Annotated in this window: 42 protein-coding genes and 1 pseudogene (2 of these 43 running past the window's edge); 28 read left to right on the top strand and 15 right to left on the bottom strand. The window is 71.4% G+C overall.

Going from position 1 to position 57,671, the window contains the following annotated elements:
* Positions 1-1,083 carry the 3' portion of a glutamate--cysteine ligase gene (locus ACIRB1_RS36050; protein WP_403468457.1) on the top strand. 48 nt of this gene lie to the left of the window's left edge, so only the last 1,083 of its 1,131 coding nucleotides appear in the window; its start codon lies beyond the left edge, outside the window; its stop codon occupies positions 1,081-1,083.
* A 66-nt stretch (positions 1,084-1,149) separates the two neighbouring features.
* On the opposite strand, the gene ACIRB1_RS36045 is transcribed toward ACIRB1_RS36050, so the two are convergent.
* Positions 1,150-2,385 (bottom strand): MFS transporter, encoded by a 1,236-nt coding sequence (locus tag ACIRB1_RS36045; RefSeq protein ID WP_403468456.1) that lies wholly within the window; start codon positions 2,383-2,385, stop codon positions 1,150-1,152.
* Between the two features lie 289 nt (positions 2,386-2,674).
* A complete protein-coding gene (locus tag ACIRB1_RS36040) occupies positions 2,675-3,556 on the bottom strand; it encodes a GyrI-like domain-containing protein (RefSeq protein ID WP_403468455.1) in 882 nt (293 codons plus the stop codon).
* 118 nt (positions 3,557-3,674) lie between these two features.
* Here ACIRB1_RS36040 and ACIRB1_RS36035 point away from each other — a divergent pair, with 118 nt between their 5' ends.
* Complete coding sequence (locus ACIRB1_RS36035; protein ID WP_403468454.1) at positions 3,675-4,790, top strand: serine hydrolase domain-containing protein; 1,116 nt, start codon at positions 3,675-3,677, stop codon at positions 4,788-4,790.
* A 379-nt stretch (positions 4,791-5,169) separates the two neighbouring features.
* Here the strand turns inward: ACIRB1_RS36035 and tnpB are convergent, their stop codons facing one another.
* Entirely contained in the window at positions 5,170-6,639 is a 1,470-nt protein-coding gene (gene tnpB, locus ACIRB1_RS36030; protein WP_403468453.1) for an IS607 family element RNA-guided endonuclease TnpB, read from the bottom strand.
* Entirely contained in the window at positions 6,636-7,220 is a 585-nt protein-coding gene (locus ACIRB1_RS36025) for an IS607 family transposase (protein WP_403468452.1), read from the bottom strand. Before ACIRB1_RS36025 ends, tnpB begins: the two co-directional genes overlap by 4 nt.
* Positions 7,221-7,373: 153 nt before the next feature.
* Here ACIRB1_RS36025 and ACIRB1_RS36020 point away from each other — a divergent pair.
* Positions 7,374-7,619: pseudogene (locus ACIRB1_RS36020) on the top strand (chitinase); the annotation flags it as partial.
* A gap of 126 nt (positions 7,620-7,745) precedes the next feature.
* Here ACIRB1_RS36020 and ACIRB1_RS36015 read toward each other — a convergent pair.
* On the bottom strand, positions 7,746-8,423 hold the full coding sequence (locus ACIRB1_RS36015; RefSeq protein ID WP_352178716.1) for a class I SAM-dependent methyltransferase: 678 nt from the start codon (positions 8,421-8,423) through the stop codon (positions 7,746-7,748).
* 253 nt (positions 8,424-8,676) lie between these two features.
* Between ACIRB1_RS36015 and ACIRB1_RS36010 the strand changes: the two genes are divergently transcribed.
* From ACIRB1_RS36010 to ACIRB1_RS36000, 3 genes are all read left to right on the top strand, one after another.
* Positions 8,677-10,572, top strand: coding sequence for a glycoside hydrolase family 5 protein (locus ACIRB1_RS36010; protein WP_403468451.1), 1,896 nt, complete (start codon positions 8,677-8,679; stop codon positions 10,570-10,572).
* 329 nt (positions 10,573-10,901) lie between these two features.
* On the top strand, positions 10,902-12,524 hold the full coding sequence (locus ACIRB1_RS36005; protein WP_403468450.1) for a cellulose binding domain-containing protein: 1,623 nt from the start codon (positions 10,902-10,904) through the stop codon (positions 12,522-12,524).
* Positions 12,525-12,733: 209 nt separating this feature from the next.
* Positions 12,734-14,323, top strand: a complete 1,590-nt coding sequence (locus ACIRB1_RS36000; protein ID WP_403468449.1) for a discoidin domain-containing protein — start codon at positions 12,734-12,736, stop codon at positions 14,321-14,323.
* Between the two features lie 117 nt (positions 14,324-14,440).
* Here ACIRB1_RS36000 and ACIRB1_RS35995 read toward each other — a convergent pair whose 3' ends face one another.
* Positions 14,441-15,319 carry an oxygenase MpaB family protein gene (locus tag ACIRB1_RS35995; RefSeq protein ID WP_403468448.1) on the bottom strand — a complete coding sequence of 293 codons (879 nt, stop codon included), beginning with the start codon at positions 15,317-15,319 and terminating at the stop codon, positions 14,441-14,443.
* 641 nt (positions 15,320-15,960) lie between these two features.
* Here ACIRB1_RS35995 and ACIRB1_RS35990 point away from each other — a divergent pair.
* The 3 genes from ACIRB1_RS35990 (at position 15,961) to ACIRB1_RS35980 (ending at position 20,779) form a co-directional block, all read left to right on the top strand.
* On the top strand, positions 15,961-18,570 hold the full coding sequence (locus ACIRB1_RS35990) for a glutaminase domain-containing protein (RefSeq protein ID WP_403468447.1): 2,610 nt from the start codon (positions 15,961-15,963) through the stop codon (positions 18,568-18,570).
* A 96-nt stretch (positions 18,571-18,666) separates the two neighbouring features.
* Complete coding sequence (locus tag ACIRB1_RS35985; RefSeq protein WP_403468446.1) at positions 18,667-19,842, top strand: S1 family peptidase; 1,176 nt, start codon at positions 18,667-18,669, stop codon at positions 19,840-19,842.
* Between the two features lie 226 nt (positions 19,843-20,068).
* A complete protein-coding gene (locus ACIRB1_RS35980; protein ID WP_403468445.1) occupies positions 20,069-20,779 on the top strand; it encodes a beta-glucanase in 711 nt (236 codons plus the stop codon).
* Positions 20,780-20,825: 46 nt separating this feature from the next.
* Here ACIRB1_RS35980 and ACIRB1_RS35975 read toward each other — a convergent pair whose 3' ends face one another.
* The gene (locus tag ACIRB1_RS35975) at positions 20,826-21,842 is read right to left on the bottom strand and encodes a LacI family DNA-binding transcriptional regulator (RefSeq protein ID WP_403468444.1); all 1,017 of its coding nucleotides are present in this window, start codon (positions 21,840-21,842) and stop codon (positions 20,826-20,828) included.
* A gap of 175 nt (positions 21,843-22,017) precedes the next feature.
* Between ACIRB1_RS35975 and ACIRB1_RS35970 the strand changes: the two genes are divergently transcribed.
* The 5 genes from ACIRB1_RS35970 to ACIRB1_RS35950 all read left to right on the top strand — a co-directional run bounded on the left by ACIRB1_RS35970 (position 22,018) and on the right by ACIRB1_RS35950 (position 28,734).
* Positions 22,018-23,844, top strand: a complete 1,827-nt coding sequence (locus tag ACIRB1_RS35970; RefSeq protein ID WP_403468443.1) for a glycoside hydrolase family 2 protein — start codon at positions 22,018-22,020, stop codon at positions 23,842-23,844.
* A gap of 137 nt (positions 23,845-23,981) precedes the next feature.
* On the top strand, positions 23,982-25,328 hold the full coding sequence (locus ACIRB1_RS35965) for an extracellular solute-binding protein (RefSeq protein WP_403468442.1): 1,347 nt from the start codon (positions 23,982-23,984) through the stop codon (positions 25,326-25,328).
* Positions 25,329-25,363: 35 nt separating this feature from the next.
* Positions 25,364-26,269: a sugar ABC transporter permease gene (locus tag ACIRB1_RS35960; protein WP_352178705.1), complete on the top strand. Its 906-nt coding sequence runs from the start codon at positions 25,364-25,366 to the stop codon at positions 26,267-26,269.
* 2 nt (positions 26,270-26,271) lie between these two features.
* On the top strand, positions 26,272-27,219 hold the full coding sequence (locus ACIRB1_RS35955) for a carbohydrate ABC transporter permease (protein ID WP_352178704.1): 948 nt from the start codon (positions 26,272-26,274) through the stop codon (positions 27,217-27,219).
* 63 nt (positions 27,220-27,282) lie between these two features.
* Positions 27,283-28,734 carry a family 43 glycosylhydrolase gene (locus ACIRB1_RS35950; RefSeq protein WP_403468441.1) on the top strand — a complete coding sequence of 484 codons (1,452 nt, stop codon included), beginning with the start codon at positions 27,283-27,285 and terminating at the stop codon, positions 28,732-28,734.
* 85 nt (positions 28,735-28,819) lie between these two features.
* On the opposite strand, the gene ACIRB1_RS35945 is transcribed toward ACIRB1_RS35950, so the two are convergent.
* Positions 28,820-29,398 (bottom strand): cysteine dioxygenase, encoded by a 579-nt coding sequence (locus ACIRB1_RS35945; RefSeq protein WP_403468440.1) that lies wholly within the window; start codon positions 29,396-29,398, stop codon positions 28,820-28,822.
* A 509-nt stretch (positions 29,399-29,907) separates the two neighbouring features.
* Between ACIRB1_RS35945 and ACIRB1_RS35940 the strand changes: the two genes are divergently transcribed.
* Positions 29,908-30,924 (top strand): LacI family DNA-binding transcriptional regulator, encoded by a 1,017-nt coding sequence (locus ACIRB1_RS35940; protein ID WP_403468439.1) that lies wholly within the window; start codon positions 29,908-29,910, stop codon positions 30,922-30,924.
* Between the two features lie 59 nt (positions 30,925-30,983).
* Here the strand turns inward: ACIRB1_RS35940 and ACIRB1_RS35935 are convergent, their stop codons facing one another.
* A complete protein-coding gene (locus ACIRB1_RS35935; RefSeq protein WP_403468438.1) occupies positions 30,984-32,957 on the bottom strand; it encodes a hypothetical protein in 1,974 nt (657 codons plus the stop codon).
* Positions 32,958-33,303: 346 nt separating this feature from the next.
* On the opposite strand from ACIRB1_RS35935, the gene ACIRB1_RS35930 reads away from it, so the two are divergent.
* From ACIRB1_RS35930 to ACIRB1_RS35875, 12 genes are all read left to right on the top strand, one after another.
* Positions 33,304-33,483: a hypothetical protein gene (locus ACIRB1_RS35930; RefSeq protein ID WP_403468437.1), complete on the top strand. Its 180-nt coding sequence runs from the start codon at positions 33,304-33,306 to the stop codon at positions 33,481-33,483.
* 140 nt (positions 33,484-33,623) lie between these two features.
* A complete protein-coding gene (locus tag ACIRB1_RS35925) occupies positions 33,624-34,883 on the top strand; it encodes a low temperature requirement protein A (protein WP_403468436.1) in 1,260 nt (419 codons plus the stop codon).
* A 42-nt stretch (positions 34,884-34,925) separates the two neighbouring features.
* Positions 34,926-35,351 (top strand): hypothetical protein, encoded by a 426-nt coding sequence (locus tag ACIRB1_RS35920; protein WP_403468435.1) that lies wholly within the window; start codon positions 34,926-34,928, stop codon positions 35,349-35,351.
* Between the two features lie 197 nt (positions 35,352-35,548).
* Positions 35,549-36,778, top strand: a complete 1,230-nt coding sequence (locus tag ACIRB1_RS35915) for a PP2C family protein-serine/threonine phosphatase (RefSeq protein ID WP_403468434.1) — start codon at positions 35,549-35,551, stop codon at positions 36,776-36,778.
* A 154-nt stretch (positions 36,779-36,932) separates the two neighbouring features.
* Entirely contained in the window at positions 36,933-37,253 is a 321-nt protein-coding gene (locus ACIRB1_RS35910) for a hypothetical protein (protein ID WP_403468525.1), read from the top strand.
* A gap of 352 nt (positions 37,254-37,605) precedes the next feature.
* On the top strand, positions 37,606-40,821 hold the full coding sequence (locus ACIRB1_RS35905) for a TIM-barrel domain-containing protein (RefSeq protein WP_403468524.1): 3,216 nt from the start codon (positions 37,606-37,608) through the stop codon (positions 40,819-40,821).
* Positions 40,822-41,137: 316 nt separating this feature from the next.
* On the top strand, positions 41,138-43,162 hold the full coding sequence (locus ACIRB1_RS35900; RefSeq protein ID WP_403468433.1) for an ATP-binding protein: 2,025 nt from the start codon (positions 41,138-41,140) through the stop codon (positions 43,160-43,162).
* A 686-nt stretch (positions 43,163-43,848) separates the two neighbouring features.
* The gene (locus ACIRB1_RS35895) at positions 43,849-45,429 is read left to right on the top strand and encodes a PP2C family protein-serine/threonine phosphatase (RefSeq protein ID WP_403468523.1); all 1,581 of its coding nucleotides are present in this window, start codon (positions 43,849-43,851) and stop codon (positions 45,427-45,429) included.
* Positions 45,426-46,520 (top strand): B12-binding domain-containing protein, encoded by a 1,095-nt coding sequence (locus ACIRB1_RS35890; protein WP_403468432.1) that lies wholly within the window; start codon positions 45,426-45,428, stop codon positions 46,518-46,520. The genes ACIRB1_RS35895 and ACIRB1_RS35890 overlap by 4 nt, the downstream gene beginning before the upstream one ends.
* A complete protein-coding gene (locus ACIRB1_RS35885) occupies positions 46,517-46,945 on the top strand; it encodes an STAS domain-containing protein (protein ID WP_352178691.1) in 429 nt (142 codons plus the stop codon). Before ACIRB1_RS35890 ends, ACIRB1_RS35885 begins: the two co-directional genes overlap by 4 nt.
* 52 nt (positions 46,946-46,997) lie before the next feature.
* Positions 46,998-47,492 carry a MarR family transcriptional regulator gene (locus tag ACIRB1_RS35880; protein WP_352178690.1) on the top strand — a complete coding sequence of 165 codons (495 nt, stop codon included), beginning with the start codon at positions 46,998-47,000 and terminating at the stop codon, positions 47,490-47,492.
* A gap of 332 nt (positions 47,493-47,824) precedes the next feature.
* A complete protein-coding gene (locus tag ACIRB1_RS35875; protein WP_403468522.1) occupies positions 47,825-49,390 on the top strand; it encodes an SDR family oxidoreductase in 1,566 nt (521 codons plus the stop codon).
* 51 nt (positions 49,391-49,441) lie between these two features.
* Here ACIRB1_RS35875 and ACIRB1_RS35870 read toward each other — a convergent pair whose 3' ends face one another.
* The 3 genes from ACIRB1_RS35870 to rutA form a co-directional block, all read right to left on the bottom strand.
* Complete coding sequence (locus tag ACIRB1_RS35870; protein ID WP_403468431.1) at positions 49,442-50,080, bottom strand: isochorismatase family protein; 639 nt, start codon at positions 50,078-50,080, stop codon at positions 49,442-49,444.
* A complete protein-coding gene (locus ACIRB1_RS35865; RefSeq protein WP_403468430.1) occupies positions 50,077-51,597 on the bottom strand; it encodes an MFS transporter in 1,521 nt (506 codons plus the stop codon). Before ACIRB1_RS35865 ends, ACIRB1_RS35870 begins: the two co-directional genes overlap by 4 nt.
* 76 nt (positions 51,598-51,673) lie before the next feature.
* Entirely contained in the window at positions 51,674-52,747 is a 1,074-nt protein-coding gene (gene rutA, locus ACIRB1_RS35860) for a pyrimidine utilization protein A (RefSeq protein WP_403468429.1), read from the bottom strand.
* A gap of 269 nt (positions 52,748-53,016) precedes the next feature.
* On the opposite strand from rutA, the gene ACIRB1_RS35855 reads away from it, so the two are divergent.
* Positions 53,017-55,953 carry a SpoIIE family protein phosphatase gene (locus ACIRB1_RS35855; protein ID WP_403468428.1) on the top strand — a complete coding sequence of 979 codons (2,937 nt, stop codon included), beginning with the start codon at positions 53,017-53,019 and terminating at the stop codon, positions 55,951-55,953.
* Between the two features lie 33 nt (positions 55,954-55,986).
* Here ACIRB1_RS35855 and ACIRB1_RS35850 read toward each other — a convergent pair whose 3' ends face one another.
* The 3 genes in view from ACIRB1_RS35850 to ACIRB1_RS35840 are tightly spaced (at most 51 nt apart) and all read right to left on the bottom strand, a layout consistent with a single transcriptional unit that may run on beyond the window.
* Positions 55,987-56,865 (bottom strand): TauD/TfdA dioxygenase family protein, encoded by an 879-nt coding sequence (locus tag ACIRB1_RS35850; protein ID WP_403468427.1) that lies wholly within the window; start codon positions 56,863-56,865, stop codon positions 55,987-55,989.
* Between the two features lie 51 nt (positions 56,866-56,916).
* Positions 56,917-57,078, bottom strand: a complete 162-nt coding sequence (locus tag ACIRB1_RS35845) for a hypothetical protein (RefSeq protein WP_403468426.1) — start codon at positions 57,076-57,078, stop codon at positions 56,917-56,919.
* A gap of 10 nt (positions 57,079-57,088) precedes the next feature.
* Positions 57,089-57,671, bottom strand: the end of a protein-coding gene (locus ACIRB1_RS35840; protein ID WP_403468425.1) for an amino acid adenylation domain-containing protein. It continues 8,555 nt past the right edge of the window; only the last 583 of its 9,138 coding nucleotides appear in the window; its start codon lies beyond the right edge, outside the window; it ends in the stop codon at positions 57,089-57,091.

The following is a 57,671-nucleotide window of genomic DNA, read 5'->3' as shown; positions in this document are numbered from 1 at the left end:
GATCGCGTGACGGGCCTGCCGACTCCGCGCATCGGCGAGGTCCGCGCCGCCGCGGGACAGGAGCCCGGGGTGCGGCGGGAGGACATCGACACCGAACTGCTCCAGGCACAGGTGGAGGTCGCCACGCCGGTGTGTTCCGACCTCGATGAGGTCGCCGGACACCTCACCCGGTTCCGGCGTGCGGTGGGGGGCGCCGCCCGCCGCGCGGACTGTCTGCTGGCGGCGACCGGTGGCGCGCCGCGGACCGGCGCGCCGCGGGTGCCTGTCACCGAGCAGGAGCGCTACCGGACCCTGCGGGCCGAGGCGGCTCGGCTGGTCGACGAGCAGCTGATCTGCGGCATGCACATCCATGTCGCCGTACCCGACCGGCAGGCCGGTGCCGCCGCGCTGGGCCGGTTGAGACCCTGGCTGCCGGTGCTGGTGGCCCTGGGCGCCAACTCCCCGTTCTGGGAGGGGCGGGACACCGGTTTCGCGAGCTGGCGCACCGTGGTGTTCGGCCGCTGGCCGGTCAGCGGCCCGCCACCGTTCTTCACCGGCGCCGCGCACTACGAAGAGCTGGTGACCTCGCTGCTGGCCACCGGCGTGGTGTCGGACCGGGGACAGCTGTACTGGCATGCCCGGTTGTCCGAGGACTACCCGACGTTGGAGGTACGCGCGCCCGATGTCCAGCTGGATGTGGAAAGTGCCGTCACCCTCGCCGGGCTCACCCGCGCGCTGGTGGTGACCGCGCTGCGCGAGGACGGTCGCCGACTGCCTGCCCTGACCCCCTCGCCCGAGATACTCCAGGCCGCCGGATGGCACGCGGCGCGCCGCGGCCTGAGCGCGGATCTGGTCGACCCCTGTACCGGCACGTCCAAGCCTGCGGCCGCGGTGGTGGGCGCCCTGCTCGACCGCCTCACACCCGCGCTCGATGAACTCGGGGACGTCGACCGGGTGACCTCGGGCGTTCAGCAGCTGCTCGACCACGGAACGGGAGCCGCACGGCAGCGTGCCGCGCTGGCGAGAGGCGGCACGGAGGCGCTGTTGGACCTGATCGCACCCCAGCCCGCGCAGCCCGGCGCCGCGGTGAGCACCGGGAGCTAGCAGTCGCCGTCGCCACCCGGCTGCCCGCCCCGCCACCGCCGGCTCCGGTGGGGCCGGCGTCACCTGTCAGGCGTCGCCGCCGGTCTGCGGCTGAGACGTCGTCGGCACAGGCTCCGACGAGGTCCGGGGCGGCGAGGACGTGATCAGGGTGGAGCTGCCGGTATCGCGGTCCGTGAAGCCCGCGAAGAGGGCGAGGCCGAGGCCGGCGGCGGCGAGCGTCGCGCCGACCAGGGCCGGTGAGGCCCAGCCCCAGCCGGCGGAGATGGCCAGGCCGCCGAGCCAGGCGCCGCCGGCGTTGGCCAGGTTGAAGGCGGAGTGGTTGGAGGCCGCGGCCATCGTCGGGGCGTTCTTCGCCTTGGCCATGAGCAGCATCTGCACGGGGGTGGTGACCAGGGCGCCCATCGCCCCCATGAAGGCGAGGGTCACCAGGGCGGGGACGGTGCTGTGGACGGTGAAGTAGAACGCCACGAGCGTCGAGCCGAGCAGGAAGAGGCCCCCGTACAGCGTCGGGCGCAGGGCCCGGTCCGTCAGCGGACCGGCGATCAGTGTGCCGAGCGTCATTCCGATGCCGTAGAGCGCGAGGACCCAGGTCGTGGAGCCGTCGGAGAGACCGGTCAGGTGGGTCAGGATCGGCACCAGGTAGCTGTAGACGGCGAAGAAGCCGCCGAATCCGACGACGGCGGTGGCCAGCCCGAGGGCGACCTGCCGGTTGCCCATCGCCCGCAGCTCGTGCCGGATGCCTGCCTGGCCGGTGCGGGGCTGATGGGGGACGAAGGCGGCCAGCGCGGCGAGCGCGACCAGGCCGATGACGGCGACGGCGCAGTAGGCGTAGCGCCAGCCGAGCTGCTGCCCGAGGGCGGTGCCGGCCGGGACGCCGACGATGTTGGCGACGGTGAGTCCGAGGAACATCCTCGACACGGCCCGCCCGGCTCGTTCGGGGGCGACCAGCCGGGAGGCGACGACAGCTCCCACGCCGAACAGTGCTCCGTGGGGCAGGCCCGCCAGGAACCGGGCGGCGAACAGCAGGCCGAAGTTGGGCGCGAGAGCGGAGGCGACGTTGCCGATCACGAACAGTGCGGACAGCAGGAGCAGGAGCCGCTTGTGGGCGATGCGCGCCCCGATGCCGGTCAGGACGGGCGCCCCGACGACGACACCGAGCGCGTAGGCGGAGACGAGGTTGCCGGCGTGCGGCACGGACACGCCGACTCCGTCGGCGATCTGAGGCAGCAGTCCCATCGTGGCGAACTCGGTCGTACCGATACCGAACGCGACGAGGGCAAGGGACAGCAGGGCCAGTGGCATGGAGCGCGAGTACCTTTCGGGGGCGGTAGTCTGCGTGCGGATGCGGGTGGAGCGGGCAGGGCCGTCGTACGTCCCGTCGCCCTGTTTCTGTAGCCTGTCGCGTCGGCCACCGTTGCCCGATGCGCCCTGAGGGCAGAGAAAGTCTACGGGCGCTTCAGCCGCCGCTCGCACGCACGCACGCATCGCGACATCGGACGACGCGAGGCATGGCCCGCGTCACAGCCGTCCTGCCGCCCTGCCGTCCCGTCGCCGGAGAGCGGAGCGCCCCCGCCGGTCTGCGGAGCGGTGTTCACGCGCCGGCGTTCCCGCTGCTCCGCTCGATCGGGACCCACAGCTGGGAGTGGGTCTCCTCGCCGGGCTCCACCGGCTGCGTCAGCAGGAGTTCCGGGCCGGGCCGGCTCGTGTACGGGTTCGAGGGGAACCACTGGGTGAACACGTCCCGCCACAGTTCCTGGAGCGCGGTCGGGTAGGGCCCCTCGTTGTCGAAGACCGCCCAGGTCCCGGCCGGCACGTCGAGGGCGTCGAGTTCCCCGGCGGCCGTCTCCGGGCCGGTGGCCACGCCGATCCAGTAGTCCGCCTCGTCACCCTCCTCCCGGCCGTCGGTCAGGTACACCGCCGCCGACAGAATCCCCTTCGGTTCACGGTCGGTCAGTTCCTTCATCCGTACGATCGCCCACTCGTCCAGGGCTTCCAGGTGTCCCGCGGCGGCCTCGTTGACCCCCTCGTGCACGAGCGGGACCCGGGCCTTCCTGCCGACGACCCGAAACGCCTCCTTCTCCACGATCCGGTACCGCATGGTCGTGCTGCCCTCGACGACGACGCGGAAGGACATGCGGGGCTGTGCCGTGAGCAACGCACCCGTGCGCCGGGCCTCGCCCGGCCCGATGCCGTGCACCGACCGGAACGCCCGGGCGAAGGCCTCGCCCGAGCCGTAGCCGTACCGCACCGCGACATCGAGCAGCGTGCGGTCACCGGCCAGCACCTCAGCCGCGGCGAGCGTCATCCTCCGGCGCCGTACGTAGACCGGGAGCGGCATCCCGGCGAGGGCGGAGAACAGCCGCCGGAAGTGGTACTCCGACACCGCGGCGATCCGGGCCGCCTCGGCCACGTCGACCTCGCGGTCGAGACCGGCCTCCAGATGGTTCAGCGCCTCGTTCAGCCGCTCCAGCACGTGTATCCGTCCCTAGGTCTGGAAGTGAGGGTGGCGTGACCCGTCCGCGCCCGGCCCGACAGAAGCCGTACGGGAATTGTCGGGCCGCGGGCGCCGGCCCTACCCGAGGCTTGCCCACATGACTGATCTCAAGGGCTGGTGCGACCCGCGGTTCGCCGCCGTCGAGGCGGCCCTCGCGGCTTCGCTCGGCAAGGACGACGTGGGCGCCTCGGTCGCCGTCTGCCTCGACGGCGAACCGGTGGTGGACCTCTGGGGCGGCTACGCCGACGCGGACCGCACCGTCGGCTGGGAGCGCGACACCCTCACGGGCGTGAACTCGACGACCAAGAACATGACCGCCCTCTGCGCACTCCTCCTGGCCGACCAGGGCCTGATCGAGCTGTCCGCCCCGGTCGCCGCCTACTGGCCCGAGTTCGCGGCGGCGGGCAAGGAGAATCTCCTCGTACACCACGTGCTGTCCCACACCGCGGGGCTGCCGGACCTGCCCGCGCTGACGGCGGTCGAGGACCTCTACCACTGGCAGCGCGTGACGTCGGAGCTGGCCGCGCGGACCCCCGCATGGGAACCGGGAACCGCCGCCGGTTACCACGCGCTCACCTTCGGGTTCCTGATCGGTGAGATCGTCCGCCGGGTCACCGGCCGCAGCATCGGCGACTTCTTCGCCGAGGAAGTGGCCGGACCCTTGGGCGCGGACTTCCACATCGGCCTCTCCCCAGACGACGACCACCGCGTCGCACCGCTCATCCCACCGCCGTCACAAACCGCCGAGTTCACCGCCGGCGCACCGCTCGGACCGGACGGCACACGCCGGGAGCACACCGGTGTCATGGTCCGGGTCAGGGATGCCAACTCCGCGGCCTGGCGCCGCGCGCAGCTCCCCGCGGTGAACGGCTTCGGCAACGCCCGGTCCGTCGCCCTCGTCCAGTCGGTCCTGGCGAACCGGGGTTGCGCCGGTGGCGTGCGGCTGCTGTCCCCTCAGGGCTGCGAGCCCGCGTGGCAGGAGGTGTTCCGCGGCGAGGACAGGGTGCTGCGAACCCCGATGTCCTGGACCGTGGGCTTCGGGAAGTTCGGCAACACCTTCGGCTGGGGCGGCTGGGGCGGCTCACTGGTCGCGAGCGACCCTGACGCACGGCTCACGGTGGCCTACGTGATGAACCAGATGATCGACCGGGACCAGCAGGAGGACAACCGCGGCATGGAGATCATCATGGCCGCGTACAGCGGACTTCGGTGACAACTCACGCCCCTGAAGCCGCGATCGGTCCGGACGCGTCCTTCACGGATCTCCTGACGCCGCTGAATGCTGTCATGCACACACCTTGACCTTATTGGTCTAGACTTTTACCTTCGAGTGGTCAACTCCCCTCGGCGCACACCCAGTTGAGACTGCGCCCTCTTGTGCGCGCGCCGAACTGCCGACGCGGACGCCGGACACATGGTCGTCACCCAGACGGTTCCGGGCTGACGACCGCGGCCCGCCCGGCTCGCGTACCGGACGGCCGACGCAGACCGACCGCCCCCGTCCGCCCCTACGACCACAGGAGCAAAGCCGTTGCCGAGGCCGTAGTCAGGTCTCAGCATTCCGGGCATTGCGGCCCGGAAGGTCCGTCTCGTCACCAGAGCGTGAGGGCTTCGGTTTGAGGACGGTCTCCCGTTTCTGTCTGCCGCTGCTGCGGCAGGGTTGCGCCACCTGCCCGCCCCGCCTCCGCCTTGCGGCGGGTGCGGGTGGCGCGGGTCTTGTGGTCGGCTCCACGAGGCTTCGACACCGCCGGGGCGGTGTCCTGGTCTCCGGCCACTCCGGTACCAGTTGCTGCGGCTGCGGCTGCGGCTGTCGCGAGGGCGGCGAGGTTGAGTGCGGCGTTGTCGTCCCGGTCGATGACCAGACCGCAGGCGTCGCAGTGGTAGGTCCGGACGTGCAGTGGCAGCTTGGCTTTCACTGTGCCGCACCCGGAACAGGTCTTCGTGGACGGGTACCAGCGGTCGGCGACCACAAGGCGGGTGGCGTGGCGCTGGCTGGTCTTGTAGTCGAGCCGGCGTCGGATCTCCCCGAATCCGGCGTCGGCGATCCGGCGGGCCAGGCGCCGGTTGCGGAGCATGCCGGCGACGTTGAGGTCTTCGACCACGACGGTGCCGTACTCGGCGGCCACGGCGGTGGTGAGCTTGTGCAGGGCGTCCTCGCGGAGGTTCGCCACCCGGTGGTGAACCTTGTTCCGCTGGGCGTTGGCCTTCTCCCACCGCTTCGATGGCTTCTGTCCGGTGCGCCGGTCGGGGCCCTGGCGCCGGGACACGACCCGGGAGGCGCGGCGCAGCTGCTTGCGCGCCCGGTCGTAGTGGTTCGCGTGGGGCGCGGTGCGGATCTCGCCGGTGCTGTCGGCCATGACCGCGAGGCTCTTCACCCCGAGGTCGATCCCGACCGCCACGTCCGGCCGCGCCACGTGTTCGAGGTCGCGCTTGACCTCGGCCTGGAACGAGACGAACCAGCGTCCGCGTTCGTGCCGCACGGTCGCGGACAGGATCCGGGCCGTGCCGGCGTGGACGCGGTCGAGGAACTTCACCGCGGGTTCGTGGCTGCGGATCGTGCCGAGCCGGGGCAGCGTGACATGCCGGCCGTCGGCGTCCACGCGGATCGTGCCGGTGGTGAACCGGCAGGCGAGACGCGCCTTCCGCTTCGACTTGAAGCGGGGCATGCCGACTCGTTTGCCCTTGCGCTGTCCGCGCTTGGACTTCGCGTAGTTGTCGAACGCGGCGGCGGCGTTCGCAAGGCCAGTGGAGTACGCCTCCTTGGAGTTCTCCTCCCACCAGGCGGCGAACCTGGGGTCGGTGTGCTTGGCCTCGTTGAACGCCTTCCGCAGCGCGGGCAGCGACCACGGCCGCCACCGCGTCAGCTGCTCCTCGGCGATGCCGTAGGACTCCTCCGCGCGGCGCTGCCACCACGACGCGGTCACCCAGGCGACCGCCCAGTTGTAGGCGGCACGCGCCGCGCCGCAGTGCGAACGCAGCGCGGCCTCCTGGGCGGCGTTCGGGTCCAGAGCGAACCGGAACGCCTGCACCACGAACCCGGGCTGCGCCTGGAACTTCTTCACTCGCCAGCCTCGCCGGTCGCCACGGCCACCGCGCGGACGGCCCGGATCTTCGCCGCCCGCCGCCCGTACAAGCGGGCGCACATCGACGTCAATACCTCGGTGATGTCGCGCACCAGGTCATCGGCGGTCTCGGTGGGATCGAGGACAACCAGGCGCCGCCCGGACGCAGAGAGGACTGCCTCCAGATGCTCCACGCCGAACCGGGCCAGCCGGTCACGATGCTCGACCACGATCACCGCCGTCTGCGGGTCGGACAGCACGCGGTGCAGTTTGCGGCGCCTGCCGTCCAGCCCCGAACCAACCTCGGTCACGACGTCGGCGACGGCCAGGCCCAGCCCGTTCGCGCCGGCCACGACCCGGGCGGCCTGCCGCTCAAGGTCGGCCCTCTGGTCGGCGGACGACACGCGGCAGTACGCCACCACCCGCCCCGAGGCCGTAGAGACGGCCGCAGCGGGCTCAGCGACCAGCCACGTTCCAGACGGCGCCTGACGGACCGGAACGGGCATCTTCCCGTCCCTCACCCATCGCCAGGCGGTCTGGTAGCTCACGCCCTGCTGCCGCGCCCACTCCGAAAGCTTCACAAGCCCAAGATATTCGAGATGTACGACAAGAAATGACTATGCATGATGAGAAAACCTGTAGCAGCTTTCATCCCCACGCCCACCCCTACTGGACACCGAGTCGCCACAGACTCACCGCTCCGAGCAGACCGACCCTCGTCATGCTGCTCGCCGCAGAACGACTCGGCCGTCGCCTGGAAGACCGGCCTGTGGTACTGGAACACCCAGTCCGGCCCGGGCACGATGACCCCTCACAACGCGATGGTCAACGGCGCCGGCTTCGGCCAGACCATCCGTTCCATCAACGGCTCGCTGGAGTGCGACGGCCGCAACCCCGCGCAGGTCCAGAGCCGCGTCGACGCCTACAACCGCTTCACCTCCATCCTCGGGGTCAGCCCCGGCGGCAACCTCTCCTGCTGACGCTCGCCCTCGAACCCGACTGACCCGGGGGCCTGGTTCATCCGTGAACCAGGCCCCCGCGCCACACCCGCGGCCAGGAGCCCGGCCCAGCGGCACCTGCCCGGGCACGTCTCGACGGACGGGCTCTCAGCGCAGCCGACGCGCCCGCAGCACCACGTCGTCGGTGTGGTGCGCACCGGCGCCGCCGTCGGGTGCCTCCCGCGGCCGCTGCTCGTCCACCTCCACCCTCCAGTCGTCGTCGAGCAGAGCGGCGACCATGGAGGGCCAGACGTAGTCGGCCGGGTCGAAGGCGGCATCGTGTTCATGCCGGGTCTCCATCCCCGCGTGGTGCACGAGCAGCAGTACGCCACCGGGCGCGACCGCCGCGATCAGTGCTCGCTCGGCCGCGGCGTCCGGTGTCCGCAGCAGCGCCGGGTACTGCGCGGAGACCAGGTCGAAGGAGGCCGGGGGAAGCGCCGCCTCCACCAGTCCGGCGTGTACCCAGCGGACGGTGACACCGGCGTCCCTTGCGTGCCCCGCGGCCCGCTCCAGTGCCACGCCCGAGACTTCGAGTGCGGTCACCTCCCAGCCGCCGCGCGCGAGCCAGACGGCGTCCGCGCCCTCGCCGCAGCCGACGTCCAGTACCCGTCCGCGGGCGAGCCCGGCGACCTCGGCCACGAGCGCGCCATTGGGGCGGCCGCTCCACAGTTGCTGTCGGTCCGCGTACCGGTTGTCCCACTCCACCCGGACCTCGGGGTCTCCGACGTATCCGTCGGCGGGTACAGGCATGTCGGGCGCGGACGATCCTGCGATGTTGTCAGTCACCGGGCCACGGTCACCCACCAGGTCCTGGTCACGCCACTCTCGTTGCCGCTTCGGCAAAACGTCGGCTCCGAATTCGCGCGAGCGCCGCCTTCAGAGGAACCCGGCATCCTGACCGGGCTCGTACCGGGCCATCGCACTGGGCGCTTTTGTCCCGTCGACGGGTCCGCGGGCCGCGGGTAATCTCCCACAGGCCGCCGCTCCCCCACGGTCAAGGAGCGCCGCCATCTGCCGGTCTCAGCACGGAGGGCACCCCATGGCCAAACTTGTCCGGTACCTGACACTATTGGTGATGGGTGCCTCCCTCCTGTTCCCGATCACCGCGGCGGCCTCAACGCCTCCGGCAGCCGGTACCGCGCCCGCCACCACCGCCGGCACCTGGCAACCGCCTCTGTCCACGCGCGGGCGCTACATCGTCGACGCGAACGGCAACCGCTTCCGGCTCAAATCCGCCAACTGGGACGGCGCCCAGGGCTCCTGGACGGGCAGCGGCAGCGAGGCCGACAACGCCAACCACCACGCCGGGCAGAACTCCTACGGCATCCCCCTGGGACTGGACCGCGTCCCCCTCGCCCACCTCATGGCCGACTTCCGCGAGTTGGGCATCAACAGCATCCGGCTGCCGTTCTCCAACGCGATGATCCATGACACCGCCGCCGTACCGGACGCCGCCGTGGCGGCCAACCCGCAGTTGCGCGGCCGTACGCCGCTCGGGGTGTTCGACGCCGTGGTCTCCGCGCTGACCTCGGCCGACTTCGCGGTCATCCTCAACAACCACACCAACACGTCCCGTTGGTGCTGCGGGGTCGACGGCAACGAACGGTGGAACAGCAGCCAGTCGACCACTCAGTGGGCGGACGACTGGGTGTTCATGGCGCGCCGCTACGCCTCCGACCCCCGTGTGGTGGGCGCCGACCTCTACAACGAGGTGCGCCGTGACGTCTGGGACGACCCGAACTGGGGCGGCGGCGACGCGCACGACTGGTTCGCCGCCGCCCAACTCGCCGCCGACCGCATCCTCACCGAGGCCGATCCGAATCTGCTGATCGTCATCGAGGGCATCAACTGGACCGGCCTGCCCATCGACGGATTCGCCCACGGACGCCCCCTGCTCAGCCCCGCACGCACGCTGTCGCACACCCTGGTGGCCACCCACAAACTCGTCTATTCGGCCCACTTCTACGGCTACACCGGCCCCCACCACAGCGGTGCCACCGGCATCGGCGAGACCAGCGACCCCCGATACCAGGACCTCAGTCGCGACGTGCTGTTCCAGGCTCTCTACGACGAGGCGTTCTTCGTCTCCCAGGACGACGGCAAGCATTACACCGCTCCGGTGTGGATCAGCGAGTTCGGCATCGGAGCGGGCGAGACCGGCGCCGCGGCCCGCGCCTGGTTCGGCAATGTCACCGACTACTTCGCGGACCACGACGCCGACTTCGCCTACTGGCCGCTGGTCGGCTGGCAGGGCCACGACGACTGGGCCCTGCTGCGCTACGACACGGACGGCACCCGACACGGCCTGCTGGACGACGCGGACTGGCGCGGCGCCGGGTGGCAGCGGCTGATGTCGGCCACCTCGCTCACCGGTCCGGTCGCCTCGGTCCCCGACTGGCAGATGCTCGACACCGACCACGGCGACTACGTCGAGTCCGTACGGGTGCGCGCGAGTGGCGACTGGGACCCGGGAGCCACCAAGGCGGCCTGTCCGGACGGTCTGCGGCTGATCGGCCTCGGGCACACCTCGGGCCGGGGCCTGTGCACGGACGTCACCGCCGGTGACCTGCGTGCGGCGGACGGCACCCAGTCGGTCGTCACCGACGAACGCAACGTCCCACCGGGCGGCGACTGGGCCTCGGGATACACCAAACTCCAGTGCGCCCAGGGCCAGTTCCTCATCGGCTACAGCCACCGAGGTGTGCGGACGTCGGCCGCCCTCTGCGCGCCCGCCGGTGTCGCGGTGGCGGCCACGGGACGCACCGTGTGGTTCGACCGGTCCGACAACCGGTCCGTCGGCGGGGGTGACTTCGCCAGCGGCGACTACAAGGGCCAGTGCGCGGACGACGAGTACGCCGCGGGGATCGCCTACACCTCCCGCGTCGGCAGCTCGCCCGGCCCCGCGGCCCTGCTCTGCCGCCAACTGGCCCACTGACGGTGGCCCTCGGGGCGTGCGGGATCAACACTTTCGGCGTCAACTCGCTTCCACGAACGCGCAATTGGTCTAGACGAATCTTCCCCGGATCTCTTGACGCGAGCCGACGCGGCCCGCCACGCTTCGCTACGCGGGCAGAAGTAAGGAAAGTTTCCGATTGACTTCGCGACTCGCCGTTCGACGGTTTCCCCCTGCCCACCCTGCCCTGATCACGTCGCACGGCCTCTCCCCACCCACACCTCTCCACCGTGCGACGGGCGTGCAGGGCACCGCAATCCGCGTACCGGCGCGACGCCGTGCGCGGCCTCGCCCCACGGAGGAGCATCCGTATGAGACGTGCGTCGACGCGCGCCGCGCTGACCGCCGCCCTGATGGTCGGCGGCATGGCCACGACCGCCGCCCCGGCCGCCCACGCGGCCGACAACACCGGTCTGATCGCCTCCTTCGGCATCACCTCCACCTGGGGTACCGGCTTCGAGGGCGGTTACACGGTCACCAACAAGTCCACCCACACGGTCACTTCATGGACCATCACCTTCACCCTGCCCGCCACCGAGACCGTCACCAGCTCATGGAACGGCACGGTCACCCACAGCGGGACCCAGTACACGATCACCTCCCCCACCTGGGAGGCCCCGCTCGCCCCCGGTGACTCCGCGCCCGTCGTCGGCATGGACTTCGGCTACAGCGGCTCGGTCGTCCAGCCGAGTGCCTGCCTGATCAACAACGGCCCCTGCGCCGGCGTCCCCGCCGACACCGTCGCACCCTCCACGCCCTCCGGTCTCGCCGTCCGTGACACCGGCCCCGGCACCGTCACACTGGGCTGGAACGCCTCGACCGACAACGTCGGCGTGGTCGGCTACCGGGTCTACGAGGGCAGCAACGTCATCGCCACCACCTCCGGCACCGGCACCACGTTCAAGGTGATCGGCCTGCTCCCCGGCAGCAGCCACAGCTTCACGGTGACCGCGCTCGACGACTCCACCAACGAGTCGGCGCACTCCGCGACGCTCACCGGGACCGCCGGCAGCGGCACGACTCCCGGCGTGGCGGCCCCCTTCATCGACCTTGGCGCCTACCCGACGCCGAACCTCACGCAGATCGCCACGAACACCGGGCTGCGGCAGTTCTCGCTCGGCTTCATCACCGCCGGGTCGACCGGGTGCAACGCGAGCTGGTTCAACTCCTTCGACCCGGGCGCGGCCTGGGACCGGGCGGACTTCGACTCGCTGCGCGCGATGGGCGGTGACGTGCGGCCCTCCTTCGGCGGCGAGGCGGGCACCGAACTCGCCCTCGCCTGCACCAGTACGACCGCGCTCCAGGCGCAGTACCAGAAGGTCGTGGACGCCTACGCGCTCGACCGCGTGGACTTCGACATCGAGGGCGCCGCGACGGTCGACCACGCCTCGATCGACCGGCGCTCCACAGCGGTCGCCGCCGTCCAGGCCGCGCAGCGCGCCAAGGGCCGCGACCTCAAGGTCACGCTCACCCTCCCGGTACTGCCCAGCGGCCTGACCGCGGACGGCCTCTATATCCTCAGCTCAGCCAAGTCGCACAACCTGAACGTCGACACCGTGAACCTGATGGCCATGGACTACGGCGACAGCGCCGCGCCGAGCCCCTCCGGGAAGATGGGCACGTACGCGATCCAGGCCGCGACCTCGACCCGCGCCCAGATCGCCTCGGTGTGGCCGAGCCTCACCACCGCCCAGACCTGGGCCATGGTCGGCCTCACCCCGATGCTCGGCCAGAACGACACCGCCGGCGAGGTGTTCACGGTCGCCGACGCACAGCAGGTGCTCACCTTCGCCCGCCAGAACCACCTGGGCGAGCTGGGCTTCTGGGATGTCACCCGCGACGGGAACGCCTGCACAGGTGGCCTGAGCGAGTGCACGAACATCCCGCAGACCCCGTACCAGTTCTCCAAGCTGTTCGCGGCCTACGCTGGCTGAGCCCTCCCCTGCTCCCATCCGTGACGGCTCATCAAGTACGCGACTCAGATAGGGCGTTGGTGCCTATAGCGGATCAACTCATGGGCGGGTGAGGTGTGTTGTCAGTGGGTCCCGATACGTTCTGCACGTGCCACGGACCGCAAGGCCGTGCCACTCACACCACAACCGGTCACCCCGGTATGCCCGGACGGCACGACGTAGGGACACGCATGGAACCCGTATTCGCCGACTTCTCCACCACCCCGGCCCAGCTCTCGAACGCCGTGGTCACCCACCACCGCTGCGGCATCGCCCCCTCGCACCTCGCGCTGGGCGCCGGCGGTCACATCAAGGTGGACTTCACAGTCGACGGGTGGAAGGAGGACGAGGAGGCCGTCGTCACGGTGACCGTTCTCGGTACGGGCGCTCCGATGGACGTCCTGCTCAACGGCAAGACCCTCGCGGAGCGGATCGCGATACCGGCGGACGGGGGCCACAGCGACCCGCGGGACACCGTTCTCAGTGCGCCGGGCGAGCTCCTGGTCACCGGCACCAACATTCTTGACATACGCAGCCCCGAGGGATCGGACACCCTTCTGCGGTTGCGTGCCGTCACCATCGCCCCCGCACACGCGCAGGACCAGGCACGGCACGCCTTGGCCGCCCGGGCGGCCAACCGGTCCGTCGTCGCCTTCAGCGCCGAGGTCCGTGCTCCCGGCACCACCGCCTGGCAGCCCGCGCCCCGGTTGCTCCTCCACGTCGACCTCGGCGAATCCGCCCTGCCCTCGCACCTCTCCTGGCGCACGGCGGACGGATCGGAGGCGGCGATCGGGCTGCGCGCCGACTTGACGGGCTTCCTGGGCCACCGCAGGGCCGCCGACGGTACGGTCACCGAATACCGCGGCTCACTCGCCGAACGCTGGGCCTACCCGGCGGGCACGGCCGGGGCCCGGCTGCACCGGTTCTCCACGGAGTCGGGGCACGACAACGCCTGGTCCCCCCCGGGCGAGCTGCGGCTGCTGCTCGACGACGGAGGGGCCTCCCTGGAGCGCGTGTCCTGGACGGACCGGCGCGGCACCACCGCCTCGATCGCCCTGAGCGGCGTGAGCTCGGTCGGTACACCCGCCGTAGGGCAACCCGGCGCCGAACTGCGGGACATCACGCGCACGGTCGAGGACGTCGAGGCAAGCGACGAGTTCGCCGAGTGGGGCGAGGTCGCCGAGAACCTGCTCAGCAAGTCCCACAACAAGTGGCTGGCGCACGAGGACACGGCCGAGCTGACGTTCACCTTCACGCAGCCCGCCGCCGTGGCCGCCTACCGGCTGACGTCCGCGAACGACTGCCCGGACCGGGACCCGCGTGACTGGAAACTTCAGGGTTCGCGCGACGGCAGTCACTGGACGACCCTGGACACCCGCACCGGTGAGTCCTTCCGCCGCAGGCACGAGACGAAGGAATACCCCGTCGCCTCCCCCGCCCCCTACGCCCGTTACCGACTGAGCGTCGACGGCAACAACGGCTCCGACATGACCCAGCTCGCCCGGACCCAGTTCCTCGCCGACGACACCCCGCTCCCCGGCCCGACGCACGGCGCCACCGACTTCACCGGCTACCGCACGACCCTTGGGGGCGACCCCGTCGGCTACCGGGGTACGACCGTCCCCGGCCCCTGGTCGGACACTCCCGGTGAGCAGGAGGGCCAGGAAGGGGGAGAAGCCTTGCGGAAGCTGCTCGCAGGTGACCTGGGCGAGACCGCCCGCGGCCTGGACGAGGCCGCCCGGCTCATCGGCAAGCTGGCGGTCTACCTGAAGAGTTCCTGACGGCCCGGTGCCGCGGCGGCCGGTTGATCCGGCCGCGGTGGTGCGGACAGCCGCTCGGCCGGGGTGCCCGGCCGAGCCTGGCTCTCTCGCTGACGTGTGGGGAGGTCGGCCACCGGCTCAGGTGTCGGCCTGACGTGGTGCGGGGGTCATCGCCCAGCGGATCATCGAGGTCAGGGCGGAGCCGAGCGGGCGCACGCACAGCGTGTCCACCGCCGCGAGCCGGGGCAGTCGTAGTTCCGCCGCCGCCCAGCGCGGCAGGAGCGAGACCGCGCCGGCGGCGAGCGCACCGTAGGGGAGGCGGGCCGCCAGAGGGAGGGGCGGGTTCAGGAGGAGGAAGCGTGCGGCGTCGCGTGCCTGCGGGGTCGCTTCCAGGTCCGGACGGTAGGCGAGCAGGCGCTCGGTCAGCTCGGCGCGGTTCCGCGGTGGATCGGGCACACCGAGCGCCATGGCGACCTTGGCGGTGTTCTCCACATACCCGTCGCACTCCTCGTCCGTCAGCGGATTCGCCCCGTAGCACTGGTGAGCGCGCAGGAAGCTGTCCACCTCGGCGACGTGGACCCAGCACAGCAGCTCTGGATCGGCGGCGTGGTACGCCTCTCCCCGTTCGGTCTCGCCCCGAACTCGCTCATGAACGGCTCGGACCTGGTCGCAGGCCTGCTGTGCCTGGGCGGCGGTGCCGTATGTCGTCGTGGCCAGGAACGTACTGGTCCGTTGCAGCCGCCCCCAGGGGTCGCCGCGGAAGCCGGAGTGGGCGGCCACGGCCGCCATGGCCAGCGGATGCAGGGACTGGAGGAGCAGGGCGGAGAGCCCGCCGATGAACATCGAGGCGTCGCCGTGCACGCGGCGGACAGGCTGGTCCGGGCCGAACCAGCGCGGGCCGGGGGTGTCGTGGATGCTGGCGCGGTTGCGCGGGCCGTCCGGTCCCGCGACACGAGCGAACAGGGCGGCGCCCAGCCGTTCACGCGGACCGGGCCGCCCGGCGCAGGTGGGTTTCATGGGTCACTGCCTTCCGCCGACCTGTCTTCCATTCTGCCCGGACCCTCCGTGGCCGCCGCCGGAGGGTCCGGGGGAAGCGCCGCCCGCCGGTCCCGGTGCAGGGGGACACGAGCGCGCGTTCCGCACTCCTTTCCGGGCCGGACGCGCCGTTGGATGCGGATCGCGGGGGCCGGTTTCTCCGACGGCGCGAAACCGGCCGTAGGGCTGCGGGGCGAGTCCGTGGTCCGGCGCGCCGGGGAAGCGGACGACGACCGCCCGTTCGTCGGTGGTGTTCGTCGATGGTGAAGCAGTCGGCATGACCGGCCGGTCGGCGAGGGAGACCCGGCAGGATGAGCCGCCCGGGAGCCTGTCCTCGGAGTACTCCGCGCGGACTCCGATGCTGGTCCTGAACTCCACGGTGAGGGGCGGGTGTTGCGCGAGGGCTGGACAGCGGTCCCGAGGACTGCTGTCATCCCTGAGTACCGCGCTTTCCGTCAGTGGAAGGCGAGTTGGCACAGCACCCGCATGCGGCGGCCCGCCCCACCCACCGGGCCGTCTGCCCCCGGCGCTGTCGGCACGAAGCACGTTCTGCCCTGGCACCCCCGTCAGCTTGGCGCGCTGACAACGATGTCGAACGCTCGTCGCCCGTCGAAGGAGCCCCCATGCCCCACCCCGAAGACGACCACCGCCCTCTCCCCGCCCCCGGACTGCCCCCTCTGTCCAGACGCGACCTGCTGCGCTGGGGAGGGGTCGCCGCCGCAGGTGTCCTGGGCGTCCTCGGCATCGACGGAACGGCGGCCCACGCCACCCCCTCGGCGGTGCGGGACGCGGCGTCGACGTTCAACCCGTTGCGCCCACCCGCCACTCCGCTCGCCGTACGGTCCCCGTACCTGACCACCTGGCTGGCCGGGGACAACCTGGCCGGCACCTGGCCCACCTTCTGGAACGGGCGGATCACCGCGCTGGCCGGCATCGCCCGGATCGACGGCACGCCGTACGTCTTCCTCGGCGCCCCGGCGCTGCCCGGCGGCCCCGCGCTCGGCACGATGACGCAGACGTCTCTTCAGCTCACGGCGACCCGGTCGATCTTCACGCTCACCGGGGGCGGCGTCACGCTGACGGTCACCTTCTTCTCGCCCGTGGACCTCGGCAACCTCCAGCGGCAGTGCGTGCCGTTGAGCTACATCAGCGTTCAGGCCGCCAGCGGTGACGGGGCGAGCCACACCGTGGACGTGCATGTCGACGCCTCCGCCGAGTGGGTGCACGGCGACAGTTCCACCCAGGTCACCTGGGCCAAGCAGGCGACCGGGAGCATGACCGCCCTGACCTGCCAGCCGGCCTCCCCGGGCGTGCTGGCCGAGAACAACGACCAGGCCTCGTGGGGTTCGCTGGTGCTGGCCGCCCCCACCGCGAGCGGGCTGACCTGGCAGATCGGCCAGGACACCGTCGTACGGGCGGCGTCCGCCGCGAACGGGACACTGGCCGGCACCTCCGACACCGCCCAGCCCCGGGCGATCAACGACCGCTGGCCCGTGCTGGGCCTCCACCAGAACCTGGGCACCGTCACCGCGTCCGCCCCCTCGGCGGTGTTCCAGGTGGTCGTCGGCCATGTGCGCACCCCGGCGGTGAGCTACCTCGGCAGCCGTCTGAACCCGTGGTGGACGCACTACTGGAGTTCGTGGACCGCCATGCTCGACTGGTTCAACGGCGACCGCGCCGCCGCCCTGACCGCCGCCGTCGCCTTCGACAAGGCGATCCACGACGATGCCGCGAGGGCCGCCGGCGGCGGTGACACCGGCGAACGCTACGCGGCCGTCTGCGCCCTGGCGGTGCGTCAGGCCGTGGCGGGGACGGAACTCGTCGACCGGAACGGCTCGCCGTGGGCGACGCTCAAGGAGATCTCCTCCAACGGCAACTTCTCCACCGTCGACGTCCTCTACCCGGCGTCCCCCGCGTATCTGCACCTCTCGCCCGCGTATCTGCGGCTGCTGCTCGAACCGCACTTCGACTACGCGGAGAAGGCGGGCTGGCCCAAGCCGTACGCCGAGCACGACCTCGGCTCCAGCTACCCGAACGCGACCGGACACCTGGACGGCAACGAGGAGGCGATGCCGATCGAGGAGTCCGCGAACATGCTGATCATGGCGGCGGCCGTGGCCCAACGCCTTCCGGCAGCCGACGCGGCCTCCTTCGCGACCACGCACTACGCCATCCTCCGCCAGTGGGCCGAGTACCTGGTGGCCAACACCCTCGACCCCGAGAACCAGAACCAGACCGACGACTTCACCGGCTGGATCGCGCACAGCGCCAACCTCGCGCTCAAGGGGCTCATCGGCATCGGCGCGATGAGCGTGGTGGCCAAGGCCGCGTCCAACTCCTCCGACGCCGCGCACTACGAGGCCGTCGCCCGGGGCTACATCAGCCGCTGGGTCACCCTGGCCCAGGACTCCTCGGGCACGCACCTGAAGCTCGCCTACGACCAGGACGGCACCTGGAGCCTGAAGTACAACGGCTACGCCGACCGCCTGCTGGGCGTGGACCTGGTGCCGACCGGCGTGGCCGCGCAGGAGGCCGCCTGGTATCTGTCCAAGGCGGGCACCTACGGCGTGGTGCTGGACCCGCGCAACGACTACACCAAGACCGACTGGGAGGTGTGGACCGCGGCCTGGCTGGCCGACCACGCCGACGTCCGCACCATGCTGATCAACGGGGTCTACGGCTTCGCCGACAGCACGCCGTCGCGGGTGCCCTTCACCGACTGGTACGTCGTGGCCACCGGCGCCCAGCGGGGCTTCGCCGACCGGCCCGTGATCGGCGGTGTGCTCGCCCTGCTGAACGCCCCGGCGGCCGACTCCGTCTCCTGGAAACGTATCCAGAACAGGAACTCCGGCAAGCTGCTCGCCGTCAGCGGCATGTCCCTGGCCGACAGCGCCGAGGTCACCCAGTACGAGGACAACGGCAGCGCCGACCACCTGTGGACCGTGGTGGACAACGGCGACGACACCGTCAGGATCTACAACCGCAACAGCGGCAAGCTGCTCGCCGTCCACAACCAGAGCCTCGACGACGGCGCCCACGTCCAGCAGTACAACGACAACGGCACCCAGGACCATCTCTGGCGCTTCGTCGACAACGGCGACGGCTGGATGAAGATCGTCAACATGCACAGCGGCAAACTCATGGCCGTCGACGGCGCCTCGCAGGCCAACAGCGCCCAGGTGACGCAGTGGAACGACAACGGCACCTCCGACCATCTCTGGCGGCTCGTCTGACCCACCCCCACGAATGTCATGAGCACACCACACCGGAGACCGGCGCCGCACAGATCCACCCCTTTCCCGCCCCCCACGGAAATGAAGGAGCGTTCCATGAGAAGCCCGACGAAACTCTGCCTGGGCCTGTCCGTCCTGCTGGCCCTGGGCACCGGAGCCCTGGGCCTGTCACCCGCCGCCGCCTCGCCCTCGCGGCCGGCGCCGTCGGCCAAGACCCTCTCCCCCGGGCTGACCACCGCCCTCCAACGGGACCTCGGGCTCACCTCGTCGCAGGCCCGCACGCGGCTGACGCGGGAGGCCACCGCCACGAAGCTCGCGCCTCGGGCCGAACGGGCCGCAGGGCAGACCTTCGGCGGTTCCTGGTACGACTCGGCGCACGGCACCCTCGTCGTCGGGCTCACCGACACCGGTGGCGCCGCGGCGGACTCCGTACGGTCCACCGGCGCCACCGTGGTGCGGGTCGCGCACAGCGCACGCGCCCTGGACGTCACCAAGTCGGCACTCGACACCGTCGCCAAGGCGGACGGCGCCCCCACGGCCGTCCGGAGCTGGCACGTCGACCCCCGCACCAGCAAGGTTGTGGCAGAGGTCCGCGAGGGAGCCGAACACAGCGCGGCCGTGACGAAGTTCCTCGCCCCGGCCCGCAAGGCCGGACTGCTCACCATCAACAGCGTCGCCACGGCACAGAGGCCGCAGACCTTCGCCGCGGGCACCGTCGGCGGCGACCCCTACTACATCAACGGCAACACCCGCTGCTCCATAGGCTTTTCCGTCGTCGGCGGCTTCGTCAGCGCCGGGCACTGCGGAACGCCCGGCAGCTCGGTGGCCGGCTGGGACGGTTCGGCGATGGGCACCTTCGCCGGCTCGTCCTTCCCGGGCAACGACTACTCGTACATCCGGATCGGCAACGGGTGGTGGACCGTCCCGGTCGTGCTGGGCTGGGGCACCGTCAGCGATGTCCTGGTGCGCGGCTCCGGCGTGGCACCGGTCGGCTCGTCGATCTGCCGCTCCGGCTCGACGACGCACTGGCACTGCGGCACCGTCCTCACCCAGAACGAGACCGTCAACTACAGCCAGGGATCGGTCTACCAGCTGACCGGCACCAACGTCTGCGCCGAGCCCGGCGACTCCGGCGGCTCGTTCATCACCGGCGACCAGGCCCAGGGCGTGACGTCCGGCGGCTGGGGCGACTGCACCAACGGCGGCCAGACCTGGTTCCAGCCGGTCAACGAGATCCTCAGCACCTACGGCCTGACCCTCGTGACCGCCTGATCCAGCGGGCAACTCCCGTGCGCCCGGGCCGCGCGGACACACCGCGGCCCGGGCACATGGTGCGAGAACGTGTCCGCGGAGCGCGCGGGCGTTCGGGCGTGAACGCCGGACCCGTCACCCGAAGGTGCGAGGCTCCCCCCGGGTTCGGCGCCCAGCGCATGTCCGGCCGCCGGGCCGGGCAGCACTGCGGCACTCGACTCCGTGTCCGCCACCGAGGGAGCCGTATGTGAGCGATGTCGTCTTCACGGCCGATTTCACCTCCACCAGCCAATGGGTGGCGGGCCGTTCCTGGGCCTATCCCGACGGCGGTCCCACCAACCCCGGCGACAACAAGCTGGACCACCTCACCGCCGACCCGGCCTACTCCCGTACCGGTACCTTCCGCGCCACCCCCAGGACCGACGGCTGGTGGGACGCCGGGCTGCTGACCACCGAGGGAAGCGACGAGGCCTTCACTGTCCGCACCGGGGACCGGCTCCAGGTCCGTGTGTGCCTGCCCACCGGACTGGGTGCCTGGCCGGCGGTCTGGACCTGGCGCGACGGCGGCAACGAGGTCGACGTCTTCGAGTACCACCCCGACAACCCCGACCTGCTGGAACTCACCAACCACGTACGCGAAGGACAGTCGTACCTCCGCCACCCGGCGGTGAGTCCGGGCGCGGTGGTCGACCTCGGAGTGACCTTCGGCCGACGCAGTGTCGACTGGTCGCTGAACGGCACCCAGGTCTTCGCCGACGGCCGGGGCGTCGGGTCCGGCTGGTACGCCTACCTCGTCGTCAACCTCTCCGTCTGCGCCGGCCGCTACCACCCCGGCCCCGACCCCGAGACCACCGAACTGTCCTACCGCGTCGAGAACTTGACGGTGCGTCGGCGCGTGATCCCGGACCCGACGAAGTCCCCTGACGACGACGTGGCGACGACGGGCACGGGGGCGTAGCCGAGGCCGTCACCGCCACGGGCCGCAGGTGGCCCCTCCGCCGGCGTCAGCCTCCGCTGCTCTCCCGGACCACGATCCGGTGCCCGATCACCTCGTCCCGGTACGGGATGCCCGAGTCCGGGGTGTCGATGCGGTTCAGCAGCAGAGACACCGCCGTACGGGCGATCTCCCGCTTGTCGGGCGAGACCGTGGTGAGGCTGGGCACGCTGAAGCCGGTCGCCTCGATGCCGTCGAAGCCGACCACGTCCACCTCGTCCGGCACCCGCACCCCGGCCTCGTACAGGGCTCGCAGGGCACCGAGCGCCATGTTGTCGTTCAGGCACAGCAGCGCGTCGGGCCGGTCGCCGTCCCGCATCAGCCGGGCCGCCGCCTCGGCGCCGTCCCGCCAGTGGTAGGCCTCCACCGGCACCACGAGCCCGGCGTCGAAGGGCAGGCCCGCCGCCGCGAGCGCCTGGCGGTAGCCGTCGGTGCGCAGCCGGTCGGTGCCCTGCTGGCCGCGTACCGCGCCGCCGACCACCGCGATCCGACGGCGTCCGCGGGACAGCAGATGCTCGGTGGCCTCGCGCGCCGCGCGGACGTTGTCGATGCCGACGTGGTCGGTGTGTCCCTCGGCGGAGCGTTCACCGAGCAGCACCACGGGCATCCGGCGGTCGCGGGTGGCGAGGTCGCGGGGCAGCAGGGAGAGCGGGCTGAGGATGACGCCGTCGCAGAACTGGGTGTCGAAGCCGTGCAGCGCGGCGAGTTCCCGGTCGCGTTCCGCGCCGGTCTGGTGGATCAGCACGGTCCGGCCGTTGCTTCCCGCCGCCTCCATGACGTGCCGGGCCAGCTCGGAGAAGTAGGCGACGTCGAGCTCGGGCACCGCGAGGGTGATCATGCCCGTACGGCCCTGGCGCAGCTGTCGGCCGGCGATGTTGACGCGATAGCCGAGGGCGTCGATCGCCTCGCGGACGACCGTGCGGGTCTGCTCCGAGACGTGCTCGAAGTCGTTGATCACATTGGAGACGGTCTTGGGCGAGACGCCGGCGTACTCCGCCACGTCCTTGATCCTCGGTCTGGCCGCCACGCTGCCCTTCCTTCCGAACTTGCCTGATCGTACCGACCGTTGTCCGTCGCTTTCCGGCCAGTCGCCCGCACACAAACTGCGTCCGAGCTATTTACATCGATGTAATCGACATGGTGCCATGACCCCGCACGACCTCCACCCCGCACCGACCTGCACTCTCGTCACGAGGAGCACCATGCCCGACCCGTACCTCCCGGACGCGCCACCCCGCCCCGAGTACCCCAGGCCGCAGTTCACGCGGGACGCCTGGCTCAATCTCAACGGCGAGTGGCAGTTCGAGACCGACCGGTCCGACAGCGGCCTGGAACGCGGCCTGGCCGACCGCGAACTGACCGGCCGCATCCTCGTCCCGTTCTGCCCGGAGTCCGAGCTGTCCGGCATCGCGGAGACGGACTTCCTGGAGGCCGTCTGGTACCGGCGCACGGTGACCGTGCCCGCCGAGTGGGCCGACGCCCGGGTCCTCCTGCACTTCGGGGCGGTCGACCACGACACCACGGTGTGGGCGGGCGGCCAGGAGGTCGCCCGGCACCGCGGCGGTTTCACCCCGTTCACCGCCGACCTCGGCGACGTGGCCGTGCCCGGCGAGGAACTCACCCTCGTGGTGCGCGCCCGGGACAGCCGGCACACCGTGCAGGCCCGCGGCAAGCAGGCCACCTGGTACGCCAACTCGCACTGCCACTACACCCGGACCACCGGCATCTGGCAGACCGTGTGGCTGGAGCCGGTCCCCCGCGCCGTCGCCCTGCGCCGTCCCCGCATCACACCCGACCTGGCCACCGGGTCCTTCCTGGTGGAGCTGCCGCTGTCGGCGAACGTCGCCGGACACCGGGTGCGCGCCACGCTGAGCGACGCAGACGGCACGGTCGTCGCCGCCGAGGGCCGCGCGGACCTGGACCTGTGCCCGCGCCTGGTGCTCACCGTCCCCGAGAGCCGTCTGCGGACCTGGTCGCCTGCCGACCCGCATCTGTACGACCTCGCCCTGGAACTCCTCGGCCCGGCCGGCGAGGTGGTCGACACGGCCGGGTCCTACGCCGGCCTGCGCTCGGTGTCCGTACGCGGCAAGGAACTCCTGCTCAACGGCGAACGCGTCTTCCAGCGGCTGGTGCTGGACCAGGGCTACTACCCGGACGGGCTGATGACCGCGCCCAGCGACGCCGCGCTGCTGCGGGACATCGAGCTGGGGATCGCGGCCGGGTTCAACGGCGCCCGGCTGCACCAGAAGGTCTTCGAGGAGCGCTACCTCTACCACGCCGACCGGCTCGGCTACCTGGTGTGGGGCGAGTTCGGCGACTGGGGCTGCGAGACCGGGGTCCGCGACGACAACCAGCGGCCGGACGCCTCGTACATCACGCAGTGGCTGGAGGCGCTGGAGCGGGACCACTCGCATCCCTCCATCGTCGGCTGGTGCCCGCTGAACGAGACGTACCAGAACCTGCACGACCGCATCACCGTGCTGGACGACGTCACCCGGGGCATGTTCCTCGCCACCAAGCAGGCGGACCCGACCCGGCCGGTGGTCGACGCCTCCGGCTACGCGCACCGGGTGCCGGAGACCGACGTGTACGACTCGCACTGCTACGAGCAGGACCCGGTGGCGTTCGCCAAGATCATGGCCGGGCTCGCCGAGGACCGGCCGTATGTCAACACCGGCCCCGAGGGCCGCACTTGGTCGGTGCCCTATCGCGGACAGCCTTATTTCTGCAGCGAGTTCGGCGGGATCTGGTGGGACCCGGAGACCGTCACCGCGGCCGGTGACGACACCTCCGACTCCTGGGGATACGGCGAACGGCCGCGCACCGAGGAGGAGTTCGTGGAGCGGTTCAGCGGTCTGACCGGCGTGCTGCTCGGCGACCCCGGGATGTTCGGCTACTGCTACACGCAGCTCACCGACGTCTTCCAGGAACGCAACGGCGTCTACCGCTTCGACCGTTCCGAGAAGGCCGACACCGCACGGTTGCGCGCGGCCCAACTGCGCCCGGCCGCGTACGAGGAGGGGCCTTAGCACCGGGGGCGCCGCTCCCGAGGAGCGGACACAGCGCACTCCGCACAAGTTTACATCGATGTAAGCACGCAGGGTGGGCGGCACCGCCGCACGGACCGCGGTGTCCGACGCGTCGCCGCCCACCGGAAAGGAAGCACATGACCGGCACACCCGCCCAGGTCCCGCGCCCCGGACCGACCAGACGCCGTGTCCTGACGACGGCACTCGCCGCCGGCGCCGCGGCCCTCGGCGCCGGGGCGCTCAGCGGCTGCGGATCGGCGCTCGCGGCCGACGCCGGGTCCAAGGTCCGCCTGTGGGACCTGTTCAGCGGAGCCGACGGCGGTCTGCTCAACGAGATGGTGGCCAAGGCGCGGCCCGACATGCCGGGCACGCACATCGAGCGCACCGTCCTGGAGTGGGGCACCCCCTACTACACCAAGCTCGCCATGGCCTCCGCGGGCGGTCGCGGGCCCGACGTGGCCGTCTCCCACATGTCCCGGCTCGCCGGGTACGCGCCCACCGGCCTGCTGGACCCGTGGGACATGGACGTACTGGCCGAGTACGGCATCGGCCGGCACGACTTCGCGGACGCGGTGTGGTCACGCACCCAGTTCGACGGACGGACCTACGCCGTCCCGCTGGACACCCACCCCTTCATCGTCTTCTACCACCAGGAACCGGCGAAGAAGGCGGGCCTGCTCACCACCGACGGCACGCTGGACGCGGACGCGTTCTCCTCCCCGGCCGGCTTCCTGGCCGCGGGGAAGGAACTGGCCAAGGCGTCCGGGAAGCAGGGCATCGCGTTCGGCTACGTCACCGACACCGCGCAGTGCTGGCGGCTGTTCTACGGCCTGTACCGGCAGACCGGCGGCCGGTTCGAGCTGCCCGCGGGCGGACCGGCCGAGGTGGACGAGGACCGGATGGCCGAGGTGATCGCCTTCATGGCCAAGGTCGTCGACGGCAAGGTCAACCCGAAGAGCCTCGACTACGCGTCCGCCATCGCCTCCTTCGTCAACAACCAGACGGCGATGATCCTCTCCGGCGAGTGGGAGCTGGGAACCTTCCGCACGGCCGACAAGAACGTCGGCGCGGCGCCCTTCCCGACGGTGTTCGGCACCCCGGCCGTCTACGCCGACTCCCACTCCTTCGTCCTGCCCCACCGCGACCACCCGGACGAGGAACACCGCCGACGCACCCACCAGGCGGTGGCCGCCCTGCTGAAGGCCGGTCAGATCTGGGCCACCGCGGGCCACATCCCCGCGTTCCAGCCGGTCACCCGGACCGCCGCCTACGCGGCACTCCAGCCGCAGGCGCACTATGCCCAGGCCGCCGGTCATGTCGTACTCGACCCTTCGGTGTGGTTCGCCGGGGCGGGCTCCGACTTCCAGAACGCCATGTGCCAGGTCCTCCAGCAGGCCCTCCTCGGCGACACCAGCCCAGGCCACGCGGCCCGCGCGATGACCCGGCGCCTCAACACCTTCCTCTCCAAGCCCAGCCCGGCCTGATCCGGCCGCGAACCATCCGCGCAGGAGGCACAACGATGTCCTCTCCTCTTCCCCCGTCCCGGACCGGGACGCTCACGGCGCGCCGGATCCTCTCCCCCGGCCTGCTGTTCGCCCTCCCCTTCCTGATCCTCTTCGCCCTCTTCATGGTCTGGCCGCTGGTCCAGGGACTGTGGATGAGCCTCACCGACACCTCGCTGTCGGCCCACGCGCCGAGCTTCGTCGGCCTGGACAACTTCTCGGAGGCGCTGCGGGACGCCGAGATGTGGCGGGCGCTCGGCCACACCGTGTGGTTCACCGTGCTGTCGACCGTCCCGCTGGTCGTCGTCGCGCTCGGCATGGCGCTGCTGGTCCACACCGGACTGCCCGGCCAGTGGGTGTGGCGGCTGGCGTTCTTCGCGCCGTACCTGTTGCCCGTCGGTGTGGTGAGCCTGCTGTGGGCCTGGCTCTTCCAGGGCGATCTCGGCCTGTACAACCAGCTGTTGAACGCGGTGGGCCTCGACTCGGTGGCCTGGCTGAGCGACACGTCGGTCGCGATGTGGGCGATCGTGCTGACCACCCTGTGGTGGACGGTCGGCTTCAACTTCCTGCTGTACCTGGCGGCCCTCCAGTCGGTGCCGGACCACCTGTACGAGGCGGCGGCGATCGACGGCGCGGGCGCCTGGCGGCGGCTGTTCTCCATCACGCTGCCGCAGCTGAGCCGGATCACGGTGGTGGTCACCGTGCTCCAGATCCTGGCCTCGCTGAAGGTCTTCGACCAGATCTACCTGCTGACCAAGGGCGGTCCGGACAACTCCACGCGCCCGGTCATCGAGTACATGTACGACGTCGGCTTCACCGGTTACCGGCTCGGCTACGCCTCGGCGATCAGCTACGTCTTCTTCGCCCTCGTCATCCTCGCCTCCGCGGCGCAGTACGCCGCCCTCCGCCGCCGGGAGAAGTGACCATGACCTCCACCACCCAACTGCCCCTGCCCCGGCCGGAGTCCGCGCCCCGCTCGCCTGTCATCCGCGAGGTCGCGGCCCGCCGGTACCGCGCCGAGGCCCGCCGTACCCATCTCTCCCTCGGCGAGAGCCGCACCGCCCGGACGCTCACGTTCACGGTGCTGACCGTCCTGGCTCTGCTGTGGCTGCTGCCGATGGCCTGGGGACTGCTGACCGCGTTCAAGTCCGAGCAGGACGCGAGCGATCCGGTGCACTGGCTGTGGCCGAAGCACGGGTTCACCCTGGCCGGGTTCCGCAGTGTGTGGGACCGCGGGGAGCTGCCGCTGTGGATGTTCAACAGCTTCCTGGTCGCGGCCGTCGTCACGGTGATCACGGTGGCGGTCTCCGCCATGGCCGGCTACGCCTTCTCCCGGACCCGGTTCACCGGCCGCAGATGGCTGTTCACGATCACGGTGGCGGCCGTCCTGGTGCCGCCACAGATGCTGATCGTGCCGTGGTTCCAGCAGATGCTGACTCTGAACCTGCTCGACACCTACGCGGCGGTGATCCTTCCGCAGACGGTGGCGCCGGTGATGGTGTTCATCCTGAAGAAGCACTTCGACTCCCTGCCCAGGGAGTTGGAGGAGGCGGCCCGTATCGACGGTGCGGGGCATGTCCGGATCTTCTGGTCCGTGCTGCTGCCGCTGTCCCGTCCGATGCTGTCGGCGGTGGCGATCTTCGTGTTCATCGGGGCCTGGAACAACTTCCTGTGGCCCTTCGTCTCCACCTCGGACCCCGACCTGATGACCCTGCCCGTCGGTATCACGTCGGTGAAGGACGCCTACGGCGTCCAGTACGCGCAGTCGATGGCGTCGGCCGTGCTGGCCGCCCTGCCGCTTGTGGTCGTCTTCCTGTTCTTCCAGCGGCACATCGTCAAGTCCGTCGCCACGACGGGCCTCGGCGGCCAGTGAGCCGGCCCCCTTCCTGAAAGGCGCGACCACCCCACTCACCACCACGATCCGTTGGAGCCGCACATGAGTTCGTCCCCCCGCACGGCACGCACGGCGGCGCTGCTCGCCCTGCTGCTGGCCGTGGTGTTCTCGCTCGTCTCCACACCCACGTCGACCGCGGCGCCCCAGGCCGCGGCCGCCACCAGCACGACGTTCCGCAATCCGCTGAACACCGGACCCGACCCGTACCTGACGTACTGGAACGGCTCGTACTACATGACCACGACCCAGGGCGGCAGCATCCGCATGTGGCGCTCGGCGTCCCTGGCCACCCTCCTGGACTCGGACCCGGTCACCGTCTGGACCGACACCGACTCCTCCCGCGACCAGAACATCTGGGCGTCGGAGTTCTACCGCTTCGGCAACCGCTGGTACCTCTACTACACGGCGGACGACGGCGTCGACGACCACCACCGCGTCTACGTCCTGGAGTCCGACGCCGACTCCCCCACCGGCCCCTACCACTTCAAGTCGGCGCTCATCCCGCCCAACCACACGAACGACTTCGCGATCGACCCCAGCGTCTTCACCCACAACGGCCGCCTGTACCTCGCCTACAGCGGCATCAACGCCTACCAGCACAACGGCCTGAACATCGCACCCCTGTCGAACCCGTACACCGTCTCCGGCGACGCGGTCGCCATCGACGCGGCGGGCGGCTGCGCGGAAGTGCGCGAGGGACCGGAGTTCCTGAACCGCAACGGCCGTACCTGGATGACGTACTCGACATGCGACACCGGGAAGCCCGACTACCAGCTGTGGATGATGTCGTTGGCCGACGGCGCCGACCCGCTGGTGGCGTCCGACTGGCAGCAGCACGCCGGGGCGGTGTTCACGCGCAACGACGCGGTGGGTGTCTACGGCCCCGGCCACCACGCCTTCTTCAGGTCCCCGGACGGCACGGAGGACTGGATGGTCTACCACGCCAAGTCGACGTCCCAGTACACCTACACCGACCGCACCAGCCGGGCCCAGAAGATCGGCTGGAACGCCGACGGCAGCCCGAACCTGGGCACCCCGCTCGCCATGGGCGCCACCCAGAACCTGCCCTCCGGAGACCCCGGTTCGGGCAACCACTGGATCAACGACGACGGCCGCTCCAGCGCGGACGGCACCATCGCCTACACCGGGACCTGGAACTCCGGCACGGGCTGCGGCACACAGTGCTTCTGGGGCGACGACCACTGGAGCGACCGGGCCGGCAACACGGCGACCTTCGCCTTCACCGGCACCCGTATCGCCCTGCTGTCCGTACGCGACACCGGGAACGGCATCGCCGCCCTCAGCATCGACGGCGGCGCGGAGACCCGGGTCGACTTCTACGGGGCGATCCGCACGGGTGAGACCGTCCAGTACGTCAGCCCGCGACTCGCCCCCGGCCGGCACACCCTGCGGATACGGGTGACGGGCGAGCACAACGCCCGGTCGACCGCCTCGTTCGTGAGCGTGGACAGGGCCGAGGTGTACACCGACTGACCGGCCGCCTCAAGGCTGTCGTGATGCGCCGGGCCGCGATCTCTCCGGACGTCATCCGGATGTACGGCGGCCTGGCGCAGCTGCGTCAGACCATGTCGTCCAGGGGGCGCAGTTCGTCGGCGTAGGAGACCGAGGTGCGTCGAAGGATTCCGTTGCGCGCGACCGTGTACTGGCCCATCCGCCCCAGCGGCGGCGAGTAGGTGTGGATCGACACGCTGCCCGCATCCCGTCCGGTGAGCCGGTGGATGTGGTCCGGGCCGAAGCAGAAGACCTGGCCGGCCGGAACCTCGGTCGCCAGGCTCGGCACGCCGACGGCCAGGTTGTGTTCGACGAGTGCCCCCTCGGCCACTGCCACGGCGCCGGACGAGACATCGTGATCGTGCCAGCCCGTGTCGTTCCGGGGCGTCCAGCACAGCACCCAGACATCGACGTGGGCGTCCCGGTACAGCGAGACATAGTGCCGCTTGTCATCGTCGTAGGCGACGTGCTCGCGCCAGGTGTCGGGGTCCGCGGCTATCGACGAGGCCAGTTCCAGCAGCTCCCGCTTGTCCAGGTCACGGCCCGGGAGCGCGTCGAGGGTGACGGCCGCCCGTACGCGATGCCACGGCTCGGCATCGCGGGCGGCGGCGGTGTCGAGGTCGTGGGACGGAAGCGGTGCGGTCACGGTCGTACTCCTTCGAGCGGGTGGGAGGTATTGCTGACGCGTACGCCGGGTGCCGCCGCCGCGCCGAGTTCGGAGTCGGCCGGGGCGGCTCAGGGCCGTCGCGGCCCAGGACCGAGGCGTCGACACCCGGGCGCTAGCAACCGCGTCCTGCGCCCGGCGGCCGTACCGGCGATGCGTCGCGGAGCGGGGTCCGGGCCGACCCGTCATGGCTGCTCGTGGTCCTCCGGCCTTGCCCGGAAGGGCGGTTCACCGGCCAGGTGCGGCATCCCGTCGCCGGAGCGGGGCGGGTGCGGGTGGATTCCCGATCGCTCGACGGGGGCTTCCGGGCACAGGGGTCGGCGAAGGTCGGTCGCACCGTGTTCGCACCGCCGTCTCCTCACTTAAGCGGTTCAGTGATGCGATACAGTGAAGCGCTTAAGCTGAGCCGGTGTCAATGCTCGCCCGGAGGCCGCTCCCCTCCCCGGGCAGCAGGAGCGGCTCCCGGTTCATCGGGTCGTTACACTGACGAAGTGCCAAAACAGCCGCGGCGGATCACCCTGCGCGACATCGCGGAGGAGACCGGGCTCTCCGCCGCCGCGGTCTCGTACGCGCTCCGCGGGCTTCAGGTACCCCCCGAGACCCAACGGCGTGTCCGTGAGGTGGCCGACCGGCTGGGTTACCAGGCCGACCCGATCGCCCGCGCCCTGGCCTCCGGCCGTACGGGGTACGTCGGAGTGCTCTGCGGTTCGCTCGCCGACGTCTGGCAGCAGGACATCGCCGCCGCCCTGGGCCGCAGGTTCCTCGGCGTCGGCCGGCACGCCCTGATCGTCGACGCCTCGAACGACCCCGAACTGGAGGCGACGCTCGCCTCCCAACTGGCCGACCAGCGGGTGGACGCGCTGATCGTGCTGCCGGTCGACCCGGCCGCCGCCCATTGGAAAGAGGTCGCCCGGCGGACCGTACTGACGTCTATCGGCGACGGGTTGCCCGGTGCGGCCACCGCCGCGGAGGTCGTCTTCGACAACGAGGCCGGGGTCACCGACGCCCTCCAGCGACTCGTCGACTGCGGTCACCGGAGGATCGCGGTCATGACGCCGAGTCGGCCCACCACCCCCGACCGTCCTGCCGAGGTGATCGCCCATCAGGTCGCGCAGCGGCTCGGGCTGGACGTCACTCTCCACCCCTCCCCGCACGACCTGGACGGCGCGACGGCGGTGGCGCGGACCGTGCTGAGTTCCGCGAATCCACCGACCGCCTTCCTGTGCCTGGCCGACTCGATGGCCTACGGCGTCTACGCCGGGGCCCGGGAATTGGGGCTCGAAGTGCCCGACGACGTCTCGGTCATGGGCTTCGACGACCACCCGCTGTCGCGGCTGCTGACGCCGCCCCTGTCCAGCTACCGGTGGCCCGCGGACCTCCTGGTGGACCTCGTGGTCAAGCGCACGGTCAAAGCGATCGACGAGGACAAGCTCAGCCGCCGCAAAGTGCTGGCCCCGGAGGCGAAGCCCCGTGGTTCGGTCGCTCCACCGAGGACCGCGCGCTGGTAGGGCCACGCTCCCCGGCCGGAGCCTCCGAAGGTGAACCGGCCCGGTGCGCGCGCTGAGGATCAGCTTCCGGGTGTGCCGACGGCATCCAGATCCTCACCCGTGGAGAGTTGGGCCCGGACGGTGACGCGCGGTGTGCGGGGAGCGGGTACGGCGAGGGTGCGGGCCTGCTTCGTGACCGTCACGTCTCCGCTCACCGCGAGACGTGTCACCGCGCGGCTGCCGGCGGCCAGCGCGTACCAGTGGCCGTTCGGGGACCGCCAGCCGCTCGCGACCACCACATGCTGGCCGAACCGGCTGCACGCCGCGGTCGCGTGGGCCCGGGCGACCGTCCGCGCGGGTTCGCCGGGCGCGTACCGGCTCGTGCGGAGGGACACCGTCACGTCACCGGCGCCGCGCCAGGTGTCGGCGCGGGCGCAGGTCCACACGGCGTGTCCGCCTCCGTCGGGCAGGTCCTGTTCGGCGAAGTCCCAGTTGTTGACGGCGCGTACGCCGGTGTCGCGCAGGGACGTCAGGGAGCAGGCCTGGTGGGCCCAGGCCAGCAGTGCCTGAGGGCCGGTGGCCTCACGGGGCGCGCGGGCGGGCGGTGTGCCGTGCCCGGGCAGCGGAGTGTAGGTGAGGTGGACCGGGGACAGGTCGCCCAGGGGGGCGAGCAGGAACGCGTGGTGTTCGGCGATGCGCTGCGAGGACCGCAGTTGCAGCACCGGCCGGCTGTCGCAGTGCTCCGACGCGGGCATGGCCGGCACCGGGTCCGTGACCCCGTCCTTCGAGACGTGCAGTGCACGGGCGAGGACATCGGGGCGCAGCAGGTCACGGGTCTGTGCCTCGGCGACCCAGGGGGCCAGCAGGTAACGGGCGGTGCCACCCGCGGGCGTGAGGGTGACGGCCGCCGCCGTGGTGACGTCAGCGTCGTCGGCACGGGCGACGCTCATCTGTGTGTCCCGCGCGGCGGATCGGGTCTCGCTGTAGCGGGCGAGGCGCTGTCCGTCGTAGAGCAGCACCACCGCACGGTCGTCGACGTCGCCGGCGTAGAGCAGTTGCGGTGCGGTGGCCGGTGGGGTCGCGGTCGTGGCGGGGGCGAGGACGATGCGGGACCTCGGGTGGGTCCATGCGGACAGGGCGCGGTCGAGGAGGCTCCGGTCGTGTGCGCGGGAGCCGCGGGCCGGCCATGCGGTGAAGTCGACCCGCGAGGTGTTGTCCCACGTCCCGGCGGCCGTGCGCACCAGATCCGCCGTGCTCGGGAGGCCGTGGGCCGTCGGCACTTGGGAAGCCGTCCGGTCTGTCGTGCCGTCCCTGGCCACGGCCAGGGTCACGACTGTGACCAGACCGAGCGCGGCCACTCCCAGGACCAGACGGGCCCGCCTGGTGCGGCGCAGTAGGTCGGTGGGGCCCGCCTGGAGGGCGCAGGCGTCGAACTCCTGTGACGCGAGCAGCGCGGCGGGCGATCTGCGCGACTCCTCCTCCAGGATGCCCGCGGTGCGCAGGGCGGCGGGGACATCCGGCGCGTCCGCCGCCTCCAGCAGGGCCTGGACGGTGTCATCGGAAAATCCGTGGACGGCACGCAGCAGGAACGCCGCGCGGGCAGCGGCGGGAGCCGCGGACAGCCGTTGCGCCAGGGCGAGTTCGTCCACCCCGCCCGAACGCGGGAACAACCGCAACCCCCAGACCAGGGGCAGCCGAGGGCGCAGAGCGCCCGGGTGAACCCATCCCGCGGGCCACATCCGCGGCAGCCGGCCGTATGTCAGCGCGGCGCGCAGCACCTCCACCAGAAGGCGTCGCTCGACGGTGTCCCCACCCCGTGACTCCGCGCGCGGAGAGGGGACGGCGGGTGCGCCGTGTGCCGTTCCGGCGCGGCGCAGCGCGCGCTGGACGAGGGAGTGCGCCACGAGGACCCGCTGGTGCCGGCCCAGCGAGGCGGGCAGGACGAGGTGCGCCAGACGGACCAGGTCGCCGTACTGCTCGACGAGGACGGATTCGGCCTCCCGAACCCGGGACCTGAAGGCGCCGGCATCGGGCCGGAGCGAGCGAAGATGCATGGAACGGGACGCTTTCCGGGAGGAACGTGGCGAGATGCTGTTGCGTCAAACGAGTGAATGCCGGACAGGTCACCGTTACCCGCCGCGGAACCAGACCTCCGCCCGGACCGGTCCGGGCGGCTGATGCCGTGAGCGTGAGGGTTCGCCGGGTCGGTCAGGGTCCGAGCAGGTGGCGAAGTGGATGGCGAGAAGCACCCACGGCGGAGCCGCAGATGGCTTCTGCCTCAGCGACTGCCGTGAAAGCAGGGGGAGTTGACGGCGCGCGTATGGTGGAGGGGAAACGCATCAACGCCCGCCCCGGGCTGTGAGCCGGGCGGCCGAACGGGGGAAGAAGGGTGCGTGCCCGATGACGGTCGGGCTCCTCTCCACGATTGCTGCCGTGTTCTACGGCGGCACGGTCTCGATCCTCGCTCTGACGGCGACCTTCGCTCGGCGCCGCACGCTGCGGCATGAAGCGCGCAGCACTCTTGCCGTCCTGGTGCGGGGAAGGGCGGTGGAGCCGCACCAGGCGGACGGACGGCAGTAGGCCCGAACAGAGTTGAGCGGCTGCGCGGAATCAGCCGGCCACGACCACCGACCCGGCGAGCCTTCCCGGTCTGAGCACCGGGAAGGGCCTGTCCCCCAAGGGCGTCGACGGCCGGTTCGGTGATCGGGCAAGGTGATGCGGTGAGCGACGACACGACCGCACCGGCCCAGCAGCCCACCTCCGAGGAGAACCGGCACGCCAGTTGGCTGGAGCTGTTCTTCGACCTGGTCGCCGTGGCGGGCGTGGCGCAGATCGCGCACCTGCTGCACGGTGTCCCGGACCTGTCCGACCTGGGTCTGTACGCGCTGCTGTTCCTGGCCTTCTGGACGGCGTGGATCTGCTTCACCCTCTACGCGAACGTGGCCTACGAGAACACCCACATCCGTACGGTGCTGGCCGCGATGTTCGGCATGGCCGTCATGGCGGCGGCGGTGCCGGGGGCGCACGAGGGGGACGACCAGCACGCTCGGGTGTTCGCTCTCGCCTACGTGTTGATCCGGGCGCTGGCGAACCGCGCCTGGCAGAAACGTCGCCAGATCCTGGTCGACTGGCCTGCCGCTCAGATGTCGCTCGGCGTGATCCCGTGGACCGTCTCCCTCTGGGCGCACGGCCCGACGCGCTACTGGCTCTGGGCGCTCGGTATCGCCCTCGATCTGTACGTCACGTTCGCGGTCTCGGCACGCGACATCGCCGAGCACCAGGAGGCACGGGAACGCCGCGGCGACCGTACCGCCCGGCGCGGCTCCGCAGGGGGCCCGTCGCTCGCGCGGTCGCAGACGGAGCACCTGAGCGAACGCCTCGGCCTCTTCGTCATCATCGTGCTCGGTGAGGGGGTCGCCCAGGTGGTCGGTGCCACGTCCCAGGAGGAGTGGGACACCGCGCTGTACATGCTCGCCGTCGCGGCGTTCTTCCTGCTGGCCACCCTGTGGGGGTTGTCCTTCCGGCACGGCTACGCGGGGGTGCCGCACCTGGCGGCAGGGGTGTTGCCCGCCCGTGCGGCGCTGCCCCTGCACTGTTTCGTGTCGGGCTGTCTCGCCGCGCTGGCCGCCGGGCTGGGAGCCGCGGCCGAGCACCTGGAGACACTGCCGGACGCCACCCGGTGGCTGCTCTGCTCGGCTCTGGCCGGGTACTTCCTGCTCAGCGGACTCGCCTGGCTGGGCCGAGCCGGCCGGGAGCGGCGGTGGCTGCTGTGGGTGGCCCTCCCCTGCTGCGCACTGCCCCTGGTGCTCGCGGGGTTCGGCGCGCATCTGCGCACCGTGGCCGTGGTCTGGCTGCTCGTCCTGATCGCCCTGTGGCCGATCGGCTACGAACGGTGGGCGTCGAAGCGGGCGGGGGGGGAACGGGAGTTGAGCCATGGGGCCGGGTTGTCCCAAGGGCGCGGGCTCGGGCAGGCTGGCTAACCCGTCACGAGGAGAGGCGGGGCGAACAGAAGGAGTCCCGGCATGATCGATTGGGTGCCTCTCCGTACCGGAGCACGGCCCGTCCCGTCGCCCATGGCCACGCCGCTGGTGTGGGCCGTGGCATCGGGTGGAGCGTTGGCCCTGGTGGCGCTGTTCAATGTCCTGCTGGGGCCGGGTCGACCTTCGCCCGCCCTGGCCGCGCTGTCCCTGCTCTCCGTGCTGCTCGGCCTGTGCGCCCGCTTCGTGGCGGCTCCCGGTACCGCGGTGCTGTGCTGGCTCTTCCTCAACGGCTTCGCCGTCCCGCCCGCCGGCACCCTCACCTGGACGGGCCAGCGCGACGCGTTCTGGCTCGCCTGTCTGTGCACCGCCGCCCTGGTGGGCACCGCCCTGGGCCGCCTCCGCCACGCGCGGGCCGCCTACCGCCGTGTCACCACGGATGTCGGCGGCTCGACGGAGACCGGATCATGACCGAAGCGGCCGTTCCCCGGCTTCTACCATCATCCGGCCGTCCCAGGCGGGTTCCCCGAGCAGGCCACTCGGTCGGATGACGCCTGACCGTATCGCCGCTGGTCATCGAACCGAAAAGAGCTGTTTCCGGGCTTCGTGTCCTGATCTCTCCTATCGTGGAACCAGGTAGTGACCCACGGCGGCGAAGCGAGCAGGCCATGCAGGATCCGGAGATCGACCACGCAGCGGTCTTCCGGGCTCTGCCCGGCATGGTGGCGCTGCTCACCCCCGAGCTGGTGTACATCGACGCCAACGAGGACTTCGAGCGCCTGTCGGGACGCACCCGCGAGGAACTGGTCGGCCGCTACATCTTCGATGTCTTCCCCGAGAACCCGGGCGAGCCGGCGGCGGCAGGCATGCGCGAGACCCGGGAGTCGATGCTGCGCGCGGTGACCACCGGCGAGCGCGACACGATGGCTCTGCTCCGCTACGACATCGAGGACCCGCTGCGGCCCGGCCGATGGGTGGAGCACTTCTGGAGCCCGGTCAACGCACCTGTGTTCGGCCCGGACGGAAAGGTGACGCTGATCATCCACCGGGTGGAAGAGGTGACCGAGTTCGTCCGGGCAGTCGGCGGGCGGGTGGACGACAGCCGGGCCCGGGTACTGGAAGCTGAGCTGTACACCCGGGCACGCGAGTTGCAGGAGGTCAACGAGCGGCTGCGCAAGGCGCACGCCCGTGAGCGCGAGGTGGCCCTGACCCTTCAGGCGGCGATGCTGCCCCCGCCACGGCCTGTCGGCCACCATCGGGCGGCCGTCCGCTATCAGCCCGCCCTGGACGCCCTGAACGTGTGCGGCGACTGGTACGACCTGGTCGACCTGCCCGACGGCGGGATGGCGGTCGCCGTCGGTGACGTCGTCGGGCACGGACTGGCGGCGGCCTGCGCCATGGGTCAGCTGCGCAGCGCCCTGAGCGCGGCCTGCCGGGTCGCCGACGGTCCGGGCTCCGCCCTTGAGGCCCTCGGTCTGTACGCCCGTTTCGTCGAGGGTGCCGAGTCGGCCACCGCGGTGACGACGTTCATCGACTGGGACGACCACACCATCACCTACAGCTGCGCGGGCCACCCTCCTCCGGCGCTGCTCGACCCGGACGGCACGGTGACCTTCCTGGACCGGGCCACCGACCCGCCGCTGGGAGCCAGGCCCGAGCATGTCGGCCGGCCGGAGACGAGCGTCCCCTTCGCCGAGGGCGCCACCCTCGTGCTGTACACCGACGGACTGATCGAACGGCGCACGGAGGACATCGACCGCGGCCTGGCCCGCCTCGCCGACTCCCTCGTCCACCACCGGCACATGGACCCCGAGCCTCTGGCCGACGCCCTCCTGGCCGATCTGCTCCCCGCCGAGGGCAACACCGACGACACGGCCCTGGTCGTCCTGCGCCTGTGACGGCGACCCCGGCGGACAGTCGGAGGCCCGGGGGCCGTCGCGCCGGGGCTCGGGTAGGGCGGGCCCGCATATCGCGTTGTGGATCACTGGGTGCCGCCGTAGGGTCACCGGCATGTCTCTACGTCTTCGGATGCGTCGCGCTCTCCCCGAAGCGATGCGCGCGGGTGACAAGGCCGCGGTGAGCGCCCTTCGCACAGCCCTTGCCGCGCTGGACAACGCCGAGGCGGTGTCCGTGGCGGAGATCGAGCCGCGCGGCCCGGCCCTTGAGCAGTCGCCGCTGGGTGCCGGTGCGACCGAAGTGGCTCGGCGTGAGCTGACCGAGCACCGCGTGGTCGAGATGGTGCGGGCCGAAGCCGCGGAACGGCTGGATGCCGCGGCGCAGTTGACCGCTCCCGCGCACGCCGACCGAGCCGCACGGCTCCGCGCCGAGGCCGACGTGCTGCTTCGCCTCCTGGACGGTCCGGACACCGCGTGACGATCGGGGGCCGAGGCGAATGCCCCACGCCCTCGATCAACGCTTCGGCGTCCGCGCCCGGTTGACCGGGTCGGCGGCGCCGAAGCCCGGACCCAGTCGGGCAGAACGGGCTCGCCGACGCCGGGCAGGTCACCGGGCCTGACGCGCGAGGACGTCACAGGGGTTGACAACGATGTCGGCCAGGGGCAGATTCCACCCGGGCGCGAAGGCGAACCGGCACACCCCCACCACAGGCCCATGTGGCCCCACTTCCAGGACGGAGCCGTCCGTGAGAAGACGATCGGCGATACACCTCACCCGTTCACCGCGAAGACGCGTCACGGTCCTCGCCCTCCTCAGCACCCTGGCCGCCATGCTCGTGACCGGCACCGGAACAGGCGAAGCCTCGGCGCACGCGGCGGCGAACCACCGTGCCGCGTCGGTGACTTCGGGCAACGCACGCTTCCAGGTCCTGTCCCCGACCCTGATCCGCACGGAGTACGCGCAGGACGGGAAGTTCACCGACAGCGCGACGTTCAACGCGATCGGCCGCTCCGCGTTCACGCCGCCCGCCTACACCTCGAGCACGTCCAACGGCTGGCTGACCATCACCACGAGCGCGCTCACCCTCAAGTACCAAGTGAATTCAGGGCCGTTCGACGCGCAGAACCTCTCCGTGCACCTGTCGGCCGGCGCTGCCGCCGTCGACGCCAGCCCTTGGCACCGGCTCACCTGCGGCCTGGGCGCCCTGTGCGAGGCCGAGCAACTCGCCCACAGCGGCGTCGGCGTCGCCTCCGACCACACGGGCTACACCGGCTCCGGGTTCCTCGCCGGCTTCGAGGGGACCGGCGACTCGGTGTCCGCCGACGTCGACGTGGCCGCGGCGGGGACCTACACGTTCGACGCGCGCTACGCCAACTCCGTGGGCGGAGACGGTCAGAACACCGCCCGTACCCTCACCCTCTCTGTCGACGGCGGCGCGAGCCGGACCCTCAGCCTGCCGACCACCGCCAACTGGGACACCTGGAGCCTCGCGAGCAGCTCCGTCCAACTGGGCGCGGGACAGCACACATTGACGCTGACGAGGACCGCCACCGACTCCGGTGACGTCAATCTCGACAGTGTCGCCCTGGTGAATCAGGGCGGCGGCTTCCCGGCCACCTCCGCCACCGCGATCACGAGTTGCGGGTACGGCGTGAACTGCGAGGCCGAAGCCGATCGCGCCTCCGGCACCGCGGCCGTCGCCACCGACCACACCGGCTACTCCGGCAGCGGCTTCCTCGCCGAACTGAACCAGGGAGCCGGCGTGTCGACCCACGTCGTCGGCGTTCCGGCCGACGGCACCTACGCGTTGCAGGTGCGCTACGCCAACGCCACCGGCCGCGACGGGCAGTACCAGACCCGTACGGCCACGGTGTCCTCCGGCGGCACCACGCGGACGCTCTCACTGCCCGTCACCGGTGACTGGAACACCTGGAGCACCGCCTCCGTCCCGGTCACCCTCAAGGCCGGAGCGAACGACATCGCCATCGGCTGCCCGGACGCCGCGAGTTGTCACGTCAATCTCGACACGGTCTCCGTCACCGCGTCCAACTCCCCCGCCCCGCAGCCCCACTTGGCGCTCGGCGGCTACCGCCGCAGCCTGGACGGCGTCAACGGTGACAACGGCGCGCCGGCCACCACCCCCGGCCTGCTCTACAAGGACGGCTGGTACCTCCTCGACGACACCTCCTCAGCCCTGTACGACACCGGCACCCACCAGGTCACCCAACGCCCCGCACGCGGCGGAGCGCCGTACCAGGACGGGTACGTCTTCGGCTACGGCCACGACTACCAGCGGGCCCTGACCGACCTGGCGACGCTCACCGGGCCGCCCGAGCTGCTTCCGCAATGGGCGTACGGCGTCTGGTACTCGGAGTACATCGACCGCACCGCCGCCGACTACGAGAACCGGATCCTGCCCGCGTTCCGCTCCGAGGGCGTGCCCCTCGACGTCCTCGTCACCGACACGGACTTCAAGTCGCCGAACACGTGGAGCGGTTGGGAGATCGACCGGTCCAAGTTCCCCGATCCGAAGGGGTTCTTCGACTGGGCGGCTGCTCAGGGGCTGCACAACACGCTCAACATCCACCCGAGCATCCTGAGCAGCGACCCGCAGTTCGCGCAGGCGCAGGCGACCGCCAAGGGCAAGCTGCACAAGGGGGGTTGCGCGCCGGCCGCGAGCAGCGGCGCCGGTGACTGCTACACCTTCGACTGGGGCGACCCCGACCAGCTCAAGGCGTACATGGACCTGCACCAGACCATGGACCAGCAGGGCAACGACTTCTGGTGGCTCGACTGGTGCTGCGACGACTCCCAGTCCTCGCTGCCCGGTGTGACTCCCGACGCGTGGATCAACCAGCAGTACGCCACGGACGCGGACAAGACCATCGGCCGCGGCTTCGCCGTCTCCCGTGCGTACGGCTCTCTCCAGGCGGGCGGTTACAGCGGCCAGCAGGGTCTGCCCACCGGGCCGTGGGCCGACAAGCGCACCACCGTCCACTTCACCGGCGACACGTCCTCCACCTGGGGCACCCTGAAGGCCGAGGTCGGCTACACGCCCGGCGAGGCGGCGGCCACCGGCATGTCGGCCATCAGCCATGACATCGGCGGCCACAACGACACGACGAATCTGACCGGTTCGGAGACCTATACCTCCGACGGCGCGACCCACACCACGCGCAAACTCCCCGACGACATGTACGCCCGCTGGGTCCAGCTCGGCACCTTCCAGCCCATCGACCGGCTGCACAGCAACCACAGCGACCGGCTGCCCTGGCAGTACGGCACGGCGGCCCGCGCCTCCGCCGACAAGTTCCTCAACCTCCGCGAGAACCTGGTGCCTTACACCTACTCGCTCGCCCAGCAGGCCAACACCACGGGTGTCCCGGTCACCCGCCCGATGTACCTTCAGTACCCCGACGAGCCCCAGGCGTACGCGACGTCGGGCAGCGAGTACTTCTACGGACCCGACATGCTCGTCGCCCCCGTCACCACCCCCGGCAGCACGACGACGACCTCGGTGTGGTTCCCGCCCGGCAGCCAGTGGACCGACTACTTCACCGGGAAGACCTACGCCGGCGGCACCACCCAGAACATCACCAACGGCCTCGACACCATGCCGGTGTTCGTCAGGGCGGGCGCTGTCGTCCCGACCCGCACGGACAACGTCACCAGCAACGACAAGGCCCCGCTGACCAAGGTCACGCTCACCGTCGCCGCGGGCGCCTCCGGCTCCTCCAGCCTCTACGAGGACGACGGGACCACCGGCACCGGGCGCGGCCACAGCGCCGTCACGAAGATCCGGTACCGGGAGACCGGCGCCCACCGCACGGTGACGATCACTCCGCCGACAGGAACCTTCCGCGGCCAGATCCGCAACCGGCAGTGGACCGTCTCCCTCCTCGGCGTCACCGCCCCGAGCACCGTCCGAGCGGGCGGTTCCCGACTCCCCGCCCACGCCTACCACTTCGACAGTACGACCCACACCCTGACCGTCACGCTCCCGGCGCGGAGCGCCCGCACGCCGATCACCGTGACGTGCGACTGACCGATCCGAACCAACTCCCCTAGCCCAGTGGGCAGGGCGTCGAACCCCGGCGAGTCCGTCTCGCGCCGGGGTTCGACGTGTCTGCTCCACGGAGGACCACCCTGCGTCATGCCGACCCGTCCCGCGCGGTTTCGTGGGCCGGGAGGTCGTCCGCGCGTGCCGGACTGGTCAGCCGAAGCGTTTCGCCCCTTCCGTCACAGGAAGCCTCCGCCCAAATCGTCGCTTGTTCCGATCAGTTACGACCGTTTTCGTCGAGAGGGTTTGGCCCCGCGTGCGGGCCGTGCAGGATGGGACCGTGTTAGGCAACCTTCCCGTCATGACGACCAGCTTTGTCGGCCGTGAGAGCGAACTCGCCGCGGTCGAAACAGCGTTGACCAGGTATCGAACAGTCACCCTCACCGGCGGCGGCGGAGTAGGGAAGAGCCGTCTGGCGCTGCGCGCCGCGGAGGAGATCCGGGAGCGGTACGCCGACGGCGTCTGGTGGGTCGACCTGTCGAACCTCTACGACGACCGCCTCTTCACCGCGACGGTCTGCGACGCCGTGGATCTGCTGGACCACAATCCGCGTGCCCCGGTCGAGGCGCTGTGCGAGTGGCTGACCGGCCGGGACGTCCTGCTCGTCTTCGACTGCTGCGAGCGCGTGCTGTCCTCCTGCCACCTCCTGATCAGTGAACTCCTCGCCGCGGCACCGAAGTTGACGGTCCTCACCACCAGCAGACAGCCCCTCGGCGTCAGGGGCGAACACCGCATCGAGGTGTCCCCGCTCTCCACGGACGACGGCGGCAACGGCGCGGCGGACGCCGTCCGTCTGTTCCGCGAGCGCTGCGCCACGGCCGCCCCGGACGTGTCTCTCGACTCGCCCGGCTCCGCCGAGGTCATCTCCGACATCTGCCGGCGCCTGGAAGGGATCCCGCTCGCCGTCGAACTCGCCTGCGCGCGCCTGAGGGACAACAGCCTGACGGAGATCGCCGAGCGCCTCCGCTCACGGCTCGACACGCTCGTCGACGAGACGGTGTGGCCCCGGCGCCATCGCGCGCTGCGCACGGCGATCGGCTGGAGCCACGAACTGTGCTCCCCCCTCGAACGCCTGCTGTGGGCAAGGCTGTCCGTCTTCCGCGGCCCCCTCGAAGTGGCCGACGCCGAGTCCGTCTGCGCGGGCGGCCCGCTCGACGCCGACGACATCCCGCCCCTCCTCGACCGGCTGGTGGACCAGTCCGTCCTCCAGCAGACGGGCACCCGCTACCGCATGCTCGACACACTGTGCGAGTACGGCGCCATGTGGCTCGCGGAACTGGGTGAGGCGGACGTCCTCGTCCAGCGCCACGCCGCGCACTTCGCGACCGTGCTGGCCGACTCCGAGGCCGGCTGGCTCAGCGACCAGCAGGTCTCCTGGTACGGGCGGATCTCGGCGAGCCACAGCGACGTACGCGCCGCGCTCGACCACCTCATCGAGGTCGACCCCGACGCGGCCGTCGAGATGGCCGGCCGCACGGGTCTGTTCTGGCCCTGCTGCGGACACCTCCACGAGTCCCGCGACTACCTCGAACGCGTCCTCGCCCTCGACACCCCCAAAGGCCCGTCCCACACCCGCGCCCTCTGGGCCCTCGGCATCACGCTCACCCTCCAGGGCGACCACCGCAGCGCCCTCCGCATCGGGGAGGAGTGCGCCGCCGCCGCACACGCGGACGGCACCCCGCAGTCCGAACTCTTCGCCGCCCACACCCTCGGCCTGACCCACCTCATGGCCGGCCGCCCCCAGGCCGCGTACGACGTGTGCGACCACGCCCTGATCGCCCACGGCACCTCGCCGCCCTCGGGCGCGCCGCAGCTGTGCTGCATGGTGATCCGCACCTTCGCCCACTCCGCGCTGGGCCGGCTGTCCGAGGCCTACGAAGCGGCCATAGCCCTGCGCCGCCTCAGCGTCCGGTACGGCGAGCACTGGGCCCGGTCGTACGCGTTCCACCAACTGGCGTTCATAGACCTCCTCCAGGGGCGTGCGAACGACGCCGAGCGACACGCCCGGGCCATGCTCGCCTGCAAGCACAACCTCAACGACAACCTCGGCATCGCCCTCGCCCTCGACCTCCTCACCGGAGCGAACGCGGTCCAGGGCAACGGCATCGCCGCCGCGCGCACCTCCGGCACCGGAAACACGTTCTGGCGCATGCTCGGCCACCCGAACCACGGCACACCGGAGCTCTCCGAGGTTCGCGACGAATGGGAGCTGCAAGCCCGCAAGGCGGTCGGCGACGACGCCTACGAGAAGGCCTTCCGCAACGCCCTGAACCACGACGCCGAATACAGCCTCGCCCTCGTGATGCACGGCCCGCTCCCTTCCTGACCGTCGACTGCACGGTCGGGAGGGGCGGACGGCAGCCGGCCGCCGCGCCCGCGGGCAGCGGTCAGTGCCGTTGCCCGGGCGAGGCCGACGGCCGCCGCCGTGGTGCCGTAGAACAGCGCCGCGGCACGCTGTGCGTCAACGCGGCGCTGAGAGCGTCCGCCATCAGGAGTCGCACGATGGTGTTCTCCGCGCGGCGCGGCGCCCGCCGGACGAGGGAGCGCGCCATGAGGGTCCGCCGGTTTCGTACGAGCGACCCGGGGAACTCGGGATGGGCGAGGTGTACCGAATCGGCGTCCCGCTCGACGAGATCGGCCCACCCGGCCGAACCCGGGGCCTGACGCCCTGCGACCGGCGCCGGAGCGGGCGAAGTCGCAGGTCACGGGCGCCTTCCGGAAGGAGTCCGGTGTTGCGCTGGCGCGTCGAACGAGTGAGTCCGTCGGGCCACTTCGGCGACGCCACTCCGGGCTCGCCACGGCGCGCCGTGTACCCGGTCACCCGCCCCGGCGAGACGGGGGGCTGGTTGCGGGGGAGGCGGGATGTGCGGGATGGTTGCCTGACGGCAACGTTTCTACGAGTGGATGAGGTGAGGGATTCGCCCAGCGAGTCCTCGACTTTTGGCCCTGACCCAAGCCCAGACCGACGCCACACCGTACGGCTCTCTATGGGATCACGCGCCCTACCCGGCCCTGGTGGTCGACACCGAGGGCACGATCGTCCTGCGCAACTCCGCCGCCGGCGCGCTGCTGCCCGCGGCCCGGCCGGGAGCACGGTTCGCGGAGACGGCTCCCGCCTGGCTGTCGGCGGCGCACCCCGCGGTGCGGCTGCCCGGCCCACGGTCGGAGCGGACGGCGGGCGCACCGGTCTCGGGCCTGATCGGCGACTGCGTCTTCGAGGCGCATCCGAGCCTGCGGGGCGACGGCACGGTGGTGTGGTGGCTGGCCGACGACACCGATCATCAGCTGGCGCGGGAAGCCCTGCGCACGGAGCGTGAGCGGACGTCGTTCCTGGCGACCGCGTCCAGCACCTTGCTGTCCTCCCTGAACCTGGGGCGCTGCATGGACGCGACCGCACAGCTGGCGGCCGAGCACCTCGCCGACGCGGCGCTGGTGATCTCGCCGATGCGCGGGTTGCGGCTGCCGGTGGTCTCCTGTGTACGCGGTGACGGCCCGGTCTCCTCCGACGCGCCCGCGACCCCGGAGGACGTGCCGGGTCTCGCGGAGGCGCTGCGCGGCTTCCCGCCCGTACCCTCCCGCTGGATCGATCCCGCCACCGCCCCGGACTGGATGGTGCCCGCGGGCTTCGGTCCGGTCGGTTCGATAGTCATCACTCCCCTGCCCGGCCACGGTGTCGCGGCCGGCGCACTCGTCCTGCTGCGCCGTTCGGACACCGCGCTGTTCACGGAGGGCGAGGAGGTCTTCGCGCGGCTGTTCGCGGCTCGCGCGGGGGCCGCGATGTCGGCCGCCCGTCTCTACGCGGAGCAGTCGTCGATCACCGAGGTACTGATGCGGGAGCTGCTTCCCCCGTCGCTGCACCAGGTCTCAGGGGTGGACTTCGCCGGCGGCTACCGGCCGTCCGCGGACCACGAACGGGTCGGCGGGGACTTCTACGACGTGCACCCGGCCGCGGTCGAGGGCGAGGCATCGCTGGTCACGCTCGGGGACGTGTGCGGCAAGGGGCTGGAGGCGGCCGTCCTCACGGGGAAGATCCGCAACACCCTGCACGCGCTGCTTCCCATGGCCGACGACCACCAGCGGATGATCAGCCTGCTGAACACGGCGCTGCTCAACTCGCACACCACCCGCTTCGCGACCCTGGTCCTGGCCTCCGCGGTGCGCAGGGGCAGCACGGTGAGCCTGCGGCTGACCAGCGCCGGGCATCCGAGCCCGTTGATCCTCCGCTCGGACGGCACGGTCGAGGAGGCCGACACGCGCGGCACCCTGGTCGGCGCGATCCCCGACGCCATCGCCCGCACCACGGACCTCACGCTTGCGCCCGGCGAGTCCTGTGTCCTGTACACGGACGGTGTCACCGAAGCGAAGGGCGGCCCGCTGGGCAACACGCAGTTCGGCGAGGAACGCCTCCAGCGTGCCCTGTCGGAGTGCGTGGGCATGCCGTCCGAGAGCATCGTGGAACGCATCCAGATGCTCGCCTCCCAGTGGGTCGGCGCAGGACACCACGACGACATGGCCGTCGTGGTGATCTCGGCGCCCCGGACGCACCACCTCAGTGCGGTGAACGGCCATACTCGGGGCAGGTTCACCGCATGAGCACCCGTACCGAGCAACGCGTTCCCGTCGGTCCCTCGGCCGAGCATCGCGCGGATGAGCTGTGGGAGGCCGTCCTCGCGGCCGACGAGTACACGGCCACCTCCGTGGTGCTGGGCGCGCTGGAGGACGGCGTCCCGCCCGAGGACGTCCTGCTGGGCATGATCGCTCCGGTGCAGCGCAGGGTCGGCCAGGAGTGGGCCGCCAACCGCATCAACGTGGCCCAGGAACACGCCGCGACGGCCATCAACGAGCGGGCCGTCGCGGCCCTTTCGCTGCACCCCGCCGCCCGCACCACTCCCACGCGCGGCGGGATCACGGTGGCCTGCGTCGACGGCGAGTGGCACGCGCTGCCCGCCCGTCTGCTGGCCGAGGTCCTGAAACTGCGCGGCTGGCGCGTGGACTACCTCGGCGCCCAGGTGCCCGCCCCGCACCTCATCACCCATCTGCACCGCGCCGATGCCGACGCGGTCGCCCTCTCCAGCTCGATCGCGACCCGGCTGCCCACGGCGCACGCCGCGATCACCGCCTGCCAGGCCGTCGGGGTGCCCGTTCTCGTCGGCGGCGCGGCCTTCGGACCCGACGGGCGCTACGCCCGTCTGCTCGGTGCCGACGCCTGGGCGCCCGACGCCGGTGCCGCGGCCGACCGGCTCGCCGATGGTCCGCTGTGCCGCCCGCACCCCGACCACCAGCAGATCGACGACCTGCCGCATCTGGCCGACCAGGAGTACACCGTGGTCGCCCGCAGCAGCACCTCTCTCGTGCGCACCGCCCTCGCGGGCCTGGAGGACGCGTTCCCCGCCATGCGCACCTACGACGGCCCACAGCGGGAGCGTGTGGCGGAGGACCTCGCCCACATCGTGGATTTCCTCGCCACCGCCCTGTACGTCGACGACACGGACCTCTTCACCGGGTTCATCACCTGGACCGCGCAGATCCTCACCGCCCGCGGTGTGCCCGCGCGCAGCCTGCCGCCGACGCTGGACATCCTGGCCCGCGAGCTCAAGGACTTCCCGCGGGCCACCCGCATCCTCGAACACGGCGCCACCGCGCTCGGTCCCGTTCACCGCATCACCGCCAGGAATCCCGCATGACCACGACGCCCCCCGCCCATCTGCGCCTGACCACGGTCGACACCGAGACCACGGTCCGTATCGAACTGCACGGCGATCTCGACTACGACAACGCCGACCGCCTCATGACCACGGTGAGCGGGAAGCTCGCCGCGCACCCGCGCCTGCATGATCTGCACCTGCACTGCGGCGGCCTGGACGTCGTCGACTCCATCGGCCTGTCCGTCCTGCTGATGATCCGCCGCAGGACCAGCGAGGCCGGCGTCCGCCTGCACCTCGACGCCCGTAGCGAGAAACTGGAACGGCTCCTGACCGTCACGGGTACGCTGGAGCACCTGACGGCGCCGCCCCACGGCGTCACGGACTCCGCCCGCAGCACCGCGAAGACCTCCCTGCCGGGCAGGGGACCGTCGGCTCGCCCCACCGGACCGGACAGCACCACCTGACGCCATGCCCCCACCGGGCATGCACGAGTGCCAGAAACGGACGGGGACGCCCATGCCACCACAAGACCTCGTCCCGGGCACGCTCTCCCACGACGCCGCCCGGTCCGCCGGTGGCGTGGTCGAGCTTCTCGACGTGCTGTGGCAACGCGCGAGGGAGTCCACGCCTGCTCCCGCGTCCGTCTCGCAACTGCGTCTGATGTACGTCGTCGACCGTGCCGGCGCGATCCGTATGCGGGCCCTGTGCGGACGGCTCGCCACCGCGCCTCCCTCCGTCACCCGCATGTGCGACCGCCTCCAGGCCATCGGCTTCCTGGAACGGCTGCCGTGCCCCGACAGCGGGCGCGAGGTCACTCTCCGGCTGACCCCGGCGGGGCAGGCCCACATGGGCCGTATCCGCGAGGAGCGCGAGGAGATGCTCCACCAGGCGATCGACGGCATGTCCCAGGCCGATCGGCATGCGTTGGCCAAGGGACTCGCCGGCCTCCACGCCCAGCTCACCGCGACCGCCGACGAGCACAGCGGTTCCGGCGGTGTCTCCGCGGCCTGACCCGTCCACCGCCGGGGAGACGAAGCCGGGAACACGAAGCCTCGGTGCATCCGGCAGTGCGTCTCCCCGCGAAGAGGCAGTGCGGTCCGGTGACCTCCGGACCGACGGTGCACGACCCGAACGAGGGACCCGCGCCCGGAGGCGTGGCCGGGGTGTCGGCGCGACCGGGTGGTGCGGCCTCCGCCGATCCGCCCCGGCCCGCGTCGCCGCGACGGGCACGGCCGGGCCGTTGCGGTCATGATCGGACGACGGGGGCACCGACGGCACACGAAGCGCGTGGAGGCACCATCGTGAACACGGACGACCAGCGGAACGCGCCGAACACCGCGGAGGTGCGCGGGGGCCACGATTCCGAGGGGCTGCACTGCCTGGTCACCGGAGCGTCCGGCTACATCGGCGGGCGCCTGGTGCCGGAGCTGCTGGAGGCCGGCCACCGCGTCCGGTGTCTGGCCCGCTCGCCGGACAAACTCCGTGACCACCCCTGGGCCGGCTCCGTCGAGTCGGTCCGCGGGGACGTCACCGACCCCGACTCGGTCGCCGGGGCCCTGCGGGGCATCGACGTCGCGTACTACCTGGTGCACTCCCTCGGGTCCGGCTCCGGGTTCGAGGAGACGGACCGGCGGGCCGCGCGCGTGTTCGCCGAGCAGGCACAGGCCGCCGGTGTGCGGCGGATCGTCTACCTCGGCGGGCTCACCCCGAGAGGTGTGCCGGAGGACTCGCTGTCCGCGCATCTGCGGTCGCGGACCGAGGTCGGGCGCATTTTCCTGGACGCCCCGGTGCCCGCCACCGTGCTGCGGGCCGGGGTCGTCATCGGCTCGGGGTCCGCCTCCTTCGAGATGCTGCGCTATCTCACCGAGCGACTGCCGGTGATGGTCACCCCGAGCTGGGTCCACACGCGCACCCAGCCCATCGGGGTGCGGGACGTACTGCGCTATCTGGTCGGCTCCGCCACGATGCCGGACGACGTGAACCGCACGTTCGACATCGGCGGCCCGGACGTCGTCACCTACCGCGAGATGATGTGCCGCTACGCCGTCGTCGCGGGCCTGCCCCGCCGGCTCATCGTGCCGGTCCCGGTGCTCACCCCGAGGCTGTCCAGTCACTGGGTCGGTCTCGTCACCCCCGTGCCCGCCTCCATCGCCCGTCCGCTCACGGAGTCGCTGCGCCACGAGGTCGTGTGCCACGAGCACGACATCGCCCGGTACGTGCCCGACGCGCCGGGGCGCCCGCTGCCGTTCGAGGAGGCGCTCTCCCTGGCGCTGCGCCGGGTGCGGGAGGCGCAGGTCGTCACGCGCTGGTCGTCCGCCGCCGTGCCGGGGGCGCCCAGCGATCCGCTGCCCACCGACCCGGACTGGGCGGGCGGCAGCCTCTACGAGGACGAGCGGCAGCAGTCGGTCGATGCGTCGACGCGGGCGCTGTGGAAGGTGATCGAGGGGATCGGTGGCGACAACGGCTGGTACTCCTTCCCGCTCGCCTGGGCGGTCCGGGGCTGGATGGACCGCTTCGTCGGCGGCGTCGGACTGCGTCGCGGACGGCGTGACGCCGAGCATCTGAGGGTCGGCGACTCCCTGGACTTCTGGCGGGTCGAGGCGATCACGCCCGGACAACTGCTGCGGCTGCGGGCCGAGATGAGGCTGCCCGGCCTCGCCTGGCTGGAGATGTACGCGGAGACGGCGGACGACGGCCGCACCCGGTACCGCCAGCGCGCCCTGTTCCACCCGCGCGGACTGCTGGGCCACATCTACTGGTGGTCCGTCTCCCCCTTCCACGCGGTCGTCTTCGGCGGCATGGCCCGCAACATCACTCAGGCCGCGGCCCAGGGCACCACCGGACGACGGCGTACGTCCCGCCGCGGTCGGCTCCGACACCCCCGCCGTGCGCCGGAATCCCCGGCGTAGACCGCGCACCCCGTCACGGCGCTGTCTTTTTGAGGGCTCGGGCACCGGCGCTCAGCCGGGCGGGGAGGTGAGGTACTCCTGAACCCGGCCGAGCGGCCAGACCTCGCCGATCTTGTGCCTGATGTCGAAGAGGTTCGCCGCGTGGACGTCCGGGTCGCGGTCGCCGACGGCCTCCTCGACGACGATCGGTACGAATCCGTGCTGCATGGCGTCCAGCGCGGTGGCGCGGACGCAGCCGCTGGTGGACAGTCCGCCGATGATCAGGGTGTCGACGCCGTGGGCGGTGAGGTGGGCAACCAGGGCGGTGTCGTGGAAGGCGCTCGGGGACTGCTTCGTCACGGCCAGCTCGTCCGGCGCCGGGGCGAGACCGTCGATGAACGCGCTGAAGGGGCTGTCCTCCGCGAACGCCCGTAAGGCGGGCACCTTGCGCAGGAAGAGGCCGCCGTCGCTGCCGTCCGCGCGCAGCAGCACCCGCGTGACGATCACAGGAATCCCGGCCCGGCGTGCGTCGGCCAGCAGGAGCCGCATCGCGTCGGCCGCCTGCTCGACACCGGCGTAGAGCGGGCAGCCGGGGTCCACGTAGGCACGGGCCGGGTCCACCAGGAGCAGCGCCGGGGAGGTGCCCGGGGTGAGGTGCCCGTCGAACCCGGCGCGCTCGTAGTCCTCCTGCGGGGAACGGGAACCAGTCATGGCGACGCCTTTCGTGAAGTGGCGGGCTCCGGACGGCCGTTCGCGGCGGAACGGACATCCGCGCTGTCGGCGGTACGGGCCGTCCGCAGCGAAGTCGGCAGTGCCAGGCACACCGCTCCCCCGATCACGGTGATGCCCGTGAGGACGAACCCCGTGACGCGGATGTTGGCGACGAAGCGGTGCAGTTCGCCGGACGCGAGGACGTTCAGTGTGCCGTCGTAGGCGGCCCGGCGGGCCGGTTCGCTGAGGCCTGTCGTCGTGAAGGCGAGGGCGAGGGCCGTGCTGAGGAGGTAGCCGACGTTCTGGGTGGTGGAGCGCAGGCCGTTGGCCATGCCGCGTCGGTCGGCCGGGGCGCTCAGCATCAGCGCGCTCGTGCTGGGCGTCATGAACAGTCCGGTGCCTGCCCCGACGAGGAAGAGGAAGGGGGCCACGGTCCAGAAGGGGACCGCCGTCGTCGAGAGGGTCAGGGAGAAGCCCAGCAGGCCGCACGCCGTCGTCGCCATGCCCGTCGTCGTCAGCGCTCGCGGGGTGAAGCGGTCGAAGAGGGAACCGGCGGCGGCCGAGGTGATGAGCGTCCCGGCCGCGACCGGTGTCACCAGCACCCCCGCCTCCAGGGACGACGCCCCGCCGACCGCCTGCTCGTGCAACGACGCCAGGAGTACGACGGCGTAGCTGCCGACCGCGCCGGCGAGTACGGCCGCGAGCACGAGGGCGATCGCGCGGGTGCGGAGCAGCGCGACGTCGACCAGCGGGTGTGCGCGCCGCGCCTGGAGGATGACGAACGCCGTGAACAGTGCGGCGGTCGCTCCGCCGCAGGCCCACGGCAGCCAGTCGGCGACACCCGCCGTGACCCCGGGTGTCAGGGTGAGGACCAGGGTGGTCAGCATCGCCGTGGACAGGAGCGCGCCCGGCAGGTCGAACGGTTCACGGGTCCCGGCGTCGCGCTTCCTGTGTGCCGGAACCGCCAGCACCGACGCGCCGATCGCGATCAGCCCTATCGGCACGCAGACGATGAACAGGCCACGCCAGCCGAGGAGTTGGGTGGCCGCGCCGCCTACGACCGGACCGGCGACCTGGGCCGTCGCCGCCACCGTGACGTTCCAGCCGAGGGCCCTGCCCAGGGTGCGTACGGGGAACACGTCGGTCAGCAGGGCCGTGTTGTTGGTGATCACGGCGGCGGCACCGACGCCCTGCACGATCCGTGCCGCGATCAGGAAACCCGCCGAAGGGGAGAGCGCCGCGAGCCCGGTCCCGGCGGTGAAGACGACGAGCCCGGTGAGATACAGGCTGCGGCGGCCCACGATGTCGGCGAGCCGGCCGAAGACGAGGATCAGCGCGGTGGTGACCAGCATGTAGCCGAGCAGGATCCAGTCGGCCTGCCCGGGGTCGGCCCCCAACTCCCGTGTGATCGTGGGCAGCGCGACGGCGAGCCCGCTCATGTTCAGGAACACGGCGACCACTCCGACCGCCGTGGCGGCGAACACCCGCCACGGCCCGCGCACGGCACGCCCGGTCATCGGCGCATCCCGTCAGGACCGCCGAGAACCGCCACGCCGACCCGCTCCCGCACCCGCTCCCCCTCGCGGCCCGCCGTCACCGCGACTGCGAACGCGACTTCATCAGCGGCTGGATCCGCGTGCCGAAGTTCTCCAGCCCGACGAGGAAGTCGTCGAAGACGAGCATGATCCCCTTGGTGCCCTCGACCTCGGCGACCTCGTCCAGCATCTTCGCGACGGTCTCGTAGGAGCCGACGAGCGTGCCCATGTTCAGGTTGACCGCGCCCTCGGGCAGCACGATGGTGCGGGCGGTGGAGGTGTCGTCGGCGGTGGTGTCGGTGGCGGATTCGCCGGCCATGTACGCCAGCGCGGCCAGGTCGGCGTTGTCGTGGTAGTCCTGCCAGGTCGCCTGGGCGGCCTCGTCCGTCTCGTCGGCGATGACCATGAAGAGGGAGAGCGCGCCGACGTCCCGGCCGGTCCCGGCCGCCGCGTCGACGAGCGTGGCGGTGGTGTCCGACAGGGCGAGGGGGGTGTTGACACCGCTGCCGAGGATGAAGTTGTACTCGGCGTGTTCGGCGGCGAACCGGATGCCGGTGTTGCTCTGTCCGGCGGCGACGATGTCGATGTGCCCGTCCGCCGGGCGGGGTGAGAGCACGCAGTCGTCCATCTCGTAGAACTCGCCCTTGAAGTTGCTGACGCCCTCGCTCCACAGCTCCTTCATCACGGTGACGTACTCGGCGGCGCGGGCATAGCGGTTGCCGAAGTGGGCGTCGCCGGGCCAGAGGCTCATCTGGGAGTACTCGCCGGGGGCCCAGCCGGTGACGATGTTGATGCCGAAGCGGCCGGGGGCGATCGAGTCGATGGTCGCGGCCATGCGCGCCACGATCGCCGGGGGCAGGACGAGGATCGGGGTGGAGGCGTAGAGCTTGATCCGTTCCGTGACGGCGGCCAGGCCTGCCATCAGCGTGAACGACTCCAGGTTGTGGTCCCAGAACTCGGTCTCGCCGCCGAAGCCCTTGAGCTTGATCATCGACAGGGCGAAGTCGAGTCCGTGCTCCTCGGCCTTCTGCACGATCGCCTTGTTCAGCTCGAAGCTCGGCAGGTACTGGGGTGAACTCTTCGATATCAGCCAGCCGTTGTTGCCGATGGGGATGAAGACGCCGATGTCCATGCCGCTCCTCGTGAACGAGTGGGGGTCGTGCGGGGGTGAACCTGACGGGGTGACAACGTGGGGACGTGATCAAGGGGTTCCATACCCTGATCGCGACCTCCCGTTCCTCCGGATGCCGAGTATTGTCACCGGAGGGAACACCAGTGGACCTCCGACACAACTCGCGCTGGAATGCTCGCAGTTGAGAGCCGTGTGCGGTGATCGGGGACGCAGGTGTGAGTCCTGCGAAGCACGGCGTCGTCTGAGGCGGGAACGGTAAAATTCACGGTATGAACGCGCGTCTGGCACTGCTCGCCGCCGTCGACCCCGGTGTCACCGAGAGCGAGGTCTTCCGGCTGGCGCTCCAGCACGCGGTCGCCGAGCTGGGTGCCCTGGGCGGTGCGATTCATCTGCGCGGCCCGATGTCCGCGCTGCGGCTGGTGTCGTCGACCGGTCTGCCGCCCGCCCTGGCCCGCCCGTGGGAGATCATCGACCAGGAGGGTCCTACGGCCCCGGCCCGCGCGCTGCACCACGGCGGCGGCGTGTGGGTGCCGGTGCGGTCCGCGTCCGCGGGCCAGGTCCCGGCCTGGCCCGGCACTGGTCTGGCCGCCGTGCCGCTGTCCGGCGGGGACCGCAGGATCGGGACGCTCACGGTTCTCATGGGGGATGAGGGCGAGCCCACCGCGGAGCGGTGGACGTTCCTGCGGGACCTGGCCGCCTGGACCGAGGAGCGCATGCGCCAGGCGCCGCCGCCCTCGCGTCCCTTCCACCCTGAGCCCGGCGGCAACCGCGACCGGCTCCGGCAGGCTCTGAAGGAGGTCAGTGTCGGCTCGTGGGACTGGGACATCCGCGGCGGCGAGCTGATCTGGGACGAGGCGGCCCTGGAGCTCTACGGCACCAGACCTGAGGACTACACCGCCAGGGTCGAGAACTGGATGGCGTGCGTCCACCCCGACGACCTGGCGCCGACGCTGGACGCGGTGGACCGCGCGATCCGCGAGCACGGCGTGTTCGAGGCCGAGTACCGGGTCCGGCGCCTGGACGGCACGTACGGCTGGACGCGGGCCCGCGGGAGGGCGACCTACGACGAGCACGGCGAACCCCTCCGGATGATCGGCGTGGGCTGGGAGAGCGACGAGTCCCGGACCGCCCGCGACGCGCTGAGCCGCGCCCTGCGCCATATGAGCGACGGCTTCCTCGCGGTGGACGACGAGTGGCGGATCACCTTCGCCAACCTGGAGGCGGAGCGCACGCTGGGCCTCTCCGAGGAGGAGCTGTTCGGGCGCCTGCTGTGGGAGCTGCCCTCGGCCCGTGAGGTCCCCGGACTGGAGGACCGCTGCCGGAAGGCCGCCGCCGAGGAGAAGCCGGTCGGTTTCGACGCGCGGGTGGGCGACACCGGCCGCCGCTACCACTTGCGGGTGGTCCCGGGCCCCGACGGCGTCACCCTCTACTTCACCGATGTCACCGAGAAGCGGCAGCACGAGGAGGAGCGGCGGGCGTCCGAGCGTTCCGCCGCCCGGCGTGCCGCCCGTATCGCGGAGTTGACGGCGGCTCTCGCCAAGGCGACGACCTCGAAGGACGTGGTGGCCGCGGTCGCCCGCCGGGTGCTGCCGCCGTTCGCCGCCACCGGGCTCCTGGTGCAGGCCATCGAGGGCGACCGGCTGTACAACGTGGGGGCCGACGGCTACCCGGAGGACTTCCTGACGGCCGTCGAGGGCCGCCCCCGGGTGCCCGGCGACCCGTCCTGGGACGTGGTCGCGTCCGGTCTGCCGATGTTCCTCTCCTCGGTCGACGATTACACCGCCCGCTACCCCGACCTGGCGGGCAGACCGGCCCGGGCCGGGAAGCAGGCGTGGGCGTTCCTCCCGCTGACGGCGTCCGGGAAGACCTTCGGCGTCTGCGTCGTCGCCTTCGACCGGGCCCGGCGCCTCACCGACGAGGAACGCACGCTGCTGACCACGATCAGCGCCCTCGTCGCCCAGGCCCTGGAGCGGGCCCGGCTCTACGACGCCGAGCACACCCGGTCCCGCGAGCTCCAGCGCAGCCTGCTCCCCCGCGCCCTGCCCGACGTGCCGGCGTGCACCGCGGCGGCCCGCTACCTGCCCGCGGGCCAGGGCATGGACGTGGGCGGCGACTGGTACGACGTCATCCCGCTCTCGGGCGGTCAGGTGGCCCTGGTGGTGGGCGACGTCATGGGCCACGGCCTCCCGGAGGCGGCGACGATGGGCCGCCTGCGCACCGCGCTGCACACCCTCGCCGACCTGGAGCTGCCGCCCGACGAGATCATGAGCCACCTGAACGACCTCGTCGCCGGCATGGGCGAGGAGTCGTACGTGACCTGTCTGTACGCGCTCTACGACTCGACGACCCAGATCTGTTCCATCGCCGGGGCCGGTCATCCGCCACCGGCGGTGGTGTACCCGGACGGCACCGTGCACTTCCCCGAACTGTCGGCCGATCCGCCTCTCGGTGCGGCTGAACCGCCTTTCGAGACGGTCGAGTTGAAGGTGCCGGAGGGCAGTCTGCTGGTGCTGTACACCGACGGTCTCGTGGAGTCGTCGAAGCGCGAGATGAACGAGGGCATGGCCGACCTGGCCCGGCTCCTCCGTACGGCGTACCGCACGGAGTCCGGTGGGGAGGCCGACCTGGAGCAGCTCTGCGACACCCTCACCGAGGGGCTGCTGCCCGCCGAGCACCCGACGGCCGACGACGCCGCTCTGCTCGTGGCCCGGCTGCACGCCCTGACCGGGGACAGGATCGCCTCCTGGCCGCTGCCCGAGGACCCGCGAGCGGCAGGCCAGGCCCGCCGCCATGTCCGCGAACAGCTGCGCACCTGGGGCCTGGAGGACCTGACCCCGACCACGGAACTCCTCGCGAGCGAGCTGGTCGGCAACGTCGTACGCCATGCGAAGGGCCCGGTCAGCCTGCGGCTGCTGCACGGCGCCGAGCTGATCTGCGAGGTCTTCGACGGCAGCCTGACGATGCCCCGCATCCGCCGCGCCACGGACACCGACGAGGGCGGTCGCGGTCTCCAGCTGGTCACGGCCCTGACCCAGCGCTGGGGCACCCGTTACACGCCGACGGGCAAGTGCATCTGGACGGAGCAGTCGCTCACCGGCCCCGGAGCCCGGCCCGAACTCCCGGACGAGGCGCTGGAGTTGATGTTCCCGGACGCGGCGGACTTCACCGGGGACCTCGACTCCCTGCCGTTCGGGGAAGACGACTGAACCGTCCGGGGACGAGCACCGAGGTGCACGGGGTCAGGCGTGCAGGCGGCTGCCGTCGACCGCGATGCGGCGGCCCTCCCGGGTGTGCGGGAAGTAGTCCCAGACGGCGTGGTGTTGGACGCTGCGGTTGTCCCAGAGGACGAGGGTGCGCTCCTGCCAGCGGACCCGGCAGTGCAGCATCGGGGTGCGGGCGATGTGCGCGTACAGCATGCCGAGGAGTGCGTCGCTCTCGGGGCGGGACAGCTGGGTGATGTGCGAGGTGTAGGGGGCGTTGACGAACAGCAGCTTGCGGTCGGTCTCGGGGTGGCGGACGACGACGGGCTGTTCGGTGCGCGGCACCTCGTACTCGGGCGGCGGGGTCTGTCCTGCGGCGGTCCAGGGCAGGGCGCCGTCATGGAGGGCGGTGAGGGTTCCGAGGAAGGCCTGCATCGCCGGGGAGAGCAGTTCGTAGGCGAGGTGCATGTTGGCGAAGACGGTGTCGCCGCCGCTGCCGCCCTCGGGGATGGTGGTGATGTAGAGCAGTGAGCCGAGGGAGGGTTCGGGGTCGGCGGTGCCGTCGGAGTGCCAGCCGTTGCCGGCCACCGCCCGGGACTCCTTGGTCGCCTTGATCTCCAGGATGTACGGGTCGGACCCCTCGGGGGCGAGGGCCACCGGGTGCAGTTCGCCGAAGACGCCCGCGAACCGCTTGTGTTCCTCGGGGGTGATGTCCTGGTCGCGGAAGACGAGGACGTGGTGGGTCTGGAACGCGTGCTTGAGTTCCTTCTCCTGCTGGGGCGTCAGCTCCTGGGACAGGTCGAGGCCGCTGACCTCCGCGCCGAGCACCGGGGTGATCGGCGCGACGGACAGGGTCTCGTAGGGCTCGGCGGGACGGGTGGTGAGCCGCTCGACGGCCTTGAGCGCGTAGTCCTCCATGAGGGACCTCCAGGGTGTGTCGGTGTGGGGTGGGGGGTGAGCTGCGGTTGCCTACGGGCCTCGGTCGAGGAGTTCGGACAGGACGAGACGGCCGCCGTGGATCGTGTCGTCGGCCCTGGAGAAGTCGGGGCGCTGTAGTCCGGTGACATCGGGCTCGGCGACCGCCGTACGCGACGAGGTCCGCTCGGGGAGACGGGTGTGGGCGTACTCCACGGTGACCTCCTCACCCTCTTCCGGCGGACTGGGGCAACGCGGTCCGCGCCCCCGCTGCGAGTACGTCGGCGATCGCCCGCACGTGGGGTTCCGCGACGAGTTCGTAGTGTGTGGCGTCGACGTGGTGAAGCCGGACGGGGCGAGGCAGATGAGGGTCCCAGGCATCGGGCACGGTCGGGTCCGGCCCCAACGCCCCGTCCTCTACGGCGCGTTCGGCGATCCATATCTCGGCGGGCGTCCGGTCGAGTCGCGGGAGCCGGTGCTCGGCCATGGCGGCGAGGTTGGTGCGGCAGCAGTGGGCGAGGCGCTCCGCGTAGGCGCGGCCGGACTCGGACAGCCGTCCGTCACCGCCGCCGTTGCCGCTCAGCTCACGGGCGAACACGGCGTCCACCTGCTGGTCGTCGTAGGCGGCGAGTCGTTGTCCGGAGCCGGGTGGCGGTGGATCGAGGAGGTGGACGCCTTCGACGGGTCGGCCCTCGGTCTCGGCCTGTGCCGCCATGGACAGGGCGGTCCAGGCGCCGAAGGACCAACCGGCAAGGCTCAGGCGGACGTCGGGGTCCGGGAAAGCGGCCCGGACGGCGTCCAGGTAGTGC

This window comes from Streptomyces sp. NPDC096013 (assembly GCF_044763565.1).
Lineage (GTDB): Bacteria > Actinomycetota > Actinomycetes > Streptomycetales > Streptomycetaceae > Streptomyces.
Note: the sequence above shows the minus strand (reverse complement) of the source record. Positions and strands in the feature narration are given on the sequence as shown.

Excerpts from the sequence above, each read along its gene's own strand:
- ACIRB1_RS36045 (WP_403468456.1), bottom strand. The coding sequence starts at position 2,385 with ATGCCACTGGCCCTGCTGTCCCTTGCCCTCGTCGCGTTCGGTATCGGT.
- ACIRB1_RS36035 (WP_403468454.1), top strand. The coding sequence starts at position 3,675 with ATGACTGATCTCAAGGGCTGGTGCGACCCGCGGTTCGCCGCCGTCGAG.
- ACIRB1_RS36010 (WP_403468451.1), top strand. The coding sequence starts at position 8,677 with ATGGCCAAACTTGTCCGGTACCTGACACTATTGGTGATGGGTGCCTCC.
- ACIRB1_RS36005 (WP_403468450.1), top strand. The coding sequence starts at position 10,902 with ATGAGACGTGCGTCGACGCGCGCCGCGCTGACCGCCGCCCTGATGGTC.
- ACIRB1_RS36000 (WP_403468449.1), top strand. The coding sequence starts at position 12,734 with ATGGAACCCGTATTCGCCGACTTCTCCACCACCCCGGCCCAGCTCTCG.
- ACIRB1_RS35995 (WP_403468448.1), bottom strand. The coding sequence starts at position 15,319 with ATGAAACCCACCTGCGCCGGGCGGCCCGGTCCGCGTGAACGGCTGGGC.
- ACIRB1_RS35990 (WP_403468447.1), top strand. The coding sequence starts at position 15,961 with ATGCCCCACCCCGAAGACGACCACCGCCCTCTCCCCGCCCCCGGACTG.
- ACIRB1_RS35985 (WP_403468446.1), top strand. The coding sequence starts at position 18,667 with ATGAGAAGCCCGACGAAACTCTGCCTGGGCCTGTCCGTCCTGCTGGCC.
- ACIRB1_RS35970 (WP_403468443.1), top strand. The coding sequence starts at position 22,018 with ATGCCCGACCCGTACCTCCCGGACGCGCCACCCCGCCCCGAGTACCCC.
- ACIRB1_RS35965 (WP_403468442.1), top strand. The coding sequence starts at position 23,982 with ATGACCGGCACACCCGCCCAGGTCCCGCGCCCCGGACCGACCAGACGC.
- ACIRB1_RS35960 (WP_352178705.1), top strand. The coding sequence starts at position 25,364 with ATGTCCTCTCCTCTTCCCCCGTCCCGGACCGGGACGCTCACGGCGCGC.
- ACIRB1_RS35955 (WP_352178704.1), top strand. The coding sequence starts at position 26,272 with ATGACCTCCACCACCCAACTGCCCCTGCCCCGGCCGGAGTCCGCGCCC.
- ACIRB1_RS35950 (WP_403468441.1), top strand. The coding sequence starts at position 27,283 with ATGAGTTCGTCCCCCCGCACGGCACGCACGGCGGCGCTGCTCGCCCTG.
- ACIRB1_RS35935 (WP_403468438.1), bottom strand. The coding sequence starts at position 32,957 with ATGCATCTTCGCTCGCTCCGGCCCGATGCCGGCGCCTTCAGGTCCCGG.
- ACIRB1_RS35930 (WP_403468437.1), top strand. The coding sequence starts at position 33,304 with ATGACGGTCGGGCTCCTCTCCACGATTGCTGCCGTGTTCTACGGCGGC.
- ACIRB1_RS35920 (WP_403468435.1), top strand. The coding sequence starts at position 34,926 with ATGATCGATTGGGTGCCTCTCCGTACCGGAGCACGGCCCGTCCCGTCG.
- ACIRB1_RS35915 (WP_403468434.1), top strand. The coding sequence starts at position 35,549 with ATGCAGGATCCGGAGATCGACCACGCAGCGGTCTTCCGGGCTCTGCCC.
- ACIRB1_RS35910 (WP_403468525.1), top strand. The coding sequence starts at position 36,933 with ATGCGCGCGGGTGACAAGGCCGCGGTGAGCGCCCTTCGCACAGCCCTT.
- ACIRB1_RS35905 (WP_403468524.1), top strand. The coding sequence starts at position 37,606 with ATGCTCGTGACCGGCACCGGAACAGGCGAAGCCTCGGCGCACGCGGCG.
- ACIRB1_RS35900 (WP_403468433.1), top strand. The coding sequence starts at position 41,138 with ATGACGACCAGCTTTGTCGGCCGTGAGAGCGAACTCGCCGCGGTCGAA.
- ACIRB1_RS35890 (WP_403468432.1), top strand. The coding sequence starts at position 45,426 with ATGAGCACCCGTACCGAGCAACGCGTTCCCGTCGGTCCCTCGGCCGAG.
- ACIRB1_RS35885 (WP_352178691.1), top strand. The coding sequence starts at position 46,517 with ATGACCACGACGCCCCCCGCCCATCTGCGCCTGACCACGGTCGACACC.
- ACIRB1_RS35880 (WP_352178690.1), top strand. The coding sequence starts at position 46,998 with ATGCCACCACAAGACCTCGTCCCGGGCACGCTCTCCCACGACGCCGCC.
- ACIRB1_RS35870 (WP_403468431.1), bottom strand. The coding sequence starts at position 50,080 with ATGACTGGTTCCCGTTCCCCGCAGGAGGACTACGAGCGCGCCGGGTTC.
- ACIRB1_RS35865 (WP_403468430.1), bottom strand. The coding sequence starts at position 51,597 with ATGACCGGGCGTGCCGTGCGCGGGCCGTGGCGGGTGTTCGCCGCCACG.
- rutA (WP_403468429.1), bottom strand. The coding sequence starts at position 52,747 with ATGGACATCGGCGTCTTCATCCCCATCGGCAACAACGGCTGGCTGATA.
- ACIRB1_RS35855 (WP_403468428.1), top strand. The coding sequence starts at position 53,017 with ATGAACGCGCGTCTGGCACTGCTCGCCGCCGTCGACCCCGGTGTCACC.
- ACIRB1_RS35850 (WP_403468427.1), bottom strand. The coding sequence starts at position 56,865 with ATGGAGGACTACGCGCTCAAGGCCGTCGAGCGGCTCACCACCCGTCCC.